This window comes from Paraburkholderia podalyriae (assembly GCF_014397785.1).
GTDB lineage: Bacteria > Pseudomonadota > Gammaproteobacteria > Burkholderiales > Burkholderiaceae > Paraburkholderia > Paraburkholderia podalyriae.
The window spans coordinates 1-42,977 of the sequence record NZ_VZQQ01000053.1; the positions used below are offsets into that span (position 1 = coordinate 1).

The following is a 42,977-nucleotide window of genomic DNA, read 5'->3' on the forward strand; positions in this document are numbered from 1 at the left end:
AAGGGCTTGGCCAAGAACACCGCGCAACTGTTCAGCCTGTTCGCTCTGGCGAATCTGGTGATTGCGCGAAATCTGATGCGATCGGTCCATGGGAGCAATCCGTCAGGCGCATGAAAAATGCGAGCAGTGAGGCTCGTTTGCGCGTCCAATTCAGCGAATTGAGCGTCGAATCGCTTTGTCATCCGGAAAATTCGACGCCGTCTCGACTGCAATTTGGGCAGTTGGGCCATTGATCAGCGTTTCCCTATACACGTGCGCAATGGGATGAGCTTGTCCACTCTCTCGAATCACTGCCTGTCAAGCCGGAGGCTGAGCAGCGCGTCTCGATCACCGATGCGATGAAAGAGATACGGGTGGTGATCGGCGCGGTGAAGGAAAAGGGATATACGCTGGAAGAAATCGTTGAGCATGCGAGAGGCAAGGGCGTCGAATTTAGCGTTGGGTCTGTCAAATACGCGTTATATCCATCGAAGAAAAGCAAGCCACCCCGGCAGCCGATAAGAGAATCTGCACGAGGCGATGCCGCACCGTCGCCTCGCACGAATAAAGTAAATCAGGGCACTCTCCGGGCCACACGCGTATCGCTTTGATATGTGCTCACGTGTAATTGCGGGATTAGACGGACACCTGTGTCAAGTTATCGATTAAGTCGGCCCAGCGCTGCAGCAACTCGCGACGCTCTTCTAACAGCAGCGCGCGATTGTAAACGCGGCTTACCGTAGAGCCGACGCTATGCGACAGGCACAGTTCGATTACGTCGTTCGGTGCCAAGGCTTCGTGCCAGTATGTGCTGAACAGCGTGCGGAAACCGTGCGGCTTTGCTTCTTCCGTGAAGCCCATGCGATCCATTACATTGTTGATGCTCCGGCCTGCCATTGGGCGCTTGGGGTCACGCCTGTTCGGAAACATTACGTCCTCGCCAGATAGGGCACGTAGCTCGCGCAGAAGCGCAACGGACTGACGCGACAACGGCACGACGTGTTCCCTTCCACTTTTCATGCGTTCAGGTGGGATGCGCCACTCGGCAGCGTCAAAATCGATTTCCACCCACTGACCGCCAATTACCTCGCTTTTGCGCGCGGCGTTCAGAATGATGAGCTTAATTGCGATCTTCCCCTGTAGGTCAGCGGGGTCGGCGTCCAGGGCGCGCAGGAAGTCGCCCAGGCGTGCAGTCTTTAGCGCGGCGTGGCTCGCCTTCGGCCCTCTGCCGGTCAGCTTCAGCGGGACGATGTTGGCGGCCACCATCCCGTGGTCGGCGGCATGCTCCCATATTGCACTCAGATATGTGCGCAGATTGTGCGCCACTTCAGGCGTGCGGGCGGATATGTCCCGCAACAACTCCGCCAAATCAAATCGCGTAACGTCTACCATCAGGCGATCGCCCAGCTTCGGAATCAGGTGCTTGTTTATCTCTCGCTCGCGTTGAGCGATAGAGGCGGGGCGCAACGAGCCGTCCGTACGTGCGCGCCAGACAGTGCATACAGCTCGGAATGATCCGACCTGGCGTTTCCGCTCTGCAATTTTCAGCTCCGTTTCTCGGCGCCTTCGATCCTCGGTCGGATGAATGCCAAGGGCTACCAGTTTGCGGGCGTCCTGATGCTTGCGGCGAGCCTCCGATAGTCCGACGTCCGGGTACTGCCCAAGCGACACCAGAACGGGCTTGCCCCGAACGGTCGCGCGGTATTGCCACAGGCGCGCACCATTGAATTTGACGAGTAGGTGAAGTCCGCCGCCATCTGCAAGCGTGTAGCTGCGCTCGCGCGGCTTCGAGTTCTTGCACGCGGCGTCCGACAGCTTGGTTGGGTAGGAATGCATGGCCGTATATCGGGCAGGCGATATACAGAACGATATACAGTTTTAGCCTGGACAGCCCAGATTTTCTTTGGATGTCTATGGTCTGAAATCCTTGTAGATGCTGGGCTTCCAGCCGTCTCATGGAACTCTGCGGATATCCTCGGTCATCGATGAAGATAGCAGGTGACGATTTTCACGGAAATATCCGATGCGTGCGTGATGAGAGCAAGGCCGATTATAGCGGGGGCCGCGCCGGTCGAAACCGGCGCCTGTTACGTCGCCCACGCCGTTCCCATGCTCACGCGTGTTTATCGAGTCTCGAGTTCCAGCATCGCGAGGCTCGATAAGCGAGCTTGATCATCACGCCGCGCCGAGCGCGCGAAGAACTTTCGCCAGACGACGTCGTTTGAGAAAAGTTCTGCCCAGAGGTTTGACGTTTTGCCAGCGACCTTATATAATCCTTTTCTCTGACGCGGGGTGGAGCAGTCTGGCAGCTCGTCGGGCTCATAACCCGAAGGTCGTAGGTTCAAATCCTACCCCCGCAACCAAAGCATTGTTGAAAGCCCGCATCGCGCAAGCCATGCGGGCTTTTTGACTTTCAGCGCTTCGTTTGCGCTTCGTTTGCTTGTCGCAGCTCGCGGCAGTATGCGTCACTGCCCTCCAATCGCCCACTCCACCGCCGCCTGCGCATGCAACGCGGTGGTATCGAACACAGGCAGCACCGAATCTTCCGGCTTGATCAGCAGCGTAATCTCCGTGCAACCGAGTATCACCGCCTGCGCGCCACGCGCAGCCAGATGCTCGATCACGCGTTGATAGACCTTGCGCGACGCGTCCTCCACGTTACCGTGGCAAAGCTCGTCGTAAATGATGCGGTGCACGTCCGAGCGTTCGTCGTCGTCAGGCACGAGCGTCTCGAGTCCATAACGCTCGCGCAGCCGGCCCGTATAGAACATCTGCTCCATCGTATAGCGCGTGCCGAGCAGGCCCACGCGTTCGACGCCCGCCGCGCGCAGCGCCGCGCCGGTCGGATCGGCGATGTGCAGGAACGGCACCGTGATCGCCTGCTCGATCGATTCGCACACGCGATGCATCGTGTTCGTCGCGAGGATCACGAGCTCGGCGCCGCCGCGTTCGAGTTGGCGCGCGGCGTCGGCCATCTGCTCGCCGAGCGCGTGCCAGTCGCCGGCGCGCTGGTTCGCTTCGATCGACGCGAAATCGACGGTCAGCAGCAGACTGCGCGCATTGTGATGACCGCCGAGCCGCGCCTTCGCGTGGCGGTTCAGCAGCCGGTAGTACTCGGTGGACGACTCCCAGCTCATTCCGCCGATCACGCCGATCGTTTTCATCTATACGCTCCGTCAATGCATGGTCGAAAACGGCGAGTATAGGCGCGTCGCATCGCGCGAGGCCGGTACGGATTGCGGCCCGCGCGCCGGTACGCATCGGCGTTACGCATTTTTCTGGCGCCGATAGAATCGTAGCGAGTCCGAACGCGATCAACCGGAGCGATACATGGATCTGATCATCCGCCGCGCGACGCTGCCACGCAGCGCCGCCCAGCTGTCCCCGCATCACCCGCACCCAGTCGACATCGGCATCGACGCGGGCCGCATCGTCGCGGTCGAGCCGAACCTGGCCGCCAGCGCGCGCGACGAAATCGACGCGGCCGGTTCGCTCGTGACGCCGCCGTTCGTCGATCCGCATTTCCATATGGATGCGACGCTGTCGTACGGTTTGCCACGCGTGAACGCGTCGGGCACGCTGCTCGAAGGCATCGCGCTATGGGGCGAGCTGAAGCCTGAGCTCACGCAGCACGCTCTGATCGAGCGCGCGATGCAGTACTGCGACTGGGCCGTCGCGCGCGGCCTGCTCGCGATCCGCAGCCACGTCGATGTGTGCGATCCGCATCTGCTAGAGGTCGAGGCACTGCTCGAAGTCAAGCGCCGGATCGCGCCGTATCTGGATCTGCAACTGGTTGCCTTCCCGCAGGACGGTCTGCTGCGCAGCGCCGGTGCGTTCGACAATCTGAAGCGCGCGATCGGCATGGGCGTCGACGTGGTCGGCGGCATTCCGCATTTCGAGCGCACGATGGCCGACGGCGCCGAGTCGGTGCGCATGCTGTGCGAGTACGCGGCCGAACAGGGCCTGCGCGTCGACATGCATTGCGACGAATCGGATGATCCGCTGTCGCGCCACATCGAAACGCTCGCGGCCGAAACGCATCGGCTCGGCTTGCACGGACGCGTCACCGGTTCGCACCTGACGTCGATGCATTCAATGGACAACTACTACGTGAGCAAGCTGTTGCCGCTGATGCGCGAGTCGGGCGTCGCGGCGATCGCCAATCCGCTCATTAACATCACGTTGCAAGGCCGCAGCGACACGTACCCGAAACGGCGCGGCATGACGCGCGTGCCGGAGATGCTGGCCGCGGGCATCACGGTCGCATTCGGCCACGACTGCGTGATGGACCCGTGGTACAGCCTCGGGTCGGCCGATATGCTCGAAGTCGCGCAAATGGGCTTGCATGTTGCGCAGATGACCAGTGTCGACGGCATGCACGCCTGTTTCGACGCGGTGACCGTGAACGCGGCGCGCATTCTCGGTCTGGAAGACTATGGCCTCGCGCCCGGATGCGCGGCCAGTCTCGTCGTGCTCGATGCGCGCGACGAACTCGAGGCGATCCGTCTGCGCGCCGCGCGGCTCGTGGTGGTGAGCCGGGGCAGGGTGGTCAGCCGCGCGCCGGCCGCGCGGGCGTCGTTATCGCTTGAAGGGCGGCCGGGCCAGGTCGATTTCAAGCTGCATCGCGCGTAGCCGGGCATCTCGCGCATCAATGAAAAACCGGCGGCCTGCTTGCGCAGACCGCCGGTTTTTCTATCGGCATCGCTCAGTGCGCGGCACCCGGCGCCATGCCGTTATGCCGCAGCAGCGCATCGATATTCGGCTCGCGGCCGCGGAACGCCTTGAACGATTCCATCGCCGGACGGCTGCCGCCCACTTCGAGAATCTCGCGACGATAGCGCATGCCGGTCGACTGATCGAGCACGCTTCCTGCCGCTTGCGCGGCTTCCTCGAACGCAGCGTACGCATCGGCCGACAGCACTTCCGCCCACTTGTAGCTGTAGTAGCCGGCTGCGTAACCGCCCGCGAAAATATGGCTGAACGTATTCGGCCAACGCGAGAACGGCGCTTGTGGCACGACATGGAAGCGCTCGTTGATTTCGCGCGCGAGTTCGTTGGCGCTCTTCGCGCCGTTCGCATCGAAGCCGGTATGCAGTTGCATGTCGAACATCGAGAACACGATCTGCCGCAGCGTGCCGAGGCCGCTCTGAAAGTTCTTCGCGGCGAGCATCTTGTCGAACAGCTCGCGCGGCAGCGGCTTCGCGGTATCGACGTGCGAGGTCATGTCGGACAGCACGTCCCATTCCCAGCAGAAGTTCTCCATGAACTGCGACGGCAGTTCGACCGCATCCCATTCGACGCCATTGATGCCCGACACGCCGAGCTCATCGACGCGCGTGAGCATGTGATGCAGCCCGTGGCCGAATTCGTGAAACAGCGTGATTACTTCGTCATGCGTGAAGCAGGCGGGCTTGCCGCCGACCGGCGCCGAGAAATTACAGGTCAGATACGCGACCGGCGTTTGCACCGCGCCATGCGCGAGCTTGTGGCGGCCACGCGCGTCGTCCATCCAGGCGCCGCCGCGCTTGCCTTCGCGTGCATACAGGTCGAGATAGAACTGTGCGACGAGGCCGCCGTCCTGATTCTCGACGCGGAAGAAGCGCACGTCGGGATGCCAGACCGCCGCTTCGTCGCGGCGGATGCGCACGCCGAACAGCGTCTCGGTGACCTTGAACAGACCCTTGAACACGGCGTCTTCCGGGAAGTACTGCTTCACTTCGTTTTCCGAGAACGAATAGCGCTTCTGGCGCAGACGCTCGGCGGCGAACGTCATGTCCCACGGTTGCAGATCGGTCATGCCGAGTTCGCTCGCGGCAAATTCGCGCAACTCTTTCCAGTCCTGCTCCGCGTGCGGACGCGCACGCGTCGCCAGGTCTTCGAGGAACGCCATCACTTGCGCCGGCGATTCGGCCATCTTCGGTGCGAGCGACACTTCGGCGAAGTTGCCGTAGCCGAGCATGTGCGCTTCTTCGGCGCGCAGCTTCAGCTCGTCGGCGAGCACCTGGGTGTTGTCCCACTCAGGCTTGCCGTTGCCGTATTGCGCACCGAGTTCGGAGGCGCGCGTCACGTACGCGCGATACATCGTTTCACGCATCGGACGGTTTTCCGAGTACTGCATGACCGGGAAATACGACGGAAAGTGCAGCGTGAACTTGTAGCCGGTCTTGCCATCACGCTCGGCGGCTTCCTTCGCGGCCTCGATCACGTCTTCGGGCAGCCCCGCCAGTTGCGCGTCGTTGCCCGCATCGACGATGTACGCATACGCGTTGGTCGCATCGAGCACGTGATCCGAAAACGCCTTCGACAGCGCCGCCTGGCGCTCCTGCAATTCGGCGAACCGCGGCTTCTGGTGTTCCGGCAACTCGGCGCCGGACAGGCGGAAGTCACGCAGCGCGTTGCTGAGGATCTTCTTGCGTTCGTCGTTCAACGACGCGAATTCGTTGCTCGCGTTCAGCGCCTTGTACTTCTCGTAGAGCGCGAGATTCTGGCCGACGCTCGACCAGAACTCGGTCACGCGCGGCAGGTTGTCGCCGTACACGGCACGCAGCTCGGGCGTATCCGCGACGGCATTCAGATGGCCGATCACGCTCCACGCGCGCGACAGCGGTTCGGTGGCGCGCTCGACCGGTTCGACGACGTCGGCCCACGACGCGGGCGTGACCGGCAGCGCGGCACGCTCGACGGCGGCCGCCGCGTCGGCGAGCAGCACGTCGAGAGCGGGCGTCACGTGTTCGGGTCGGATGGAGCCAAAACGCGGCAGATCGGAAAAATCGAGGAGCGGATTGTCTTGATGCGTGGCGGTAGTGGACATAAGGCTTCCTGTCTGACGCGGGTGAAGGGGGCGGTGCGGCGGCGCTTGCGCGTGCCGTCTGGTGGTGGCTCGCTCGACGCTCGCGCACGGCGCGTGGCGGCACCGGGTGTTGAGAATTATTGGGGCGGGGGACGCCGATTCCAATCCATCGGCTGACAAATTAACAGATGTTGCGATGCGTTGGGCGGTTCGGGCGGTCAGGGTCGCAGGGGGGCTGCGAGCCGCTCGCGAGCGGGTTGCTGCGCGACACCGTACGGTGCGATCCGCTGCTGTGCATGCGCTGTTCTGTCCGGCCTTGGTGTATGGCGTGTTATCGATCGGCACGACGCCGTTGATGCGGCGCTGCTTGCCGCGCTCGTGCACCGCACGGCGGCGGCGGGGTATCGGGTGACGCGGTAACGACGCGGTGTTTCGGCGAGACGGCGGCGAGCGTGCTCGCCGCCCGGCGATTACGCGTTTGCCGCGTCCGCCTCGCGCTCGGCCGCTTCGATCGTGTTGACGAGCAGCATCGTGATCGTCATCGGGCCGACGCCGCCCGGCACCGGCGTGATATGGCCGGCCACTTCCTTGACGCCCGCGAAGTCGACGTCGCCGCACAGCTTGCCGGCATCGTCGCGATTCATGCCGACGTCGATCACGGTCGCGCCCGGCTTCACCATGTCCGCGGTCAGGAGGTTGCGCAGGCCGGTCGCGGCGACCACGACGTCGGCGTTGCGCGTGTGCGCGGCCAGATCGCGCGTCTTGCTGTGGCAGATCGTGACGGTCGCGCCCGCTTCGAGCAGCAGCAGCGCCATCGGCTTGCCGACGATGTTCGAACGGCCGATCACCACGGCGTTCGCGCCCTTCAGATCGATGCCGTAGGCCTCGAACATCTTCATCACCCCATACGGCGTGCACGGACGGAACAGCGGCTGGCCCGTCAGCAGCGCGCCCGCATTGGCGACGTGGAAACCATCGACATCCTTCTCGGGCGCGATCGCCTCGATCACCTTGTGGCTGTCGATGTGCTTCGGCAGCGGCAGCTGCACGAGAATGCCGTGGATGGCGGGATCGCGGTTCAGCTCGTCGATGCGCGCGAGCAGTTCGACCTCGGGCAGATCGGCCGGATAACGGTCGAACGACGAGCCGAGGCCGTTGTCGTGGCAGGCCTTCACCTTGTTGCGCACATACACTTCGCTGGCCGGATTGTCGCCGACCAGAATCACGGCGAGGCCCGGCTGATGGCCGCGGGCGGTCAGGGCGGCGGCGCGCGCCGCGACGGCGGCGCGCAGGGTCTTGGAGAGGGCGAGGCCGTCGATCAGTTTGGCAGTCATGGTCGGTCGAACGTTGGGTCGAGATTGGATCGGGAATCGGGTCGGGGCAGGCGATTTGGCAGGCGGGTCGAAGCGCTCGCGCGGAGGGGCGCGCGACGGCGTGCTTCGGCTGGTTGACGCAGCCCGGTCGCGGTGCGACGGGCGCGCTGCCGGTTCGGTCAAGGCGCCGCTTTAAAGTCCGACATTATACCGGCGCGGGGGACGCGCTTCCGCAGCGGATTCGGGGTGCGCGGCACGCGTGCGAAACCGTACGGGATGTGACGGATGGGCTCGCGTGACGGCGAGAAAGCGCCACGCGACCGGGTCGGGTCGGCCGATCGCACGCCGGAACCCAGCGTCGCTCGGGCCGTCGCGGACCGGTCAAACAAAACGGCCCTTCGAATCAGGGCCGCCCGTGTCGCTGTTACTGCGCCGTTTGCGGCTTATTCGACAGCGCGAGTCGCAGCAGATCGGCGACCGTGTTGACGTTCAGCTTTTCCATGATGTTCGCGCGATGCGCTTCGACCGTCTTGATGCTGATGCCGAGGTCGTCGGCGATCTGCTTGTTCAGGCGGCCGGCGATGATCCGCTCGAGCACCTGATGCTCACGCGCGGTCAGCTTGCCCAGGCGCTCGGCCGCGGCGCGCTGCTGCTGCACGCTGGTGCTTTCGCTGCGCGCCTTGTTGAGCATGCGCTCGACGAGCTTGCGCAGTTCGGCTTCGTCGAACGGCTTTTCGATGAAGTCCATCGCGCCTTTTTTCATCGTCGACACCGCCATCGGCACATCGCCGTGGCCCGTTACGAAGATGATCGGCAGCGACGCGTTGTCGGCGATCAGGCGTTCCTGCAACTCGAGCCCGCTCATGCCGGACATTCGAACGTCGAGGATCAGACATGCGATCTGGCCCGGATGCTGATGCGGCTGCCATGCGTCGAGAAACTGCTCGGAGCTCGAGAAGCATTGAACGCGGTAGCCGTTCGCCTCCAGCAGCCAGCGCAGCGAATCTCGCACCGCCTCGTCGTCGTCGACGACAAAGACGGTTTCCTGTGTGGTGACTGGGCTGTTCATAGCTCTCCCGTAACGGTTTGTGGTGTCGGTGCCTCGGACCCGCCGTTGCTCGGACCGTCAGGCTCTCCAATAGGCAAACTGCAATGGAACGTGGCGCCCGTGATGTGGCCATCGGATTCGACGTTGTTGACCACCCACAGACGGCCGCGGTGCGATTCGATAATCGAACGGCAAATGTTCAGCCCCATGCCCATGCCATCGGACTTGGTGCTGTAAAACGGTTCGAACAGACGCTCGGCGGTCGCTTCGTCGACGCCCGGCCCCTGGTCGACGACGCTGATGCAGACGAAGCCGCTCTCCAGCCGCACGACCACCCGGATGACCGGATCGACCGCGTTCGGGCGCGCTTCGGCCATCGCCTCGACGCCGTTCTTCAGCAGGTTCACCAGCACCTGCTCGATCAGCACCGGGTCGACGTAGATCACCGGCAGGCGTGAGCGAAGATCGGTGACGATGCGAATGCGGCGCTTTCTCGCCTCGATTTCGGCGAGGCCCACCGCATCCGCGACGATGTCCGCGACGCGCGTGGCCTGGCGCTTCGGCTCGCTGCGCTTCACGAACTCGCGGATGCGCTTGATGATCATGCCGGCGCGCACCGCCTGCTGCGCGGTCTTTTCGAGCACCGGCAGCAGATTGTCGGGCGTCGTCCGACCGGATTTAACCAGTGCGACGGTTCCGGAGCAATAGTTATTGATCGCGGCGAGCGGCTGATTCAGTTCGTGCGCGAGCGACGAGGCCATTTCGCCCATCGTCATCAGACGGCTCGTGAACTGCAGTTTCTCGTCCTGCTGGCGCGCCAGTTCCTGAGCGCGCTTGCGAGTCGTGATGTCGGTCGCGATCTGCATCTGCGCGAGATGGCCATCGACCCACTGGATGTACTGGCGTCGCACCTCGAACCACTTCTGGATGCCCGCGATGTAGATTTCCTGCGCGTCGGCGGTGCTTTCGGTCAGCGCTGCGGCGGGCAGCCCGACGAAGGTGTCGACCATGTCGATCGAATCGGACGACGCCTGCGAGCTGTCGAAGCCGCCGCCCGCGAGTTCGAGGTGGCCGTCCGGGCGGATGCCGAACAGATGCCGGTAGTAGCGGTTCGCGAACAGCAGCTCGGCTTCGTCGGCGGCGAGCACGGACACTGCGGCATCGAGGCTTTCGAGCACGGTCGTGAAGCGTTCGTGGGCGGCGGCGAGTTCTTCGCGCGCTCGCTTCGGCTCGGTGATGTCGGTCATCGACGACATCCAGCCGGTCTGGCGGCCCGAGCTGTCGATCAGCGGCGACACGTAGAGCCGCGCGTGGAACGTCGAGCTGTCCTTGCGCCGCACGCGCAGCTCGAAGCCGGACGAGGGCGCCTTGCCACGCAGCGTCATGTCGAGCTGGCGCTGCATTTCGGGGTAAGCGTCGCGCGGCCAGTAGGCGAACGGCGCGCTCTTGCCGACGAGATCGCTTTCGTCCCAGCCGGTCATGCGGCAGAACGCCGGGTTCACGTGCGTGATGCGGCCGTGCATGTCGAGCACGCGCATGCCGATCAGCACCGAGTTTTCCATCGCGCGGCGGAAGAACGCTTCCGCGTAGAGCGCCTGCTGCGCCTCGAAGCGCTGGCGCGTGTGCTTCCACAGACTCCACAGGCTCCACAGCACGAAGCAGGACAGGCCGGCGACCAGCCACACCAGCGTGTTGTTCGTGAAGTTGGTGATCTGCGGGAACGCGTACACGCGCACCGAGATGCCCTGGCCCGGCGGGTCGAGCGGCAGATCGTAGAACATGTCGCGCGGCAGGCGCGGGCGGGTCGACGTGGTGGTCAACTCGCGGTTGTTCACGTCGATGATCGAGATCTTGTACTTCGCCGACAGCTCGGGCGGGATGTCGCGCTTCAGAATGCCTTCCACCGAGAACACCGCGGCGACAGTGCCGAGGAAATCGCGGTCGCGGAAGATCGGCGTCTGCAGCGTGATGAAGCCGTTGCCGAGGTCGTCGTAGATGAGCGGCGAGTACACCTGCCGGCGCGTGTTGCGCGCTTCGGCGAAACCGGCTTTGACCGCTTCGTCCATCTGCGCGTCGTTCGGACGCGCGAGCCGCTGGCCGAGCACCGGCGGCGCGGCGTTGGGCCAGCGCGGCTGCTGCAGGCCGGTATACCAGTTCATGTAGAGGATCTCGGGATGCCCCTGCATGATGTCGGTGGTGGTCACCTGAAAAGAATGCTCGTCGGCATGGCCGGCGGCGAGGTCGCGCGCGAGCGCCTGGATCTGCTCCTGCGCGCCTGTCATCGACAGGCGGATCTGCTGCTGCGCCCACGCGACGTTGCGGTACAGCGTGTCTTCCTGCTGTTGCTGCTCGCGCCGGTTCAGACTCCAAAGAATCAGGCTCATGACGACCAGGAATACCAGGATCGACAGGAGCGGCGTCAGCAAATAGGAATTGGACCACCAGGGTCCGTGGTGCCAGCGCGGGGACGGCGACGAATCCGCCGGCGAACCCGCGGTGCGCGCCGAGCGAGAGAAAAGCCGTTCGGTCAACATGCGTGGCATTGTAGCTCAGCACGTCCCCGACAAATGACGCAAAAAAGCGCGGAAAGTGCAGTTATTCGGCGCAAACTAGCCGGCGGATCAGTCGAACGGCAGTCAAACCAGGTTGCGTTGCAACAATTTTCCGCATTATGAGAATTGATCTCGTAATTTGAAAATTTGGTTGCGCTGACGTCGGGACCCTTATTACAATCGGCCGGAGCTGCCGCGGCCGTTCCTGCGTCCGCGTCGTCTGTTCAAAGTGCGTTCCCCATACCCAGGAGACGAGCATGTCCGCTGTACCCGACGAAGTCATGAAATATGTCGCCGCCGAAAAAGACGACGATCCCCAGGAAACCGGCGAATGGCTGGAAGCGCTGGATGGCGTGATTTCTGCTGTAGGCCCCGACCGTGCCCACTACCTGATCGAAAAACAGATCGAGTTCGCACGCGTGCACGGCGAACATCTGCCGTTCTCGGCCAACACCCCGTACATCAACACGATTCCGGTCGCGCGCCAGGCCAAGAACCCCGGCGACCAGGACATCGAACACCGCATCCGCTCGTACACCCGCTGGAACGCGATGGCGATGGTGCTGCGCGCCGGCAAGGAAACCAACGTCGGCGGCCACATCGCGTCGTTCGCGTCGGCTGCCACGCTGTACGACGTCGGCTACAACCACTTCTGGCACGCGCCGTCGGCCGAGCACGGCGGTGACCTCGTGTTCGTGCAGGGCCACTCGTCGCCGGGCGTCTACTCGCGCGCGTTCCTGCTCGGCCGCCTGACCGACAAGCAGCTCGACAACTTCCGTCAGGAAGTCGGCGGCGAGGGCATCTCGTCGTATCCGCATCCGTGGCTGATGCCGGACTTCTGGCAATTCCCGACCGTCTCGATGGGCTTGGGCCCGATCATGGCGATCTACCAGGCGCGCTTCATGAAGTACCTGCAGGCGCGCGGCATCGCGAAGACCGACGGTCGCAAGGTCTGGGCTTTCCTCGGCGACGGCGAAACGGATGAGCCGGAATCGCTCGGCGCGATCGGCATGGCCGGCCGCGAGCGTCTGGACAACCTCGTGTTCGTGATCAACTGCAACCTGCAGCGTCTGGACGGTCCGGTGCGCGGTAACGGCAAGATCATCCAGGAACTCGAAAGCGAATTCCGCGGCGCGGGATGGAACGTCATCAAGGTCATCTGGGGCAGCCGCTGGGACGCGCTGTTCGCGCGCGACCGGTCGGGCGTGCTGATGCGTCGCATGATGGAAGTGGTCGACGGCGAGTACCAGACGTACAAGTCGGAGTCGGGCGCGTTCGTGCGCGAGCACTTCTTCAACACGCCGGAGCTGAAGGCGCTGGTCGCCGACTGGTCCGACGACGACATCTGGAATCTGAACCGCGGCGGCCATGATCCGCACAAGATCTACGCGGCGTTCACGGAAGCGTCGAATTCGAAGGGCCAGCCGACCGTCATCCTCGCGAAGACGATCAAGGGCTACGGCATGGGCGAAGCCGGCCAGGCGATGAACATCACCCACCAGCAGAAGAAGATGCAGGTGGAGCAGCTGAAGGAATTCCGCGACCAGTTCCGTCTGCCGATCACGGACGAGCAGATCGTCGACGTGCCGTACCTGATGTTCGAGGAAGGCTCGAAGGAACTCGAATACATGCGCCAGAAGCGCATGGACCTGGGTGGCTATCTGCCGGCGCGTCGTCAGAAGGCCGAGTCGCTGCCGGTGCCGGAACTGTCGGCATTCGAGCCGCTGCTCAAAGGCACGGGCGCAGGCCGCGAGATCTCCACGACGATGGCGTTCGTGCGGATCCTGAACATCCTGCTGAAGGACAAGACGCTCGGCAAGCGCGTCGTGCCGATCGTGCCGGATGAATCGCGTACGTTCGGGATGGAAGGTCTGTTCCGTCAGATCGGCATCTGGAATCAGGACGGCCAGAAGTACGTGCCGGAAGATTCCGACCAGCTGATGTTCTACCGTGAGTCGGAGACCGGTCAGATCCTGCAGGAAGGCATCAACGAAGCCGGCGGCATGGCCGACTGGATCGCAGCCGCGACGTCTTACTCGACGCACGGCGAGATCATGATTCCGTTCTACATCTTCTACTCGATGTTCGGCTTCCAGCGCATCGGCGACCTCGCGTGGGCAGCCGGCGACATGCGCTCGCGCGGCTTCCTGCTGGGCGGCACCGCGGGCCGCACGACGCTGAACGGCGAAGGTTTGCAACACGAAGACGGCCACTCGCTGATGTGGGCCGCTTCGGTGCCGAACTGCATCAGCTACGACCCGACGTTCGGCTACGAACTCGCGGTCATCATGCAGGACGGTCTGCGTCGCATGGTCGCCGACCAGGAAGACGTGTATTACTACGTCACGGTGATGAACGAGAACTACGAGCACCCGGCGATCCCGCAGGGCGAGACCGTGGCCGCCGACATCATCAAGGGCATGTACTCGTTCAGCAAGACCGCTGCTGACAAAAAGGCGCCGCACGTGCAGCTGATGGGCGCGGGCACGATCTTCAACGAAGTGATCGCCGCGGCCGACCTGCTGAAGAGCGACTGGGGCGTGAACGCCGACCTGTGGAGCGTGCCGAGCTTCACCGAGCTCGCGCGCGAAGGTCACGAAGTGCAGCGCTGGAACCTGCTGCATCCGACCGAACAGAAGAAGCAGTCGCACGTCGAGAAGCTGCTGAAGGATGCACCGGGTCCGGTCATCGCGTCGACCGACTACGTGCGTGCGCTGACCGAGCAGATCCGCGCGTTCGTGCCGCAGAAGTTCGTCGTGCTGGGCACCGACGGCTACGGCCGTTCGGACACGCGCGAGAAGCTGCGTCACTTCTTCGAAGTCGATCGCTACTGGGTCACGGTCGCCGCGCTCAACGCGCTGGCGGACGAAGGCACGATCGAACGCAAGGTGGTCGCCGAAGCGCTCAAGAAGTACAACCTTGATCCCGCCAAACCCAACCCGATGACCGTCTAAGGCATCACCCGTGTGCCACGGCACGCGCCTGCTCCTCGTCGCGAGGGGCGGGCGGCGTGCGCGGCCCAGGAGACACTAACAATGAGTCAAGCGATCGAAGTCAAGGTGCCGGACATCGGCGATTACAAGGACGTCCCTGTGATCGAGGTGCTGGTGAAGGCGGGTGACACCGTCGAAAAAGAGCAATCGCTCGTTACGCTGGAATCCGACAAAGCGACGATGGACGTGCCGAGCTCGGCCGCCGGCGTTGTCAAGGAAGTGAAGGTCAAGGTCGGCGATGCGGTGTCCGAAGGCACGCTGATCATCGTGCTGGAAGGCGCTAACGACGCTGCCGCGGCGCCCGCGCCCGCGGCGGCACCGAAGGCGGCACCGGCGCCGGCTCCCGCTGCGGCGCCGGCCCCCGCGCCCGCGCCCGCGGCGGCGGGCGGCGGTGTGCAGGAAATCAAGGTGCCGGATATCGGCGACTATAAAGACGTTCCGGTGATCGAGATCGCGGTGAAGGTCGGTGATCGCGTCGAGAAGGAACAGTCGCTCGTCACGCTGGAATCCGACAAGGCGACGATGGACGTGCCGAGTTCGGCCGCCGGCGTCGTCAAGGAAGTGAAGGTCAAGGTCGGCGATACGGTGTCGGAAGGCTCGGTCATCGTCGTGCTCGAAGCGGAAGGCGGCGCTGCCGCAGCGCCCGCGCCGGCACCGGCCGCGAAGGCGCCGGCCGGGAAGCCGTCCGACGCGCCGGCCACGCCGACTCCCGCACCGGCCGCGCCGTCGGCGCTCGCGCAGGCGCCGCTGATCCCGGCGGGTGAAGGCGGCTCGCGTCATCCGAGCCATGCGTCGCCGTCGGTGCGCAAGTTCGCGCGCGAACTCGGCGTCGACGTCTCGCAGGTGCGCGGCACGGGTCCGAAGGGCCGCATTACGCAGGCCGACGTGACCGTGTTCGTGAAGGGCGTGATGACGGGCCAGCGTGCGGCGCCGGCTGGTGCAGCCGCGCCGGCCGCCGGCGGTGGCGAGCTCAATCTGCTGCCGTGGCCGAAGATCGACTTCACGAAGTTCGGTCCGATCGATCCGAAGCCGCTGTCGCGCATCAAGAAGATCTCGGGTGCGAATCTGCATCGCAACTGGGTCATGATTCCGCACGTCACGAACAACGACGAAGCGGACATCACCGAACTCGAAGCGCTGCGCGTGAAGCTGAACAAGGAAAACGAAAAGGCGGGCGTCAAGTTCACGATGCTCGCGTTCGTCATCAAGGCCTGTGTGGCGGCACTGAAGAAATTCCCGACGTTCAACGCGAGCCTCGACGGCGACAACCTGGTGTTCAAGCAGTACTACCACGTCGGTTTTGCAGCGGATACGCCGAACGGCCTCGTCGTTCCGGTGATTCGCGATGCGGACAAGAAGGGCCTCGTCGACATCGCGAAGGAAATGGCCGATCTGTCGAAGGCCGCGCGTGAAGGCAAGCTGAAGCCGGACCAGATGCAGGGCGGTTGCTTCTCGATCTCGTCGTTGGGCGGTATCGGCGGCACGCATTTCACGCCGATCATCAACGCGCCTGAAGTCGCGATTCTCGGTCTGTCGCGCAGCGCGATGAAGCCGGTGTGGGACGGCAAGCAGTTCGTGCCGCGCCTGACCATGCCGCTGTCGCTGTCGTACGACCATCGCGTGATCGACGGAGCGGAAGCCGCGCGCTTCAACGCATACCTCGGTTCGATTCTTGCCGATTTCCGGCGTGTGATTCTTTGATCGGCTGGTGAGATCCGCCGGCGCGGGCGCGGATAGTTTCGACTGATCCGCGTCGCGCCGTTCGCGCGTTCGTCGTGCGCCGTGCACGTCGAACGCGCCGCTCGTCACCGCTCAACCGCAATCATCTTGCATCCGCAGGAGAAGGGGACACTATGAGTCTCGTCGAAGTAAAAGTACCGGACATCGGTGACTTCAAGGACGTCGACGTCATCGAAGTCAACGTCAAGCCGGGTGACGTCATCGAGCAGGAGCAGTCGCTGCTGACGCTCGAATCCGACAAGGCGTCGATGGAAGTGCCGAGCGATACCGCCGGCACCGTCAAGGAAGTCCGCATCAAGCCGGGCGACAAGGTTTCGCAAGGCACGGTCATCGCGCTCGTCGAGGCATCGGCGGGCGGCACGACTGCAGCCGCTGCGGCGCCGAAAGCGCCCGAGAAGGCGGCTCCCGCGCCGGCGCCTGCCGCTGCGACGCAGAAGGCCGCCGCACCGGCTCCGCAGGCCGGCAGCTATACGGGCAGCGCCGACATCGAGTGCGACATGCTCGTGCTCGGTTCGGGCCCCGGCGGCTATTCGGCCGCGTTCCGCTCCGCCGACCTCGGCATGAAGACCGTTCTGGTCGAGCGTTATCCGACGCTCGGCGGCGTGTGTCTGAATGTCGGCTGTATCCCGTCGAAGGCGCTGCTTCACACCGCGCTGGTCATCGACGAAGCGGCTGATCTCGCGTCGCACGGCATCACGTTCGGCAAGCCGCAGATCGATCTCGACAAGCTGCGCGATTTCAAATCCGGCGTGGTCAAGAAGCTGACCGGCGGTCTCGCCAGCATGGCGAAGGCGCGCAAGGTCGAAGTGGTGGTCGGTACTGGCGAGTTCGTCGATCCGAACCACATGGAAGTGCAGACCGAAGGCGGCAAGAAGGTCGTCAAGTTCAGGCAGGCGATCATCGCCGCGGGCTCGGAAGCGATGAAGCTGCCGTTCATTCCGGAAGATCCGCGGGTCGTCGATTCGACCGGCGCGCTCGAACTGCGCCAGATTCCACAGCGCATGCTCGTGATCGGCGGCGGCATCATCGGTCTGGAAATGGCGACTGTCTATTCGACGCTCGGCGCGCAGATCGACGTGGTCGAAATGCTCGAAGGCCTGATGACGGGCGCGGACCGCGATCTGGTCAAGGTCTGGGAGAAGTACAACAGCACGCGTTTCGCGAACGTGATGCTGAAGACCAGGACGACCGCGGCCGAAGCGAAGGACGACGGCATCTACGTGTCGTTCGAAGGCGAGAAGGCGCCGGCCGAACCGCAACGCTATGACCTCGTGCTGGTGGCCGTCGGCCGCTCGCCGAACGGCAAGCGGATCGGCGCGGAGCAGGCCGGTGTCGCGGTGACGGATCGCGGCTACATCGAGGTCGACCGGCAGCAGCGCACGAATGTGCCGCACATCTTCGCGATCGGCGATATCGTCGGTCAGCCGATGCTCGCGCACAAAGCCGTGCACGAAGGCCACGTGGCGGCGGAAGTCGCGCATGGCGAGAAGGCGTACTTCGACGCGATGCAGATTCCGTCGGTGGCTTACACCGATCCGGAAGTAGCGTGGGCGGGCAAAACGGAAGACCAGTTGAAGGCCGAAGGCGTCAAGTTCGGTAAGGCGGTGTTCCCGTGGGCCGCGTCGGGCCGCGCGATCGCCAACGGTCGCGACGAGGGCTTCACGAAGTTGCTGTTCGATGAGGAAACGCATCGTGTGATCGGCGGCGGTATTGTCGGTCTGAATGCGGGTGACCTGATCAGCGAAGTCTGTCTCGCGATCGAGATGGGCGCGGACGCAACGGATATCGGCAAAACGATCCATCCGCATCCGACGCTCGGCGAATCGATCGGCATGGCCGCTGAGCTGTATGAAGGCGTTTGTACCGATCTGCCGCCCGTCAAGAAGAAGTAAGGCGGTGCGCGGCGCCTGTATGGCGACATGCGGGCGCGGCGAGCGGATCAAGTCGCGGCAAAGAAAAACGGCGCGCTCCAGGTTGGAGCGCGCCGTTTCTGTTTTTGCGGCGACCGGTAAGCGGGCAAAAAAATCCCGGCTTGACGGCCGGGCAAACGATACGCCATTGCAACGTATCGGAGCGTTCGGCCAATCAAACCGTATATGCGGCAACGGCACGACGCTGTTGCTTGCGATAACGCCGACGCAGCACGTTGGCTGGGCCGGCGTGAAGGACGACGCCAGGCTCGAGGCCTGACGTGTTGAGGCGTGAAGCTTAGACTGCCTTCTTGGCGGCGGCGCGCGATGCTTGCGCGGCGGCTTGCGAAGCTGCCTTCGAAGCGGCCGTTGCAGCTGCGTTGAAGTTGCTTTCCGCGATTTCGACAGCCTGGCGGGTTGCCTTGTGGACCGTTTCGTACGTGGTGTTGGCGGCGGTGATAGCCGACTTCATCACGGCGACAGCGGTTTCCGAACCAGCCGGCGCGTTCTTGGCGACGTTTTCGACGAGCGCCTGAACCTTGCGGTTTTGCTCTTCGAATTGCGCTTCCGCGACGCGGGTGAATTCGCCCTGCGTTGCCGAAACGATTTCGTACACGTGGCGGCCATACGACAGCGCCTTTTCAGCCACCGGCTGCGCGAGGCTTGCTTGCAGTGCCAGCAGTTCCTGCGCGTCCTTCACGGACAGTGCGCGTTGGGCATTTTCCTGGCTTTCGGCGAGCGTCGACTTCACAACTTGCAGATTCAGCTCAACCAGCTTTTCGACGCCTTCAAATGCTTTGGTCGTCAGGCCGAACAGAGTTTCGAAGTTGGCTTTCTGGGCTGCGGCGAATTGCTCAGGGGTCAGCAGGGTCATGGTTTACGCTCCTGGATTGCGGCCGGTCTGTGCGGACCGCATTGGTGGGTGGCAAGACGTAGATTGAACGTTTGCCCGGACCGCGATGTATTGTGCATCGCAGCAATGTTTCCCATTTTAGGATGGCTGCAAAGAATGTCAAGTATTTTTTGTGCAATGCACAATATTAAGAAAATGCCGATAAAACAATAGGTTATGCAGTAGGCATGTCATTAATATGACGCGGCACGATCGGGCCATGGTACGTCGCTGATGCGGGATAACGTACCATTCACTGCGCGTTCCGGAAATTATTTTTCCCCGTCAGGGCCTTGGTGCATGCATTACAGGACCGGCGTCGCAGCGACTCTTCCCGCTGAAAAAACACCATTCGTGAATCTGTGTAAACCACAAGGTGACAAGGAACGTTAAAGAGCGATGGCGGTCGAACGCGCGTTAGCGACTTTCGTCAGACACTTAAAAGTCTGTCGCTTGCAACCCCTTCATGGCGCGGCGTAGTTCAGCCGGTGCTCTGACGGTATTTCCCCGAATCAAGCTTGTCTCAAAGTTGCCGTTATGCTGCAAGGATCTGCTCGAATGAGCGGGGCGGCGGCAATGGCGAGATCTGGCGGCGACGATCGTTTTTTCCGATCGAGGCGCGGCACTTATTTGCGTTTTCGCGATCGGAGCTGACAAGCCGGTTTAAGGAGCGCGTATAAGTGCTTCAAATTGCTAATTTTTCGTTGCTTTACTACACTTGCGGAAACCTCTCGCCGCTCCCTAAAGAACACCCATGAAAACCGACATGTTTTCGTCGCTAAAAGTGCTCCACGGCGCGGCGCGTGGCACCGCTCTGTCGGTGGCCGTCTCGCTAGCCATCGCAGCGGCGTTCGCTACGCCTGTCAGCACTTTTGCAGCTACGTCTGCTGCAACCGCAAAAACTTCAAAACACGCCAAAACCGCCAAAAATCGGGAGCAGATGGCCGCCACCGAAAAGGTGGCGGGCCATGCGGCGAAAGCCGGCAAGGGCGAGGCGGTGAAAGCCGCTGCCGCGGATGAAGATGCGCCGCGCGCCGGCGTCAAACGCAAGCGCGTGACATTCACGGCGAACGGCCGGCATCGTTCGGTCATGCGTCGCGTCGCGTACGAGCCGCGCCAGCCGACCGTCGGCCAGGCCTTTGGTCTGCACGAGACGCCGGACGCGCTGATGCTGCGCTCGAGCGTCGCGTACGTGATCGACCAGAACAGCGGCGAGACGCTGTTCGACAAGAACTCGCGTGCCGTGGTACCGATCGCATCGATCAGCAAGCTGATGACTGCTATGGTGGTGCTCGATTCGAAAGAGCCGATGACCGACCAGATCGAAGTCACCGATGAAGACCGCGACTACGAGAAGAACACCGGTTCGCGTCTGTCGGTGGGCTCGGTGCTGTCGCGCGAGGACATGCTGCACATCGCCCTGATGGCGTCGGAAAACCGCGCGGCAGCGGCACTGTCGCGCTACTATCCGGGCGGCCGTCTGGCCTTCCTCGCGGCGATGAACGCGAAGGCGAGGCAGCTCGGCATGAACGACACGCACTTCGAGAACCCGACGGGTCTGACGAGCATGAACGTGTCGAGCGCGCGCGATCTCGTCAAGATGGTCAACGCGGCGTATCAGTACCCGCTGATCCGCAAGTTCTCGACCGATCACAGCTACGAGGTGTACACCGGCAAGCGCACGATCGCGTACAACAGCACAAACGCACTGGTTCGCAACCCGACGTGGGACATCGGTCTGCAAAAGACCGGCTTCATTAACGAAGCGGGCGAGTGTCTGGTGATGCAGGCGACCATCCACGGCCGGCCGATGATCTTGGTGCTGCTCGATTCGTCGGGCAAGTACTCGCGTTTCGCGGATGCGACGCGGCTGCGAACGTGGCTCGATAACGGCGGCGACCAGCCGCGCATCACGAGCGCCGATGCCGGCGGTCCGGGTACCTGAAGCCTCAACGGTCGCCCAGCCGACTGTATTCAGGCCGGCTGCGCTCATCGTGCAAAGAAAAAGCCTCGTGGATGCGAGGCTTTTTCATGATGCCCCGAGGGCGCCAAGGGAAGGGTCAACCGCCGCCAGGCGGCCGCTGCGCCATCTGCGAATGCTGGCCGTGCGAGCCGCGTGAATGGTCCTGCTGCGGCTGCGGGCGATAGCCGAGCGACTCCGAAATCATCAACGCGGTCTGGCTCAACTGCCCGAGCCACGAATCCTGCAAACGATCGGCCGGCGCGGACAGTGACAGGCCGGCGACCAGCTTGCCGGTATCGTCATAGATGCCGGCGGCGATGCAGCGCACGCCCAATTCCAGTTCCTCGTTGTCGCGCGCGCAGGCCTGCTGGCGCACATGCGACAACTCGCGCTCGAGTTTCGCGAGATCGGTGATGCTGTTCTGCGTGTGGCCCGACAAACCGGTGCGTGTTGCGTAGGCACGCACGCGGGTGGCTTCGTCGGCGGCGAGGAACAGCTTGCCGACCGACGTCAGATGAAGAGGCGCCCGCCCGCCGATCGCCCGCACCACCTGCATGCCCGAGCGCTCCGAATACGCGCGTTCGATATAGACGATTTCGTCGCCTTGACGCACCGACAGATTCACGGTCTGCCCAGTCTGACGGTGCAGCTCGCGCATCGGCGTGAGCGCCGCGTCGCGCACCGACAGGCGCGCCTTGACGAGATTGCCGAGTTCGAGCAGGCGCATGCCGAGACGGTAAGTGCCGGGATCCGAACGGTCGACCAACCGACACATCACCATGTCGTTCAGGATGCGGTGCGCAGTGGACGGGTGCAGTTGCGTGCGGAGGGCCAGTTCTTTCAGGCTGACCGGGTCGCTATGCGCCGCCAGTGCGTCGAGCAGGCGCATCATGCGTTCGATCACCTGGATCGAAGTTTTGGGATCCGGGTTCGTATCGCTCATATGAGAATTGGTGGATGCGTCAAACAGCGAAGACTGATTGTATCTCGTATGGTGAAAAAAGCGAACGCGCATCGAACGGCGCTTCCAATCCGGCACTGCATGCTTCCTATGCCTTCCGGCCGTTGGTATTGCGCCGCCAAACAGCGGATAATCAGGGACGTTTCCCCGAAAGGAGGGCTCATGCGAGTCGGATTGTTCGTCACGTGCCTGATCGACCTGATGCGTCCTGAAATCGGGTTTTCGGTGATCAGGCTGATCGAAGGCGCTGGTTTCGAGGTCGTGGTGCCGCCCGCGCAAACCTGTTGCGGGCAACCCGCGTATAACTCCGGAGACCGCCGGCTCGCGCGCGAGCTCGCCGAGAAAACACTGCGCGAGTTCGCACAGTTCGATTACGTGGTGGTGCCGTCGGGCTCGTGCGGCGGCATGATCCGCGCGCACTACGGCGACCTGTTTCGCAACGATCCCGAACTGATGAACCGTTTCGGCCACTTGCGCGGCAAGGTGTTCGAGCTGACGGATTTCCTCGTCAACGTCGCGAAGGTGCAGTTGCAGCCGGGCGAGTTTGCGGAGCAGGTGACTTATCACGACTCCTGTTCGGGCTTGCGCGAACTGGGCGTCAAGGCGCAACCGCGCGAACTGCTCGCACAGGTCGGCGTTGCGGTCACCGAGATGAAAGGCTGCGAGCATTGCTGCGGCTTCGGCGGCACGTTCGCGGTCAAATACGGTGATATCTCGACCGCAATCGTCGACGAAAAGTGCGCGAACATCGCCGCTAGCGGCGCCGGTACGGTGGTGCTTGGCGATCTCGGCTGCATGTTGAATATCGAAGGGCGGCTGCGCCGCAACGGCGACGCGACGACGCGCGTGCTGCACATCGCGCAGGTGCTGGCCGGCGACGTGTAATGCCGCGCGCAGAACACGGGTCGTCGTTCGCGTCGCGTTCCTTTTGTCTCTTACGCGTTGCGTCGCGCGCGAAGGCGCCGTGCGTTTCAATCCGATCTCATCAGGGCCGCCATGCAAGTCCAATCGATGCAGTTCAAGGCTCGCGCCGGTCAGAAGCTCGCCGACCAGCGCCTGCAGCAGAACCTGACCAAGCTGTCCACGAAGTTCGTGTCGGCGCGCGCGAGCGCGATGACCGCGATCGACTTCCCCGCGACGCGGGCGGCGCTAAAGGAGCGCCGCAATCGCGCGCTCGACAATCTCGACGTGTGGCTCGAAACCTTCGAGCGCGAAGCGACCCGGCGCGGCGTGACGGTGCTGTTCGCGGAGACGACGCAGGAGGCGGCGCGGCTCGTCGGCGACATCGCGCGCAAGCATGACGTGAAGAAGGTGATCAAGACCAAGTCGATGGTCACCGAGGAAATGCGTCTGAACGAAGTGCTTGGGCAGATGGGCGTGCAGTCGATCGAAACCGATCTCGGCGAATACATCCTGCAGATCAACGACAACGAGCCGCCAAGCCACATCATCGCGCCGGTCGTTCACAAGGATAAGGACGAGATCGCCGATCTGTTCGCGAAGACGCACGGCCGGCCGCGGCTCACCGAGATTCCCGACTTGACGCGCGAGGCGCGCGAGATGCTGCGGCCGCATTTTTTGAGCGCGGACATGGGCGTGACGGGAGGCAATTTCATCATCGCGGAAACGGGATCGGTCGCGGTCGTGACCAACGAGGGCAACGAAGGTATGTGCACGGTAATGCCGCGCGTGCACGTCGCTGTGACCGGCATCGAGAAGGTGCTGCCGACGCTCGAGGATCTCGCGACTGCTATGCGCCTGCTGCCGCGTTCGGCAACCGGTCAGGCCACCTCGAACTATTTTTCGATGCTGACCGGGCCGCGTGGCGCGGGCGATCAGGACGGGCCCGGGCATATGTATGTGGTGCTCGTCGACGGTGGGCGCACGGGGCTGATCGGCGGTGACTTTCAGGAGATGCTTCGCTGCATCCGCTGCGGCGCGTGCATGAACCATTGCCCGGTGTATCAGAAGGTCGGCGGGCACGCGTATGGATGGGTCTATCCGGGGCCGATGGGGTCGGTGCTGACGCCGAGCTATGTCGGCATCGACAAGGCGCTTGACCTGCCCCAAGCCGCGACACTATGCGGCGAGTGCAATAGCGTGTGTCCGGTCGGCATCCCGCTATCCGATCTGTTGCGCAAGCTGCGCGAAAAACAGATGGAACGGCACCTGCGGCCGTGGAAGGAGCGCGCCGGGTTGGCGGTGTGGGGTTGGCTCGCGCTGCATCCCGATGCCTATGCGCTCTTCACCAAGCTCGCCGTGAGGGTGCTCGAGCGCATGGGCGGGCGCAATCGGTCGATCGCCAAACTGCCGTTCGGCGGCGCGGGCTGGACCGATACGCGCGACATGCCGGCGCCCGTCGGCCGCACGTTTCGGGAGTTGTATGCCGCGCAGCGCAGCCATATCGGCTGAGCGGGCGGGCGGCGTCGGGAGTGGTTTGACGGCCGCGCTCGCGCCGCCTGCGAGGTGCCACGGGCGCGAGCGTGGTGGTTCAGCGCCGCCCACTCCTCAATGTTCGGTCATCTGCCCCGCCTGCCGCGCGGGCGCATTTCTCACCCACCCGTTACCTTGTCCGCCGCCGTTGCCTGCTTGCGGCTGGGCCGGCGGCGGGCCGCCTGCGGCGGGGCGTGGGCCGCCATTGGCGCCGCCAGGACCGTGCGGACCGCCCGCAGCGCCCTGCGGCGGCGGGCCGCCGCGCGGTTGACCAGGACCGCCGCCGTTGTTGCCACGATCGTTGTCATGATCGCCGTGATGCCGGTCGTTGTCGCCCGGATGACCGCGATCCGGATAGCCGCGATAGCCTGGGCCCGGCGCCGGACCGTAGTAGCGTCCCGGACCGTAATCGCCGTAGCCGAGGTACACGTTGGTTTGCGGCACGACCGCGGCGCCCGGCGCGTACGCGGAACCGTCGTAACCGCTATAACCGCCGTAGCCGTTGCCGTACATCGGCGTGCCGTCCGGATAGACCGCGCAGCCGCCGAGCAGAGCGGCGGCCACGAGGCCAGCGAGAGGTGCAATGCGTTTCATGTTTTCAGACCGGTTGCAAGTACAAAGAACTATCGATGTAAGAGTAAGACCGTCATTATCGCCGGCCGTCGCGGTGGCTTTGTATGCGTTTGTAAGCTTTTCTTTTTCGTGCCAGCAGCCGATGCCCCGCTCCCGGAAGGCGGTCAATTGACTGTTCCGTTTCGGGCAACGATCTGTCGCGCGCGGGCGCGTATTTCCCGATTGTGAATTCCTATAGCATTTGGACTGGGCATAGTGCGCCAAAAGCTCATGCGCCCCTAATTGGAAAACACATCATGAAAAAGACAATATCGGTGTACTGGCCTCTGGCCATCGTTGTGCCGCTCGCGCTGCTCGCGTGTCTACACGTCAACGGCCAAACTGCTTCGCGCGCTCCACAGATGCCGCTCGACGCCAATCATCTGACCGCAGAACTCGCACGCGCGGTGTCGTACGGGATGATCGACACCGCGTCGGCATTGTCGGCCAAGCCGATGCGTGCGGCCACGGCGACGCCGCTCGCCGAAGCGTCTTAAGCAGGTGCGTCGGACGGCGGCGGTTCGAAGCCGCTGCGCTTACCCGGCTGTACCACGCCGGGCGCGAATCCGTCGAGGTTTGTATAATCGCGGCGCAGTTCACTGACTGTCTGCCGACCCCTACGCGCGGCGCCTCGAGCGTCGAAGAATCCCTGATGAAAACTGTGTCCGTCTGTTTCGTGTGCCTCGGGAATATCTGCCGTTCACCGACGGCGGAGGGCGTGATGCGTCGTCTGGTCGACGAGGCGAAGCTCGCGGACTGCATTCTGCTCGATTCGGCCGGCACCGGCGATTGGCACATCGGCGCGGCGCCCGACGAACGCGCGCAACGCGCGGCGCGCCAGCGCGGCTATGCGCTCGACGCGCTGCGCGGTCGCCAGATCACAGCCGCGGACTTCGAGCGCTTCGATCTGCTGATTGCAATGGACGACCGCAACGTCGCCGCGTTGCGTCAACTGTGTCCGCCCGCGCAGCGCGACAAGATCCGTCTGTTGATGGAGTTCGTGCCGGAGTCGGATGGCCGTTGGAGCGGCGCGCGCGAGGTCGTCGATCCCTATTTCGGCGGCGCGGAAGGCTTCGAGTTGGTGCTCGATCAGTGCGAAGCAGCCTGCCGCGGGCTGATCGCCGCGCTGCGCCCGCAGTTGCTCGGGTAAGTTTCGGGCAAAAACGCGGCCCCCATCCCGCATGCACCGCGCAGACGGGCTCGGCGCCAAAGCATGGCGATCAATTAAGCGGATGACACAAAATATACTGGGCATACTTGACTAAATCGCTCATGTATTTATACTTGACCGAACTTGTCGAGAATTGCGGTTCCCACATCATATGAGACTCACCACGAAAGGCCGTTTCGCCGTCACGGCGATGATCGACCTGGCGCTGCGCCAGGAGCAGGGCCCGGTGACGCTTGCGGGTATCAGCCAGCGCCAACACATCTCCCTGTCGTATCTCGAACAGCTGTTCGGCAAGCTGCGCCGTCATGAAATCGTGGAGTCCGTGCGCGGACCGGGCGGCGGCTACAATCTCGCGCGCCGTGTCGAAGAGGTGACGGTGGCCGACATCATCATCGCGGTCGACGAACCGCTCGACGCCACCCAGTGTGGCGGCAAAGGCACGTGCGAAGGCACCAAGCAGCACGACGGCCACTGCATGACTCATGAGCTGTGGTCGACGCTGAACCAGAAAATGGTCGAATACCTCGATTCGGTTTCGCTGAAGGATCTGGTCGACCAGCAGCGCTCGCGCGAAGGCGCGCCGACGGTGCTGCGCGACAGGCGCAACGACGCGCCGGCGGTCGAACCCGCCCGCGTGGCGCCCAAAGGTCCCAATTCCGTTTTCAACATGGCCGGTTCGTGAAGCGCGGCGCGCAATAAAAAATCCCGCCGCCGCCCCATATCGAGTCCAGAAGCCAGAGCACATGACGCCCCCGGAGCAATTGATGAACAACGACTCTCTCCATCTGCCCATCTACATGGACTACAGCGCCACGACGCCGATCGATCCGCGTGTGGTGGACAAGATGATCCCTTATCTGCGCGAGCAGTTCGGCAATCCCGCGTCGCGTAGTCACGCTTATGGCTGGACCGCCGAGCGCGCAGTCGAGGAGGCGCGCGAGCAGGTGGCCGCGCTCGTGAACGCCGATCCACGCGAAATCATCTGGACCTCGGGTGCGACGGAGTCGGACAACCTCGCTCTGAAAGGTGCCGCGCACTTCTACAAGAGCAAGGGCAAGCACATCATCACGGTGAAGACCGAGCACAAGGCGGTGCTGGACACCACCCGCGAGCTCGAGCGCGAAGGCTTCGAAGTCACCTATCTGGATGTCAAGGACGACGGTCTGATCGATCTCGACGCGTTCAAGGCGGCGCTGCGCCCGGACACGATTCTGGTGTCGGTGATGTCGGTCAACAACGAGATCGGCGTCATCCAGGACATCGAGGCGATCGGCGAGATCACGCGTGAGAAGGGCATTATTTTCCACGTCGACGCGGCGCAGGCCACCGGCAAGATCCAGATCGATCTGCAGAAGCTGAAGGTCGACCTGATGTCGTTCTCGGCGCACAAGACCTACGGCCCGAAGGGCATCGGCGCGCTGTACGTGCGCCGCAAACCGCGTATCCGTATCGAAGCGCAGATGCACGGTGGAGGCCACGAGCGCGGCATGCGTTCGGGCACGCTGGCCACGCACCAGATCGTCGGCATGGGCGAGGCTTTTCGTATCGCACGTGAAGAGATGGCGACCGAAAACGAGCGCATCCGCATGCTGCGTGACCGGCTGCTGAAAGGCCTGTCGCAAATCGAGGAAGTGTATGTGAACGGCGACATGGAAAAGCGTGTGCCGCACAACCTGAACATCAGCTTCAATTTCGTCGAAGGCGAATCGCTGATCATGGCGGTCAAGGACGTGGCGGTGTCGTCGGGCTCGGCGTGCACATCGGCGTCGCTGGAGCCGTCGTACGTGCTGCGCGCGCTTGGCCGCAACGACGAACTCGCGCACAGCTCGATCCGCTTCACGGTGGGGCGCTTCACGACCGAGCAGGAAATCGATTACGTGATCAACCTGCTGAAGTCGAAGATTTCCAAGCTGCGCGATCTGTCGCCGCTGTGGGAAATGCACAAGGACGGGATCGATCTGACGACCATCCAGTGGGCCGCGCACTGACGCGCCGGCTGGACGAAGCGGACATCGAACGTTCATCGGATTGCAGGTTGAAACGAATCAAGGAGTGTAATCATGGCTTATAGCGACAAGGTCCTCGACCACTACGAAAACCCGCGCAACGTCGGTTCCTTCGCGAAGGACGACGACATGGTCGGTACCGGCATGGTCGGCGCGCCGGCCTGCGGCGACGTGATGAAGCTGCAGATCCGCGTCGGCGTGGACGGCATCATCGAAGACGCGAAGTTCAAGACCTACGGCTGCGGTTCCGCCATTGCATCGAGCTCGCTCGTCACCGAATGGGTGAAGGGCAAGACGCTCGACCAGGCCATGTCGATCAAGAACACGCAGATCGCTGAAGAACTGGCACTGCCGCCGGTGAAGATCCACTGCTCGATCCTCGCGGAAGACGCGATCAAGGCAGCGGTCGCCGACTACAAGCAGCGCCACGGTGAAGCAGCGGTTGCCGAAGACGGCAAGGCCGCCTGAGCAACAGGGTAAGAACGGAGTAACCGGTGGGCGCGGCGCGAACACGCGCGCCGCGCACTCTGGCAACTGAGAAACGTTATGGCAATTACGTTGACCGAAAAGGCAGCACAGCACGTCCAGAGGTATCTGACCCGCCGCGGTAAAGGCATCGGGTTGCGCGTTGGCGTGCGCACCACCGGTTGCTCGGGCCTCGCCTACAAGCTCGAGTACGTGGACGAACTCGCGCCGGAAGATCAGGTGTTCGAGACGAGCGGCGTGAAAGTCGTCGTCGACCCGAAGAGTCTCGCGTATATCGACGGCACGGAACTCGACTTTGCGCGCGAAGGGCTGAACGAAGGCTTCAGGTTCAACAACCCGAACGTGAAAGACGAATGCGGCTGCGGCGAGTCATTCCGCGTCTAGGTTCGTTACTTTCCGCGTGCGGCGGATCAAAGGCGGCGCGGGCCGCCTTTTTAGTTTGATCCCCGCTCCACTGAAGCGCTCACGCCTGACAAGGCCCAGCGTTTTCACACCACGTTTTCATCAACGGACTTAAATTCGATGGCCTCGCTGAACGACAGCCACTTCGACCTGTTTGGTCTGCCGGCGCAATTCGCGCTCGACGCGAGCACGCTCGATCATGCGTACCGCACCGTGCAGGCGCAGGTGCATCCGGATCGCTTCGCGGCGGCCGGCGATGCGCAAAAGCGCATCGCGATGCAATGGGCGACGCGCGCGAACGAGGCCTATCAGACGCTGCGCGATCCGCTCAAACGCGCGACCTATCTGCTGTCGTTGCGCGGTATCAACGTCGGCGCGGAAAACAACACGGCGATGGAGCCCGCGTTCCTGATGCAGCAGATGGAGTGGCGCGAGAACATCGAGGACGCGGCCGCGGCGAAGAACGTCGACGCGCTCGACGCGCTGCTCGTCGAGTTGCGCGACGAAGAACGTCAGCGCTTCGACAAGCTCGGCGCCTCGCTCGATAGCGGCGCAAATCAGGCGGCCGGCGAGGCGGTGCGGCAGCTGATGTTCATCGAGCGCGTCGCGTCGGAAGTCGACGCGCAGATCGAGCGGCTCGAAGGCTAGCGCGGTTTCGTGCGACCCGCGCCAATGCGCGGCGCCGGCAAGCAGCTACGGCAAGCAGCAACGGTAGGCAGCGATGTAGCGAGCGACAAACAAAAACCAGAGCGGCCACGAGCCGTGGCATCACCCCCAGCAACGCGAACATTCAGGACGGGGCACAACGTCCCCGAGAAGATCCAGATGGCCTTACTGCAAATCTCCGAACCCGGCATGGCGCCGGCGCCTCACCAGCGGCGTCTGGCGGTCGGTATCGATCTCGGCACCACCAACTCCCTCGTCGCCGCCGTGCGCAGCGGCGTGCCCGATGTGCTGCCCGACGAAGATGGACACGTGCTGCTGCCGTCGGTGGTGCGTTACCTGGAGCAGGGCGGTCGTCGCATCGGCCGCCGGGCGAAGGCCGAAGCCGCGACCGACCCGCGCAACACGATCGTGTCGGTCAAGCGCTTCATGGGCCGCGGCAAGGCCGAGGTGGAGGGCGCCGAGAACGCGCCGTACGATTTCGTCGATGCGCCCGGCATGGTGCAGATCCGCACTGTCGATGGCGTGAAGAGTCCGGTGGAAGTATCGGCTGAAATTCTCGCGACGCTGCGCCAGCGCGCCGAAGACACGCTCGGCGACGAGCTGGTCGGCGCGGTGATCACGGTGCCCGCTTACTTCGACGAAGCGCAGCGCCAGGCGACCAAGGACGCCGCGCGCCTCGCGGGGCTGAACGTGCTGCGTCTGCTCAACGAACCGACTGCGGCCGCGATCGCCTACGGTCTCGACAACGGCGCCGAGGGTCTGTACGCGGTCTATGACCTCGGCGGCGGCACGTTCGACCTGTCGATCCTGAAGCTCACCAAGGGCGTGTTCGAAGTGCTTGCGGCGGGCGGCGATTCCGCCCTCGGCGGCGACGACTTCGACCATGCGTTGTACCGCCACGTGCTCGAGCGGGCCGGCATAGCGCGGCAGACGCTCGCGCCGCACGACGTACGCCTGCTGCTAGATAGCGTGCGCGAGGCCAAGGAGGCGTTGTCGAGCGCGTCGCAGGCAAGCGTCAAGCTCACGCTCGCCAACGGCACCACGCTCGATCTGACGATCGACGAAGCCACGTTCGAGACCCTCACGGCCGCGCTGGTGCAACGCACGCTGGGCCCGACGAAAAAAGCGCTGCGCGACGCGAAGGTCACGACGAAGGAGATCAAGGGCGTCGTACTGGTCGGCGGCGCGACGCGAATGCCGGTGATCCGCCGAGCGGTCGAGGCGTTCTTCGGCCAGCCGCCGCTCGTCAATCTCGATCCGGATCAGGTCGTCGCGCTCGGCGCCGCCATCCAGGCCGATCTGCTGGCCGGCAACCGCGGCGCGGAAGGCGACGAGTGGCTGCTGCTTGACGTGATTCCGCTGTCGCTCGGCGTCGAGACGATGGGTGGCCTCACCGAGAAGATCATTCCGCGCAACTCGACGATTCCGGTCGCGCGCGCGCAGGATTTCACGACCTTCAAGGACGGCCAGACCGCGATGGCGATTCACGTCGTCCAAGGCGAGCGCGAGCTCGTCAGCGATTGCCGTTCGCTCGCGCGCTTCGAGCTGCGCGGCATTCCGCCGATGGCCGCCGGCGCCGCGCGCATTCGCGTGACCTATCAGGTCGACGCCGACGGCCTGCTGTCGGTGTTTGCGCGCGAGCTGGCGTCGGGCGTGGAGGCATCGGTCGTCGTGAAGCCTTCGTATGGCCTCGCCGACGACGACATCGCGCGCATGCTCGAAGACAGCTTTTCGACCGCTGAAATCGACATGCGGGCGCGCGCTCTGCGTGAGGCGCAGGTCGAAGCGCAGCGTCTCGTCGAAGCGACCGACGCGGCGCTCGCCGCCGACGCCGAGCTGCTCGACGACAGCGAACGCGCCGAGCTCGACGCGCTGCTGGCGGCATTGCGCAATGTCGGGCGGGGCGACGACGTCGGCACCATCGAAGCCGCGACGAAGGCGCTCGCCGAAGGCACCGACGAATTCGCCGCGCGCCGCATGAACAAGGGAATTCGCCGCGCGCTGTCGGGCCGCAAGCTCGACGAGCTATGAACGGGCGAGCGTAGCGACAGCAACGTGCACGCGACGCGCGCTCGGGCCACGCGCGAACTGCGCCCCCACGAACCACCGATCGCGCCGCGCGGACTTAAAAAGTCCGCGCGGCGCCAGTAAAATGGCACGGAGCCTGCACGCGGCATTGCTGGCAGCCGCCGTGCCTCAGACCCAAACGGAAACTGTATGCCTCAAATCGTTGTGCTGCCTCACGTCGAACTGTGCCCGGAAGGCGCGGTGATCGACGCCGTTCCCGGCAAGAGCATCTGCGACAACCTGCTCGATAACGGTATCGAAATCGAGCATGCGTGCGAGAAGTCGTGCGCGTGCACGACTTGCCACGTGATCGTGCGTGAGGGTTTCGCCGCCTTGACGCCATCTGAGGAAGACGAGGACGATCTGTTGGACAAGGCATGGGGGCTGGAACCGGCTTCGCGCCTGTCGTGTCAGGCGGTCATGCCGGACGAGCAGGATCTGGTCGTCGAAATTCCGCGTTACTCGATCAATCACGCGAAGGAAAACCACTAACAGGAGGGCGCCGCCATGAAGTGGACCGATACGCAAGACATTGCGATGGCTCTGACGGACAAGCATCAGGACGTGGATCCGCAGCAGGTGCGTTTCACCGACCTGCACCGCTGGGTGACCGAGCTCGAAGGCTTCGACGACGATCCGAACCGTTCGAGCGAAAAGATTCTCGAAGCGATTCAGGCGGCATGGATCGAAGACGCGGATTATTGAACGCGTGATCGAACGGGTGCATTGAACTGCAAAGAAAAGGCGATTCCGATGGAATCGCCTTTTTTCGTGGCGCGTCGACGAACGTCGGGCGCCGAGCTCAGTCGGCGACGAGGCCGCCGTTCTGAACGCGCACGCGCTCGCCGTCGCGGAACGGCGGCGCCTCGCTATAGGTGAAGTAGCGCGTCTTGCCGTCTTCCATGCGCACGCGCACCGAATACGACGTCGTGCTGCGCAGATGTTTTTCGACCGAGTTGCCGGCGAACCCGCCGCCGAGCGCGCCGAGCAGCGTCATTGCGGTACGCCCGCCGCCGGCACCGAACTGATTACCGACGACGCCCCCGGCCACCGCACCGCCGACCGCGCCAATGCCGGTGCCATGTCCTTCATGCCGAACCGCCGAGATCGCGACGACGGTGCCGCAAGTCGAGCAATAAGCGGCTTGCGGCACCGGCTGTTGCGCATGCTGCGGCGCGGCCTGTGCCTGCTGTTGCTGCGCGTATTGCTGCTGCGTCGGAGCAGCCGCAGGGGTGACCGGCACCGCTTGCTGAGCCTGAACCTGCCGCTGTTGCGCCGATGGATTGACCGGCGCGGCCGAATCGACGACGCCCGGCGGTTGTGTGCTGACCCGCGCGGCTTGTGTCTGGCCGTTCTGTGCGCCGTTGCCCGACGCCTTCGGGAACACGCCGGTGATCGCCGCGGTAGCGACGAGACTCGCGACGAGCACCGCGCCGGCGGCCACCGCGATCAACGGATGAAGACGACGTGGCTGCGTGGGTTGATGAGTAGGGGTGTCCATGTTGGGCCTCCGTTTCTGACAGAGCCGACTTCTGGTGAGACTGAGTGTCGGACAATTCGATCCGGGCAGCGTTTCAATTTGTAACCCGTGCGGTGACGGCCCTGGGCGTGCGTCGGTGACCTGTTCGCGGCGCGCCTTGCTGTTCGCGCGCTTGTAAAACCACTACGACAACGGCGACTCGTGCGTGACCGGGCAGCTTTTACCGCTGGTTACAAACGATCGTTAGCAGAAATCGGTCCCGCGAGGCGAAAAGGCTCGGCATAAAAAAACGCCCGGCATCAGCCGGGCGTTCTTCACCACCATGCCATTGCACTGGAAGCGCAACGATCGCTAGCGCTCGGCGCCGCTCAATCCTCGCGACGCAGATGCGGGAACAGGATCACGTCGCGGATGCTCGGGCTATCGGTCAGCATCATCACCAGACGGTCGATGCCGATACCGCAGCCGCCCGCCGGCGGCATGCCGTATTCGAGCGCGCGGATGTAGTCGGCGTCGTAGAACATCGCTTCTTCGTCGCCGGCGTCTTTCTGGTCGACCTGCTTCTTGAAGCGCGCGGCCTGATCTTCCGGATCGTTCAGCTCCGAGAAGCCGTTGGCGATTTCGCGGCCGGTGATGAACAGCTCGAAACGCTCGGTGATGCCCGCCACCTTATCCGACGCCCGCGCGAGCGGCGAAACTTCGATCGGGTAGTCGATGATGTAGGTCGGCTCCCACAGTTGCGACTCGGCGGTCTCTTCGAACAGCGCCAGTTGCAGCGAGCCGACGCCCGCATTCAGGAACTTCGGCTGCGATGCATCGACGCCGAACTTCTTCAGCTCGGCGCGCAGGAAGGTGCTGTCGGCGAGCTGTTCGTTCGTGTATTGCGGCGCGTACTTCTGGATCGCCTGCGTGATCGTGAGCCGATGGAACGGCTTCGACAGATCGAGCTCGCGACCCTGATACGTGATGGTGGCCGTGCCGAGCGAATCGGTCGTTGCCTGGCGAATCAGCTGCTCGGTGAAATCCATCAGCCACTTGTAGTCGGTGTAGGCCGCGTAGAACTCGATCATCGTGAATTCCGGGTTGTGGCGCACGGACACGCCCTCGTTGCGGAAGTTACGATTGATCTCGAACACGCGCTCGAAACCGCCCACCACCAGCCGCTTCAGATACAGCTCCGGCGCGATGCGCAGGAACATCTGCATGTCGAGTGCGTTGTGGTGCGTCGAGAACGGCTTGGCCGCCGCGCCACCCGGAATCGGATGCAGCATCGGCGTTTCGACTTCCATGAAGTTCGCGTCGGCCATGTACTTGCGGATCGACGAAATCGCCTTCGTACGCGCGATGAATGTGCGGCGCGTTTCCGGCGTGACGATCAGGTCGACATAGCGCTGGCGGTACTTCATTTCCTGATCGGCGAGACCGTGGAATTTGTCCGGCAGCGGACGCAGCGATTTCGACAGCAGGCGCAGCTCGGTGCAGCGCACCGACAGCTCGCCCTTGTTGGTGCGGAACAGCACGCCGCGCGCCGCGACGATGTCGCCCATGTCCCACTTCTTGAACGCGTCGTAGGTTTCCTGACCGACGTCGGCCGGCGTGATGAAGAACTGGATCTGACCCGAGCCGTCGCGCACGGTCGCGAAGCTCGCCTTGCCCATCACGCGTTTCAACATCATGCGGCCGGCGATCGCGACTTCGAGCGGATTCGCTTCGAGCGCTTCCTTGTCGGTGTGTTCGTACTGTGCCTGCAGATCTTCGGCGTGGTGCGTAGGACGGAAATCGTTCGGATAGGCGACGCCTTGCTCACGCAGCTCGCGCAGCTTTTCGCGGCGCTCGGCGATGATCTTGTTGTCGTCCGCTGCGGGCGCGACAGTCGGCTGGGTCGGTTCAGTCATGATGATTTGGTATTCGGTGGCCCGCGCGCGGCGTGCGCCGTGGGCGGGAAGCCAGTCAGTGTAAAAACCTCAGGCGGTACTGGAAAAACGGCGAACAAACAACGCGGAAGCAGCGACGAAGGAAGCGCGGTCCCGATCGGTGAACGTGGCCGCGCCGTGCGCGCTCATACGCCCTGTTTCAGGCTCGCGCTGATGAACGGATCGAGGTCGCCGTCGAGCACGCTCTTCGTATTGCTGATTTCGACGTTGGTGCGCAGATCCTTGATGCGGCTGTTGTCGAGCACGTACGAACGGATCTGATGGCCCCAACCCACATCGGTCTTGCCCGCTTCGAGCTTGTCCTGCTCGGCCTGACGTTTGCGGATTTCCGCTTCGTACAGGCGCGATTTCAGCATCGCCATCGCTTCGGCGCGGTTGCGGTGCTGCGAGCGGTCGTTCTGGCACTGCACGACGATGCCCGACGGCATGTGCGTGATACGCACTGCCGAGTCGGTCTTGTTGATGTGCTGACCGCCCGCGCCCGAAGCACGGTACGTGTCGATGCGCAGATCGGCCGGATTGATGTCGACTTCAATCGAGTCGTCGATTTCCGGGTACACGAACACCGACGAGAACGACGTGTGACGACCGCCCGACGAGTCGAACGGTGACTTGCGCACGAGCCGGTGCACGCCGGTTTCGGTACGCAGGAAGCCGTACGCGTATTCGCCTTCGATCTTGATCGTCGCGTTCTTGATGCCAGCGACATCGCCTTCGGTCTGCTCGAGCACTTCGGTCTTGAAGCCCTTGCGCTCGCAATAACGCAGATACTGGCGCAGCAGCATCGACGCCCAGTCGCACGCCTCGGTGCCGCCGGCGCCGGCCTGGATGTCGAGAAAGGCGTTGTTGGGGTCGGCCGGATTGGCGAACATCCGGCGAAATTCCATGTCGGCGACGCGTGCCTCGATGGCCTGGGCGTCGGCTTCGCAGGCGAGCAGCGTGTCGTCGTCGGCTTCTTCGCGCGCCATGTCGAACAGGTCCTGCGCGTCGCGCACGTCGTTGGTGATCGACGTGAGCTTGCCGACCGTATCGTCGAGCAGCTTCTTTTCCTTACCGAGTGCCTGGGCGTGCTTCGAGTCGTTCCAGACGTCCGGGTCTTCGAGTTCCCGGTTGACTTCGATCAGACGAAGTGCCTTGTCGTCGTAGTCAAAGATACCCCCGTAGGTCGTCCGCGCGCTTGCGCAGGTCGGCCAGAGAGGCTTCGATCGCGTTGAGACGTTCCGCTTCCATGTCGATCTTCTATTCTGCGTAAAAAGCAGAAATTATAGCCGATCGGCACGCCGCGCCGGAGCCTCACGGGCGATCCGGCGCGCGTTCGCGATTGATTTTGCGGAAGATTTCAGCTCACCGCGTGCTCGACGATCAGTTGCACGCGCGACACGCCGTTCCACGTGTCGCTCGCGAGCCGATAGGCGACGGTCGTGCGCGCGGGCAGGGTGTCCGTGTGGTTGAACCAGATCGCGTTGAAGCGCTGGCGGCCGCGCAGCAGTTGCAGCTTCAGGTGCTTGTCCTTCACGAGCGCCTGCGAGGCGACCTCGAACTCGCCCGAGAATACCGGCGCCGGAAAGCCTTGGCCCCAGACGGCCGCGTCGAGCATCTCGACGAATTGCGGCGTGAAGTATGCGTCTTCGAGCTCGCCGTCGGTTTCCACAGTGCGCGCGAGCGCCTCCGCGGACAGCCACTCGCGGCCGACCGCCTCGAACGCGGCCGTGAAGCGCGGCACGTCGGCGGCGGCGATCGTCAGGCCTGCCGCCATCGCGTGGCCGCCGAATTTGACGATCAGGTCCGGCTCGCGCTTCGAGATCAGATCGAGCGCGTCGCGCAGGTGGAAGCCCCCGATCGAGCGCCCCGAGCCCTTGACGAGCACGCCGGTAGCGTCGGCGGGCGCGAATGTGAACGACGGGCGGTGGAACTTCTCCTTCAGGCGCCCCGCGACGATGCCGATCACGCCCTGATGCCAGCCCGGATTGAACAGCGTGATCGTGGTCGAGCCGTCGGGATCGATCGTCGACAGGTCGTCCAGCGCCTGCTGCTGCATGCCCGCCTCGATTTCACGGCGCTCGCGGTTCATCGCGTCGAGCTGCTGCGCGAGTTCCCATGCGCGGCCGACGTCGTCGGTGGTCAGGCATTCGATGCCGAGCGACATGTCCGACAGCCGTCCCGCCGCGTTCAGGCGGGGTCCCAGCGCGAAGCCGAGGTCGAAGCCGGACGCGTTGCGCGCATCGCGCGCGGCGGCGCGAAACAGCGCGGCGATGCCCGGCTGCATGCGGCCGCGGCGGATCCGCTGCAAACCTTGCGCGACCAGCACGCGGTTGTTGCCGTCGAGTTTGACGACATCGGCGACCGTGCCGAGGGCGACCAGATCTAGCAGGCCGTCGAGGCGCGGTTCGGACAGCGCGTCGCCGAACGCGCCGCGGCGGCGCAGTTCCGCGCGCAGCGCGAGCAGCACGTAGAACATCACGCCGACGCCGGCGATGCATTTGCTCGGGAACGTGCAGCCCGGCTGGTTCGGATTGACGATCGCGCGGGCGGCGGGCAGCTCGTCGCCGGGCAGGTGGTGGTCGGTGACGAGCACGTCGATGCCGAGCGCGTTGGCCGCCGCGACGCCGTCGACGCTCGCGATGCCGTTGTCGACGGTGATCAGCAGATCGGGCTTGCCGGCTGCGCTGCGCGTCGCCAGCTCGACGATGTCCGGCGTGAGCCCGTAGCCATGCTCCATGCGGTTCGGCACCAGATAGTCGATGCGCGCGCCGAACATGCGCAGCCCGCGCACCGCGACCGCGCATGCGGTCGCGCCGTCGCAGTCGTAGTCGGCGACGACCAGCATGCGGCGCTGCTGCTGGAGCGCGTCGGCAAGCAGCGCGGCGGCCGCGTCGCAGCCCTTCAGTTCGGCGGGCGGGACGAGCCGCGCTAGGCCGGTCTCGATGTCTTCGGGCAGGCACACGCCGCGCGCTGCGTAGAGGCGCGCGAGCACCGGATGCAGGCCGCAGCGGGTCAGCACTTCGGCGTCGACGGGGGAGCAGGGGCGCGTAACGATTCGGGTCATGCGGAAGGGCCGTGGATCATTCGATGAAAAGCGAGGCCAGCACGCGCCGCCGCCAGAATTTGCGCAGATCGCGGCGCGTGACCGTCAGCGTCACCGAGCCGGTGTCGCCGCACAGCGTGAGCGCGAGTTCGGCAAGCTCGCCCGCTTGCAGCGCCGCGAGCGCGGGCTCGAACCAGTCGGTCTGCAGTGCGGCGAATGCCTGGTTCCAGCGCGCCCAGTCCTGCTCGATGTAGGGCGCGGAGAACGGATCGAGTTCGACGAGCGTTGCGCCGCTACCGTTGGTCGCACCGCGCAGCGCCGCCGACAGTTCGCCGTACGACGCCGGCGGTGCGCTCGTCGCGACCCCCGCGCTGAGCGCGAGACCGCGCGTCGCGGCGGCATCCGACAGCACCAGCGCGAACGGACTATGCACGGGCCGCGCGGCGCCCTGCGCGTGAAACCAGATCGAGTTGACGGCCGGCAGCCCGCGCGCCTCGCGCGCTTCGTTGACCGGATGCTCGAACCACGCCATCTGCACTTCGTTCTGCAGCTTCATCCACGCGCGCGAACGTTGGCCGGAATGCGCTTCGTGCGGCAGCCAGATCTCGATGTTGCGGCCGCTCGCGCGCAACGGCGACGCGCCCGCGAGCGTGCCGAAAGCATCGCTCGACAGATACCAGCGGGTCGGCTTCGGCGCCTCGATGCGCACGCCGAGCTCCTCGATCAGCGGACGTGCGAGCGCGAGCAGCGTGCCCGCTTCGTCGTCCGACAGATCGAGCGACGCGGGATCGATCAGCACCAGGTGGTCGTGCGCGATGCGCACGTGCACCGGCTGCACGCAGGCCCACGTCGCGCTGCCGGGTTCACCGCCGTCGGCGCGCAGCATGTAAGGCGCGAGCGGGGCTTCGTCGGCGGCGGCCGAGGCGCCGTCGGGCAGCGCGCCGAATTGTCGCGCGACCCAGCGCTCGTGCGGCAGCGTGCGCTGAAAATCCTCGCCGATCACTCGTTCGATCAGCGTCGCGCGCGCGATCAGCCGGTCGAGGGCGGGACTCTGGATGTCGTGGAGCGCGGTGGAGGCGTCGGCCGCGGCGGGCAGCACGAAGGGCAGCAGAAGATGGAGGCGGTCGGCAGGCATGATGCTGCGCATTGTAGGGCAAACGGTGCGAGTATTTCGATGCGGGGCGGCCGGTTTGTCGATCGCGCGGGCCGCGGCAGGTCCGTTGCGCGAGCCGGCGGCATTGTGTGGCAAACTTCGCGCTTGATCGCTGGTCGAGCCGCGGGGCCTGGCAGGGTGGCGCACCGGCAGAGCGGCGCAGTGGCCTCGCGAGCGAGGAACGATCCGCGTCGCCGCGAGCCCAACGATCACGACGCTCGGGCCGCACGGCGGGCGCTTGGTGTCCGTCGCCCGGCACACAGTCGAAGAACGCACAAAAGGATTCGCTTGAAATTTCCCTACGAATGGCAGATTGGCTGGCGCTATACGCGCGCCGGCAAACGCACGACCGGTAACGGCTTCATTTCGTTCATCGCGCTGGTGTCGATGTCGGGCATTGCGCTGGGTGTCGCGGCGTTGATCGTCGTGCTGTCGGTGATGAACGGCTTTCAGAAAGAGGTGCGCGACCGCATGCTCTCGGTGCTCGCGCACGTCGAAATCTTTTCGCCGACCGGTTCGATGCCCGACTGGCAACTGACCGCGAAGGAAGCGCGTCAGAACAAGGAGGTGATTGGCGCGGCTCCGTACGTCGAGGCCCAGGCGCTGCTCACGCGCCAGGATGCGGTAAGCGGTGTCGCGTTGCGCGGCATCGAGCCGACGCTCGAGCCTGAAGTGTCCGACATCGGCAAGGAAATGAAGGGCGGCAAGCTGACCGACCTCATGCCGGGCGACTTCGGCATCGTGCTCGGCGCGGATCTTGCCGCGAACCTCGGCGTGCAGCTGAACGACAAGATCACGCTGGTCGCGCCCGAAGGCACGATCACGCCGGCCGGCATGCTGCCACGGCTCAAGCAGTTCACGGTGGTCGGCATCTTCGAGTCGGGTCACTACGAATACGACAGCACGCTCGCGCTGATCAACATCAAGGACGCGCAGGCGCTGTTCCGGCTGCCCGCGCCGACCGGCGTGCGGCTTCGCCTCTCCAACATGCAGCGCGCGCCGCAAGTCGCGCATCAGCTGGCGCGCACGCTGTCGGGCGATCTGTACATTCGCGACTGGACCCAGCAGAACAAGACCTGGTTCTCGGCGGTGCAGATCGAAAAGCGCATGATGTTCATCATCCTGACGCTGATCATTGCGGTGGCCGCGTTCAATCTGGTGTCGTCGCTGGTGATGACGGTGACCAACAAGCAGGCCGATATCGCGATCCTGCGCACGCTCGGCGCACAGCCCCGCTCGATCATGAAAATCTTCGTCGTGCAGGGCGTGACGATCGGCTTCATCGGCACGGCGACCGGCGTCGCGCTCGGTTGCCTGATCGCATGGAGCATTCCGTGGCTCGTGCCGATGATCGAGCATCTGCTCGGCGTGCAGTTCCTGCCGCCGTCGGTTTACTTCATCAGTGAGCTGCCGTCCGAGCTGATTCCGGCCGACGTCGCGCGCATCGGCATCATCGCGTTCGTGCTGTCGGCGCTCGCGACGCTGTATCCGAGCTGGCGCGGCGCGAAGGTCCGTCCGGCGGAGGCGCTGCGTTATGAATGACCGCCTCGTCCATCCGTCAACCGATGCATCCATGACCGCTCAGGGCCCCGCGTCGTATCCGTATGTGCTCGAAGCCACCGGCATTTCCAAATCGTTCGTGCAGGGCGGCCTGAACGTGCAGGTGCTCAACAACGCGCAACTCGCCGTGCGGCGCGGCGAGAAGCTCGCGATCGTCGGTGCGTCGGGCTCCGGCAAGAGCACGCTGCTGCACGTGCTCGGCGGTCTCGACGATCCGAGCGCGGGCCAGGTGTCAGTGCTCGGCAAGCCGTTCACGAAGCTCTCCGAGCGCGAGCGCAACGACCTGCGCAATCGCGCGCTTGGTTTCGTGTATCAGTTCCACCATCTGCTGCCGGAGTTTTCCGCGCTCGACAACGTCGCGATGCCGCTGCGGATTCGTCGCGAGACGACCGAAGTCGCGCGCCGTGAGGCAATGGCGGTGCTGGAGCGCGTCGGCATGGGGCATCGCGCGAAGCATCGGCCAGGTGAGCTGTCGGGCGGCGAGCGCCAGCGTGTCGCGATCGCGCGCGCGCTTGTCACGCAGCCCGCCTGCGTGCTGGCCGACGAGCCGACCGGCAATCTCGACGGCGGCACCGCCGACACGGTGTTCAACCTGATGCTCGAACTGTCGCGCACGCTCGAGACCAGCTTCGTGATCGTCACGCACGACCCGGAACTGGCGGGCCGCTGCGACCGCATCGTGCGGCTGCGCGACGGCGTGCTGCACGAAGAGCCGCCGGTGCCGGTCTGAATGCGGGCCGGCATGGTCGTTGCGGGTGCTCGCGGATGACTGACGCCCACCGCCGACCGCCGGACCGCCTTCGGTGCGCTCCCACTGCCAGCGAGACAACCCATGTGGATCGATACGCACTGCCATCTCGACGCTTCGGAGTTCGACGCGGACCGTGACGCGGTCGCGGCCTCCGCGCGCGATGCGGGCGTGTCGCGCATCGTGATTCCGGCCATCGGGCGACAGAACTTCGCGGCGGTGCGCGAGCTCGCGCACCGCGTCGACGGCGGCGCTTACGCGCTCGGCATTCATCCGCTGTTCACGCCGGGCGCCGTCGATGCCGACCTCGACCTGCTGCGCATGGAGATCGAGGCGAGTCTCGACGATCCGCGCTTCGTCGGCATCGGCGAGATCGGGCTCGATTTTTTCGTCGCTGGTCTCGACGAAGCGCGCCAGCAGTTTTTCTACAACGGCCAGTTGCAGCTCGCGCGCGAATTCGATCTGCCGGTGATCTGCCACGTGCGCAAATCGCAGGATCAGGTGCTCAAGGGGTTGCGCCGGCATCAGATCCATCGCGGCATCGCGCACGCGTTCAATGGCAGTTTTCAGCAGGCGCAGGCTTATATCGATCAGGGGTTGCATCTCGGCTTCGGCGGCAACCTGACGTTCGAGCGCGCGCGGCAAATCCGGCGACTCGCCGAACAGTTGCCGTTCGACGCGCTGGTCATCGAGACCGACGCGCCGGATATCGCGCCCTCGTGGATGTACCGGCAGCGCAATTCTCCCGAGCAGATTCCGGCGATCGGCGCGAGCCTCGCGCAACTGCGCAGTGTCACCTCGGACGCAGCCGCCCTTGGCACAACGGCTAACGCGCTCGCCGCACTGCCGCGACTCGCGCTTTCCTCCGCATAATCGATACCGTTGATCGAAAGGGTTCGCGCCGGGCGACGCCCACGCCCGGCGGGCTCGCTGCTGCCCGTTCGCGACGCGTGGGCTCGCCCGGCGCTAGCGGCGCGGAGGGCGAATGCGGGCAGTCTGGTGCGGGTTTGGGTTGGGCGTGATCTGGTTGCAGCGGCAGGCGGCGCTGCCGGATACGGGCGGATGGTGGGGGTTGATACCTGTCTCTTAGACA

General features: G+C 64.2%; 35 protein-coding genes, 1 tRNA gene and 1 pseudogene. 23 read left to right on the plus strand and 14 right to left on the minus strand.

Translation table 11 applies throughout. The features are described from left to right. Positions 1-114 (plus strand): annotated as a pseudogene (locus tag F6X42_RS33550) (IS5/IS1182 family transposase); the annotation flags it as partial. Between the two features lie 501 nt (positions 115-615). Here the strand turns inward: F6X42_RS33550 and F6X42_RS33555 are convergent. Next, positions 616-1,815: a tyrosine-type recombinase/integrase gene (locus F6X42_RS33555; RefSeq protein WP_187638294.1), complete on the minus strand. Its 1,200-nt coding sequence runs from the start codon at positions 1,813-1,815 to the stop codon at positions 616-618. Between the two features lie 450 nt (positions 1,816-2,265). Here F6X42_RS33555 and F6X42_RS33560 point away from each other — a divergent pair. Further along, a tRNA-Met gene (locus F6X42_RS33560) sits at positions 2,266-2,342 on the plus strand. Between the two features lie 102 nt (positions 2,343-2,444). On the opposite strand, the gene F6X42_RS33565 is transcribed toward F6X42_RS33560, so the two are convergent. Next, positions 2,445-3,143 carry an aspartate/glutamate racemase family protein gene (locus F6X42_RS33565; RefSeq protein WP_187638295.1) on the minus strand — a complete coding sequence of 233 codons (699 nt, stop codon included), beginning with the start codon at positions 3,141-3,143 and terminating at the stop codon, positions 2,445-2,447. A 166-nt stretch (positions 3,144-3,309) separates the two neighbouring features. On the opposite strand from F6X42_RS33565, the gene F6X42_RS33570 reads away from it, so the two are divergent. Then, a complete protein-coding gene (locus F6X42_RS33570) occupies positions 3,310-4,611 on the plus strand; it encodes an amidohydrolase family protein (RefSeq protein ID WP_187638296.1) in 1,302 nt (433 codons plus the stop codon). Positions 4,612-4,684: 73 nt separating this feature from the next. Here the strand turns inward: F6X42_RS33570 and F6X42_RS33575 are convergent, their stop codons facing one another. The 4 genes from F6X42_RS33575 to fixL all read right to left on the minus strand — a co-directional run bounded on the left by F6X42_RS33575 (position 4,685) and on the right by fixL (position 11,664). Beyond that, positions 4,685-6,790: a M3 family metallopeptidase gene (locus F6X42_RS33575; protein ID WP_187638297.1), complete on the minus strand. Its 2,106-nt coding sequence runs from the start codon at positions 6,788-6,790 to the stop codon at positions 4,685-4,687. A 449-nt stretch (positions 6,791-7,239) separates the two neighbouring features. Then, complete coding sequence (gene folD / locus F6X42_RS33580; RefSeq protein WP_187638298.1) at positions 7,240-8,103, minus strand: bifunctional methylenetetrahydrofolate dehydrogenase/methenyltetrahydrofolate cyclohydrolase FolD; 864 nt, start codon at positions 8,101-8,103, stop codon at positions 7,240-7,242. Positions 8,104-8,506: 403 nt separating this feature from the next. Continuing rightward, on the minus strand, positions 8,507-9,151 hold the full coding sequence (gene fixJ / locus F6X42_RS33585; RefSeq protein ID WP_187638299.1) for an oxygen response regulator transcription factor FixJ: 645 nt from the start codon (positions 9,149-9,151) through the stop codon (positions 8,507-8,509). Continuing rightward, entirely contained in the window at positions 9,148-11,664 is a 2,517-nt protein-coding gene (fixL, locus tag F6X42_RS33590) for an oxygen sensor histidine kinase FixL (RefSeq protein ID WP_222945817.1), read from the minus strand. Before fixL ends, fixJ begins: the two co-directional genes overlap by 4 nt. 275 nt (positions 11,665-11,939) lie before the next feature. Between fixL and aceE the strand changes: the two genes are divergently transcribed. The 4 genes from aceE to F6X42_RS33610 all read left to right on the plus strand — a co-directional run bounded on the left by aceE (position 11,940) and on the right by F6X42_RS33610 (position 18,605). After that, on the plus strand, positions 11,940-14,636 hold the full coding sequence (aceE, locus tag F6X42_RS33595; RefSeq protein WP_187638301.1) for a pyruvate dehydrogenase (acetyl-transferring), homodimeric type: 2,697 nt from the start codon (positions 11,940-11,942) through the stop codon (positions 14,634-14,636). 81 nt (positions 14,637-14,717) lie between these two features. Beyond that, on the plus strand, positions 14,718-16,376 hold the full coding sequence (gene aceF / locus F6X42_RS33600; RefSeq protein ID WP_187638302.1) for a dihydrolipoyllysine-residue acetyltransferase: 1,659 nt from the start codon (positions 14,718-14,720) through the stop codon (positions 16,374-16,376). A 152-nt stretch (positions 16,377-16,528) separates the two neighbouring features. Next, entirely contained in the window at positions 16,529-18,307 is a 1,779-nt protein-coding gene (gene lpdA, locus F6X42_RS33605; RefSeq protein ID WP_187638303.1) for a dihydrolipoyl dehydrogenase, read from the plus strand. A gap of 19 nt (positions 18,308-18,326) precedes the next feature. Further along, positions 18,327-18,605, plus strand: a complete 279-nt coding sequence (locus F6X42_RS33610; protein ID WP_187638304.1) for a hypothetical protein — start codon at positions 18,327-18,329, stop codon at positions 18,603-18,605. Between the two features lie 18 nt (positions 18,606-18,623). On the opposite strand, the gene F6X42_RS33615 is transcribed toward F6X42_RS33610, so the two are convergent. Continuing rightward, positions 18,624-19,199, minus strand: a complete 576-nt coding sequence (locus tag F6X42_RS33615; protein WP_013089827.1) for a phasin family protein — start codon at positions 19,197-19,199, stop codon at positions 18,624-18,626. A gap of 772 nt (positions 19,200-19,971) precedes the next feature. On the opposite strand from F6X42_RS33615, the gene pbpG reads away from it, so the two are divergent. Further along, positions 19,972-21,162: a D-alanyl-D-alanine endopeptidase gene (gene pbpG / locus F6X42_RS33620; protein ID WP_187638305.1), complete on the plus strand. Its 1,191-nt coding sequence runs from the start codon at positions 19,972-19,974 to the stop codon at positions 21,160-21,162. Between the two features lie 115 nt (positions 21,163-21,277). On the opposite strand, the gene F6X42_RS33625 is transcribed toward pbpG, so the two are convergent. Next, positions 21,278-22,123, minus strand: a complete 846-nt coding sequence (locus F6X42_RS33625) for an IclR family transcriptional regulator (RefSeq protein WP_187638306.1) — start codon at positions 22,121-22,123, stop codon at positions 21,278-21,280. A 180-nt stretch (positions 22,124-22,303) separates the two neighbouring features. Here F6X42_RS33625 and F6X42_RS33630 point away from each other — a divergent pair, with 180 nt between their 5' ends. Continuing rightward, entirely contained in the window at positions 22,304-23,026 is a 723-nt protein-coding gene (locus F6X42_RS33630) for a (Fe-S)-binding protein (RefSeq protein ID WP_187638307.1), read from the plus strand. Positions 23,027-23,137: 111 nt separating this feature from the next. Further along, positions 23,138-24,553 (plus strand): lactate utilization protein B, encoded by a 1,416-nt coding sequence (locus F6X42_RS33635; protein WP_187638308.1) that lies wholly within the window; start codon positions 23,138-23,140, stop codon positions 24,551-24,553. Between the two features lie 96 nt (positions 24,554-24,649). Here F6X42_RS33635 and F6X42_RS33640 read toward each other — a convergent pair whose 3' ends face one another. Then, entirely contained in the window at positions 24,650-25,168 is a 519-nt protein-coding gene (locus F6X42_RS33640; RefSeq protein ID WP_187638309.1) for a hypothetical protein, read from the minus strand. A gap of 275 nt (positions 25,169-25,443) precedes the next feature. Between F6X42_RS33640 and F6X42_RS33645 the strand changes: the two genes are divergently transcribed. From F6X42_RS33645 to iscX, 10 genes are all read left to right on the plus strand, one after another. Further along, positions 25,444-25,683, plus strand: a complete 240-nt coding sequence (locus tag F6X42_RS33645) for a hypothetical protein (RefSeq protein ID WP_187638310.1) — start codon at positions 25,444-25,446, stop codon at positions 25,681-25,683. 155 nt (positions 25,684-25,838) lie between these two features. Next, complete coding sequence (locus F6X42_RS33650; protein ID WP_187638311.1) at positions 25,839-26,336, plus strand: low molecular weight protein-tyrosine-phosphatase; 498 nt, start codon at positions 25,839-25,841, stop codon at positions 26,334-26,336. Positions 26,337-26,508: 172 nt separating this feature from the next. Next, the gene (gene iscR / locus F6X42_RS33655; RefSeq protein WP_187638312.1) at positions 26,509-27,039 is read left to right on the plus strand and encodes a Fe-S cluster assembly transcriptional regulator IscR; all 531 of its coding nucleotides are present in this window, start codon (positions 26,509-26,511) and stop codon (positions 27,037-27,039) included. An 82-nt stretch (positions 27,040-27,121) separates the two neighbouring features. After that, entirely contained in the window at positions 27,122-28,345 is a 1,224-nt protein-coding gene (locus F6X42_RS33660; RefSeq protein ID WP_187638313.1) for an IscS subfamily cysteine desulfurase, read from the plus strand. A gap of 72 nt (positions 28,346-28,417) precedes the next feature. Beyond that, positions 28,418-28,831 (plus strand): Fe-S cluster assembly scaffold IscU, encoded by a 414-nt coding sequence (gene iscU, locus F6X42_RS33665; protein WP_187638314.1) that lies wholly within the window; start codon positions 28,418-28,420, stop codon positions 28,829-28,831. A gap of 78 nt (positions 28,832-28,909) precedes the next feature. Further along, positions 28,910-29,233, plus strand: a complete 324-nt coding sequence (gene iscA / locus F6X42_RS33670) for an iron-sulfur cluster assembly protein IscA (RefSeq protein ID WP_187638315.1) — start codon at positions 28,910-28,912, stop codon at positions 29,231-29,233. 138 nt (positions 29,234-29,371) lie between these two features. Continuing rightward, positions 29,372-29,899 (plus strand): Fe-S protein assembly co-chaperone HscB, encoded by a 528-nt coding sequence (hscB, locus tag F6X42_RS33675; RefSeq protein ID WP_187638316.1) that lies wholly within the window; start codon positions 29,372-29,374, stop codon positions 29,897-29,899. A 177-nt stretch (positions 29,900-30,076) separates the two neighbouring features. Next, entirely contained in the window at positions 30,077-31,948 is a 1,872-nt protein-coding gene (gene hscA / locus F6X42_RS33680; RefSeq protein WP_187638317.1) for a Fe-S protein assembly chaperone HscA, read from the plus strand. A gap of 186 nt (positions 31,949-32,134) precedes the next feature. Further along, positions 32,135-32,476, plus strand: coding sequence for an ISC system 2Fe-2S type ferredoxin (gene fdx, locus F6X42_RS33685; protein WP_090800789.1), 342 nt, complete (start codon positions 32,135-32,137; stop codon positions 32,474-32,476). Positions 32,477-32,491: 15 nt separating this feature from the next. Then, positions 32,492-32,689 (plus strand): Fe-S cluster assembly protein IscX, encoded by a 198-nt coding sequence (gene iscX, locus F6X42_RS33690; RefSeq protein ID WP_027198111.1) that lies wholly within the window; start codon positions 32,492-32,494, stop codon positions 32,687-32,689. Between the two features lie 97 nt (positions 32,690-32,786). Here iscX and F6X42_RS33695 read toward each other — a convergent pair whose 3' ends face one another. From F6X42_RS33695 to F6X42_RS33715, 5 genes are all read right to left on the minus strand, one after another. Beyond that, on the minus strand, positions 32,787-33,485 hold the full coding sequence (locus F6X42_RS33695) for a glycine zipper 2TM domain-containing protein (protein WP_187638318.1): 699 nt from the start codon (positions 33,483-33,485) through the stop codon (positions 32,787-32,789). 347 nt (positions 33,486-33,832) lie between these two features. Then, positions 33,833-35,359 (minus strand): lysine--tRNA ligase, encoded by a 1,527-nt coding sequence (lysS, locus tag F6X42_RS33700; RefSeq protein ID WP_187638319.1) that lies wholly within the window; start codon positions 35,357-35,359, stop codon positions 33,833-33,835. 164 nt (positions 35,360-35,523) lie between these two features. Continuing rightward, a protein-coding gene (gene prfB / locus F6X42_RS33705; protein WP_187638320.1) for a peptide chain release factor 2 occupies positions 35,524-36,628 on the minus strand; the annotation gives its coding sequence in 2 pieces (ribosomal slippage) (positions 35,524-36,546 and positions 36,548-36,628; 1,104 coding nt in all). A gap of 109 nt (positions 36,629-36,737) precedes the next feature. Next, complete coding sequence (recJ, locus tag F6X42_RS33710; RefSeq protein ID WP_187638321.1) at positions 36,738-38,444, minus strand: single-stranded-DNA-specific exonuclease RecJ; 1,707 nt, start codon at positions 38,442-38,444, stop codon at positions 36,738-36,740. A 16-nt stretch (positions 38,445-38,460) separates the two neighbouring features. Then, positions 38,461-39,570: a regulator gene (locus F6X42_RS33715; RefSeq protein ID WP_187638322.1), complete on the minus strand. Its 1,110-nt coding sequence runs from the start codon at positions 39,568-39,570 to the stop codon at positions 38,461-38,463. A gap of 294 nt (positions 39,571-39,864) precedes the next feature. Between F6X42_RS33715 and F6X42_RS33720 the strand changes: the two genes are divergently transcribed. From F6X42_RS33720 to F6X42_RS33730, 3 genes are all read left to right on the plus strand, one after another. Beyond that, positions 39,865-41,118, plus strand: coding sequence for a lipoprotein-releasing ABC transporter permease subunit (locus F6X42_RS33720; RefSeq protein ID WP_187638323.1), 1,254 nt, complete (start codon positions 39,865-39,867; stop codon positions 41,116-41,118). A gap of 31 nt (positions 41,119-41,149) precedes the next feature. Continuing rightward, positions 41,150-41,866, plus strand: coding sequence for a lipoprotein-releasing ABC transporter ATP-binding protein LolD (gene lolD / locus F6X42_RS33725; RefSeq protein ID WP_376776489.1), 717 nt, complete (start codon positions 41,150-41,152; stop codon positions 41,864-41,866). A gap of 102 nt (positions 41,867-41,968) precedes the next feature. Beyond that, positions 41,969-42,757: a TatD family hydrolase gene (locus F6X42_RS33730; protein WP_187638325.1), complete on the plus strand. Its 789-nt coding sequence runs from the start codon at positions 41,969-41,971 to the stop codon at positions 42,755-42,757. Positions 42,758-42,977 lie beyond the last annotated feature (220 nt).

What these genes read in the sequence shown, in the direction of transcription:
- F6X42_RS33555 (WP_187638294.1), bottom strand. Translation starts at nt 1,815, where the DNA reads ATGCATTCCTACCCAACCAAGCTGTCGGACGCCGCGTGCAAGAACTCG.
- F6X42_RS33565 (WP_187638295.1), bottom strand. Translation starts at nt 3,143, where the DNA reads ATGAAAACGATCGGCGTGATCGGCGGAATGAGCTGGGAGTCGTCCACC.
- F6X42_RS33570 (WP_187638296.1), top strand. Translation starts at nt 3,310, where the DNA reads ATGGATCTGATCATCCGCCGCGCGACGCTGCCACGCAGCGCCGCCCAG.
- F6X42_RS33575 (WP_187638297.1), bottom strand. Translation starts at nt 6,790, where the DNA reads ATGTCCACTACCGCCACGCATCAAGACAATCCGCTCCTCGATTTTTCC.
- folD (WP_187638298.1), bottom strand. Translation starts at nt 8,103, where the DNA reads ATGACTGCCAAACTGATCGACGGCCTCGCCCTCTCCAAGACCCTGCGC.
- fixJ (WP_187638299.1), bottom strand. Translation starts at nt 9,151, where the DNA reads ATGAACAGCCCAGTCACCACACAGGAAACCGTCTTTGTCGTCGACGAC.
- fixL (WP_222945817.1), bottom strand. Translation starts at nt 11,664, where the DNA reads ATGTTGACCGAACGGCTTTTCTCTCGCTCGGCGCGCACCGCGGGTTCG.
- aceE (WP_187638301.1), top strand. Translation starts at nt 11,940, where the DNA reads ATGTCCGCTGTACCCGACGAAGTCATGAAATATGTCGCCGCCGAAAAA.
- aceF (WP_187638302.1), top strand. Translation starts at nt 14,718, where the DNA reads ATGAGTCAAGCGATCGAAGTCAAGGTGCCGGACATCGGCGATTACAAG.
- lpdA (WP_187638303.1), top strand. Translation starts at nt 16,529, where the DNA reads ATGAGTCTCGTCGAAGTAAAAGTACCGGACATCGGTGACTTCAAGGAC.
- F6X42_RS33610 (WP_187638304.1), top strand. Translation starts at nt 18,327, where the DNA reads ATGGCGACATGCGGGCGCGGCGAGCGGATCAAGTCGCGGCAAAGAAAA.
- F6X42_RS33615 (WP_013089827.1), bottom strand. Translation starts at nt 19,199, where the DNA reads ATGACCCTGCTGACCCCTGAGCAATTCGCCGCAGCCCAGAAAGCCAAC.
- pbpG (WP_187638305.1), top strand. Translation starts at nt 19,972, where the DNA reads ATGAAAACCGACATGTTTTCGTCGCTAAAAGTGCTCCACGGCGCGGCG.
- F6X42_RS33625 (WP_187638306.1), bottom strand. Translation starts at nt 22,123, where the DNA reads ATGAGCGATACGAACCCGGATCCCAAAACTTCGATCCAGGTGATCGAA.
- F6X42_RS33630 (WP_187638307.1), top strand. Translation starts at nt 22,304, where the DNA reads ATGCGAGTCGGATTGTTCGTCACGTGCCTGATCGACCTGATGCGTCCT.
- F6X42_RS33635 (WP_187638308.1), top strand. Translation starts at nt 23,138, where the DNA reads ATGCAAGTCCAATCGATGCAGTTCAAGGCTCGCGCCGGTCAGAAGCTC.
- F6X42_RS33640 (WP_187638309.1), bottom strand. Translation starts at nt 25,168, where the DNA reads ATGAAACGCATTGCACCTCTCGCTGGCCTCGTGGCCGCCGCTCTGCTC.
- F6X42_RS33645 (WP_187638310.1), top strand. Translation starts at nt 25,444, where the DNA reads ATGAAAAAGACAATATCGGTGTACTGGCCTCTGGCCATCGTTGTGCCG.
- F6X42_RS33650 (WP_187638311.1), top strand. Translation starts at nt 25,839, where the DNA reads ATGAAAACTGTGTCCGTCTGTTTCGTGTGCCTCGGGAATATCTGCCGT.
- iscR (WP_187638312.1), top strand. Translation starts at nt 26,509, where the DNA reads ATGAGACTCACCACGAAAGGCCGTTTCGCCGTCACGGCGATGATCGAC.
- F6X42_RS33660 (WP_187638313.1), top strand. Translation starts at nt 27,122, where the DNA reads ATGAACAACGACTCTCTCCATCTGCCCATCTACATGGACTACAGCGCC.
- iscU (WP_187638314.1), top strand. Translation starts at nt 28,418, where the DNA reads ATGGCTTATAGCGACAAGGTCCTCGACCACTACGAAAACCCGCGCAAC.
- iscA (WP_187638315.1), top strand. Translation starts at nt 28,910, where the DNA reads ATGGCAATTACGTTGACCGAAAAGGCAGCACAGCACGTCCAGAGGTAT.
- hscB (WP_187638316.1), top strand. Translation starts at nt 29,372, where the DNA reads ATGGCCTCGCTGAACGACAGCCACTTCGACCTGTTTGGTCTGCCGGCG.
- hscA (WP_187638317.1), top strand. Translation starts at nt 30,077, where the DNA reads ATGGCCTTACTGCAAATCTCCGAACCCGGCATGGCGCCGGCGCCTCAC.
- fdx (WP_090800789.1), top strand. Translation starts at nt 32,135, where the DNA reads ATGCCTCAAATCGTTGTGCTGCCTCACGTCGAACTGTGCCCGGAAGGC.
- iscX (WP_027198111.1), top strand. Translation starts at nt 32,492, where the DNA reads ATGAAGTGGACCGATACGCAAGACATTGCGATGGCTCTGACGGACAAG.
- F6X42_RS33695 (WP_187638318.1), bottom strand. Translation starts at nt 33,485, where the DNA reads ATGGACACCCCTACTCATCAACCCACGCAGCCACGTCGTCTTCATCCG.
- lysS (WP_187638319.1), bottom strand. Translation starts at nt 35,359, where the DNA reads ATGACTGAACCGACCCAGCCGACTGTCGCGCCCGCAGCGGACGACAAC.
- recJ (WP_187638321.1), bottom strand. Translation starts at nt 38,444, where the DNA reads ATGACCCGAATCGTTACGCGCCCCTGCTCCCCCGTCGACGCCGAAGTG.
- F6X42_RS33715 (WP_187638322.1), bottom strand. Translation starts at nt 39,570, where the DNA reads ATGCGCAGCATCATGCCTGCCGACCGCCTCCATCTTCTGCTGCCCTTC.
- lolD (WP_376776489.1), top strand. Translation starts at nt 41,150, where the DNA reads ATGACCGCTCAGGGCCCCGCGTCGTATCCGTATGTGCTCGAAGCCACC.
- F6X42_RS33730 (WP_187638325.1), top strand. Translation starts at nt 41,969, where the DNA reads ATGTGGATCGATACGCACTGCCATCTCGACGCTTCGGAGTTCGACGCG.